The sequence below is a fragment of the Algoriphagus boritolerans DSM 17298 = JCM 18970 genome (genome assembly GCF_900108085.1).
Lineage (GTDB): Bacteria > Bacteroidota > Bacteroidia > Cytophagales > Cyclobacteriaceae > Algoriphagus > Algoriphagus boritolerans.
The window spans coordinates 1-57,671 of the sequence record NZ_FNVR01000024.1; the positions used below are offsets into that span (position 1 = coordinate 1).

The 57,671-nt window shown below is 42.4% G+C and carries 40 protein-coding genes and 1 tRNA gene; 27 read left to right on the top strand and 14 right to left on the bottom strand.

What is annotated here, in order from left to right:
- The 3 genes from C4S61_RS16560 to C4S61_RS21690 all read left to right on the top strand — a co-directional run.
- The coding region (locus C4S61_RS16560; protein ID WP_146064425.1) for a transposase at positions 1-146 on the top strand (146 nt) is incomplete at its 5' end.
- A gap of 277 nt (positions 147-423) precedes the next feature.
- Positions 424-660, top strand: a complete 237-nt coding sequence (locus C4S61_RS16565) for a DUF903 domain-containing protein (RefSeq protein ID WP_103925919.1) — start codon at positions 424-426, stop codon at positions 658-660.
- Positions 661-879: 219 nt separating this feature from the next.
- Positions 880-1,281, top strand: a complete 402-nt coding sequence (locus C4S61_RS21690) for a hypothetical protein (RefSeq protein WP_146064426.1) — start codon at positions 880-882, stop codon at positions 1,279-1,281.
- Here C4S61_RS21690 and C4S61_RS16570 read toward each other — a convergent pair.
- The 6 genes from C4S61_RS16570 to C4S61_RS16595 form a co-directional block, all read right to left on the bottom strand.
- On the bottom strand, positions 1,274-1,468 hold the full coding sequence (locus C4S61_RS16570; RefSeq protein ID WP_103925920.1) for an apiosidase-like domain-containing protein: 195 nt from the start codon (positions 1,466-1,468) through the stop codon (positions 1,274-1,276). The two genes, C4S61_RS21690 and C4S61_RS16570, sit on opposite strands and share 8 nt — an antisense overlap.
- Positions 1,469-1,660: 192 nt before the next feature.
- A complete protein-coding gene (locus C4S61_RS16575) occupies positions 1,661-2,887 on the bottom strand; it encodes an MFS transporter (RefSeq protein ID WP_103925921.1) in 1,227 nt (408 codons plus the stop codon).
- 118 nt (positions 2,888-3,005) lie between these two features.
- The gene (locus C4S61_RS16580; RefSeq protein ID WP_103925922.1) at positions 3,006-5,690 is read right to left on the bottom strand and encodes a hypothetical protein; all 2,685 of its coding nucleotides are present in this window, start codon (positions 5,688-5,690) and stop codon (positions 3,006-3,008) included.
- A gap of 145 nt (positions 5,691-5,835) precedes the next feature.
- Positions 5,836-9,225, bottom strand: a complete 3,390-nt coding sequence (locus C4S61_RS16585; RefSeq protein WP_146064427.1) for a gliding motility-associated C-terminal domain-containing protein — start codon at positions 9,223-9,225, stop codon at positions 5,836-5,838.
- Positions 9,226-9,451: 226 nt separating this feature from the next.
- On the bottom strand, positions 9,452-10,204 hold the full coding sequence (gene yaaA, locus C4S61_RS16590) for a peroxide stress protein YaaA (RefSeq protein WP_103925924.1): 753 nt from the start codon (positions 10,202-10,204) through the stop codon (positions 9,452-9,454).
- Between the two features lie 7 nt (positions 10,205-10,211).
- Complete coding sequence (locus C4S61_RS16595; RefSeq protein WP_103925925.1) at positions 10,212-15,731, bottom strand: gliding motility-associated C-terminal domain-containing protein; 5,520 nt, start codon at positions 15,729-15,731, stop codon at positions 10,212-10,214.
- An 82-nt stretch (positions 15,732-15,813) separates the two neighbouring features.
- Between C4S61_RS16595 and C4S61_RS16600 the strand changes: the two genes are divergently transcribed.
- Together C4S61_RS16600 and C4S61_RS16605 are read left to right on the top strand one after the other, a co-directional pair.
- Positions 15,814-16,860: a PorP/SprF family type IX secretion system membrane protein gene (locus C4S61_RS16600; protein WP_103925926.1), complete on the top strand. Its 1,047-nt coding sequence runs from the start codon at positions 15,814-15,816 to the stop codon at positions 16,858-16,860.
- 5 nt (positions 16,861-16,865) lie between these two features.
- The gene (locus tag C4S61_RS16605; RefSeq protein ID WP_103925927.1) at positions 16,866-18,098 is read left to right on the top strand and encodes a M48 family metallopeptidase; all 1,233 of its coding nucleotides are present in this window, start codon (positions 16,866-16,868) and stop codon (positions 18,096-18,098) included.
- A 205-nt stretch (positions 18,099-18,303) separates the two neighbouring features.
- Here C4S61_RS16605 and C4S61_RS16610 read toward each other — a convergent pair whose 3' ends face one another.
- Positions 18,304-19,728 (bottom strand): Gfo/Idh/MocA family oxidoreductase, encoded by a 1,425-nt coding sequence (locus C4S61_RS16610; protein WP_103925928.1) that lies wholly within the window; start codon positions 19,726-19,728, stop codon positions 18,304-18,306.
- Positions 19,729-20,461: 733 nt separating this feature from the next.
- Between C4S61_RS16610 and C4S61_RS16625 the strand changes: the two genes are divergently transcribed.
- The 6 genes from C4S61_RS16625 to C4S61_RS16650 all read left to right on the top strand — a co-directional run bounded on the left by C4S61_RS16625 (position 20,462) and on the right by C4S61_RS16650 (position 26,238).
- The gene (locus C4S61_RS16625) at positions 20,462-21,613 is read left to right on the top strand and encodes a 6-bladed beta-propeller (RefSeq protein WP_103925931.1); all 1,152 of its coding nucleotides are present in this window, start codon (positions 20,462-20,464) and stop codon (positions 21,611-21,613) included.
- Between the two features lie 67 nt (positions 21,614-21,680).
- Positions 21,681-21,983 (top strand): hypothetical protein, encoded by a 303-nt coding sequence (locus tag C4S61_RS16630; RefSeq protein WP_103925932.1) that lies wholly within the window; start codon positions 21,681-21,683, stop codon positions 21,981-21,983.
- A 243-nt stretch (positions 21,984-22,226) separates the two neighbouring features.
- The gene (locus C4S61_RS16635) at positions 22,227-23,105 is read left to right on the top strand and encodes a phytanoyl-CoA dioxygenase family protein (protein ID WP_103925933.1); all 879 of its coding nucleotides are present in this window, start codon (positions 22,227-22,229) and stop codon (positions 23,103-23,105) included.
- A gap of 215 nt (positions 23,106-23,320) precedes the next feature.
- Positions 23,321-24,190 carry a DUF808 domain-containing protein gene (locus C4S61_RS16640; RefSeq protein WP_103925934.1) on the top strand — a complete coding sequence of 290 codons (870 nt, stop codon included), beginning with the start codon at positions 23,321-23,323 and terminating at the stop codon, positions 24,188-24,190.
- Positions 24,191-24,286: 96 nt separating this feature from the next.
- Positions 24,287-25,303 carry a ThuA domain-containing protein gene (locus C4S61_RS16645; protein WP_103925935.1) on the top strand — a complete coding sequence of 339 codons (1,017 nt, stop codon included), beginning with the start codon at positions 24,287-24,289 and terminating at the stop codon, positions 25,301-25,303.
- Positions 25,304-25,386: 83 nt separating this feature from the next.
- Positions 25,387-26,238: a sugar phosphate isomerase/epimerase family protein gene (locus tag C4S61_RS16650; protein ID WP_103925936.1), complete on the top strand. Its 852-nt coding sequence runs from the start codon at positions 25,387-25,389 to the stop codon at positions 26,236-26,238.
- A gap of 232 nt (positions 26,239-26,470) precedes the next feature.
- Here the strand turns inward: C4S61_RS16650 and C4S61_RS16655 are convergent, their stop codons facing one another.
- The gene (locus tag C4S61_RS16655; RefSeq protein ID WP_103925937.1) at positions 26,471-26,911 is read right to left on the bottom strand and encodes a nuclear transport factor 2 family protein; all 441 of its coding nucleotides are present in this window, start codon (positions 26,909-26,911) and stop codon (positions 26,471-26,473) included.
- A 30-nt stretch (positions 26,912-26,941) separates the two neighbouring features.
- Entirely contained in the window at positions 26,942-28,114 is a 1,173-nt protein-coding gene (locus tag C4S61_RS16660) for an MFS transporter (RefSeq protein WP_103925938.1), read from the bottom strand.
- A 161-nt stretch (positions 28,115-28,275) separates the two neighbouring features.
- Here C4S61_RS16660 and C4S61_RS16665 point away from each other — a divergent pair, with 161 nt between their 5' ends.
- Positions 28,276-29,655 (top strand): sulfatase family protein, encoded by a 1,380-nt coding sequence (locus C4S61_RS16665; protein ID WP_103925939.1) that lies wholly within the window; start codon positions 28,276-28,278, stop codon positions 29,653-29,655.
- 811 nt (positions 29,656-30,466) lie between these two features.
- On the opposite strand, the gene C4S61_RS16670 is transcribed toward C4S61_RS16665, so the two are convergent.
- Positions 30,467-33,397, bottom strand: a complete 2,931-nt coding sequence (locus C4S61_RS16670; protein WP_103925940.1) for a leucine--tRNA ligase — start codon at positions 33,395-33,397, stop codon at positions 30,467-30,469.
- A 297-nt stretch (positions 33,398-33,694) separates the two neighbouring features.
- Between C4S61_RS16670 and C4S61_RS16675 the strand changes: the two genes are divergently transcribed.
- The 12 genes from C4S61_RS16675 to lpxB all read left to right on the top strand — a co-directional run bounded on the left by C4S61_RS16675 (position 33,695) and on the right by lpxB (position 50,702).
- Positions 33,695-35,284, top strand: coding sequence for a zinc-binding metallopeptidase family protein (locus C4S61_RS16675; protein WP_103925941.1), 1,590 nt, complete (start codon positions 33,695-33,697; stop codon positions 35,282-35,284).
- Positions 35,285-35,393: 109 nt separating this feature from the next.
- Entirely contained in the window at positions 35,394-35,831 is a 438-nt protein-coding gene (locus C4S61_RS16680) for a GNAT family N-acetyltransferase (protein ID WP_103925942.1), read from the top strand.
- Positions 35,832-35,953: 122 nt separating this feature from the next.
- Complete coding sequence (locus C4S61_RS16685; RefSeq protein WP_103925943.1) at positions 35,954-36,604, top strand: 7-carboxy-7-deazaguanine synthase QueE; 651 nt, start codon at positions 35,954-35,956, stop codon at positions 36,602-36,604.
- A 4-nt stretch (positions 36,605-36,608) separates the two neighbouring features.
- Positions 36,609-38,531: an OmpA family protein gene (locus tag C4S61_RS16690; protein ID WP_103925944.1), complete on the top strand. Its 1,923-nt coding sequence runs from the start codon at positions 36,609-36,611 to the stop codon at positions 38,529-38,531.
- A 474-nt stretch (positions 38,532-39,005) separates the two neighbouring features.
- Positions 39,006-41,987, top strand: a complete 2,982-nt coding sequence (locus C4S61_RS16695; protein ID WP_103925945.1) for a SusC/RagA family TonB-linked outer membrane protein — start codon at positions 39,006-39,008, stop codon at positions 41,985-41,987.
- Positions 41,988-42,003: 16 nt separating this feature from the next.
- Positions 42,004-43,437, top strand: a complete 1,434-nt coding sequence (locus tag C4S61_RS16700) for a RagB/SusD family nutrient uptake outer membrane protein (RefSeq protein ID WP_103925946.1) — start codon at positions 42,004-42,006, stop codon at positions 43,435-43,437.
- Between the two features lie 14 nt (positions 43,438-43,451).
- A complete protein-coding gene (locus tag C4S61_RS16705) occupies positions 43,452-44,273 on the top strand; it encodes a DUF4843 domain-containing protein (protein ID WP_103925947.1) in 822 nt (273 codons plus the stop codon).
- A gap of 307 nt (positions 44,274-44,580) precedes the next feature.
- Positions 44,581-47,895, top strand: coding sequence for a S8 family serine peptidase (locus tag C4S61_RS16710; protein ID WP_160111263.1), 3,315 nt, complete (start codon positions 44,581-44,583; stop codon positions 47,893-47,895).
- Entirely contained in the window at positions 47,896-48,597 is a 702-nt protein-coding gene (locus tag C4S61_RS16715) for a hypothetical protein (protein WP_103925949.1), read from the top strand.
- 103 nt (positions 48,598-48,700) lie between these two features.
- On the top strand, positions 48,701-49,120 hold the full coding sequence (locus C4S61_RS16720; protein ID WP_103925950.1) for a 6-pyruvoyl trahydropterin synthase family protein: 420 nt from the start codon (positions 48,701-48,703) through the stop codon (positions 49,118-49,120).
- 51 nt (positions 49,121-49,171) lie between these two features.
- Positions 49,172-49,552 carry a four helix bundle protein gene (locus C4S61_RS16725; RefSeq protein ID WP_103925951.1) on the top strand — a complete coding sequence of 127 codons (381 nt, stop codon included), beginning with the start codon at positions 49,172-49,174 and terminating at the stop codon, positions 49,550-49,552.
- A 40-nt stretch (positions 49,553-49,592) separates the two neighbouring features.
- Positions 49,593-50,702, top strand: coding sequence for a lipid-A-disaccharide synthase (lpxB, locus tag C4S61_RS16730; protein WP_103925952.1), 1,110 nt, complete (start codon positions 49,593-49,595; stop codon positions 50,700-50,702).
- A 32-nt stretch (positions 50,703-50,734) separates the two neighbouring features.
- Here lpxB and clpX read toward each other — a convergent pair whose 3' ends face one another.
- The 4 genes from clpX to C4S61_RS16750 form a co-directional block, all read right to left on the bottom strand.
- On the bottom strand, positions 50,735-51,961 hold the full coding sequence (gene clpX / locus C4S61_RS16735) for an ATP-dependent Clp protease ATP-binding subunit ClpX (RefSeq protein WP_103925953.1): 1,227 nt from the start codon (positions 51,959-51,961) through the stop codon (positions 50,735-50,737).
- A 4-nt stretch (positions 51,962-51,965) separates the two neighbouring features.
- Positions 51,966-52,634 carry a ClpP family protease gene (locus C4S61_RS16740; RefSeq protein WP_103925954.1) on the bottom strand — a complete coding sequence of 223 codons (669 nt, stop codon included), beginning with the start codon at positions 52,632-52,634 and terminating at the stop codon, positions 51,966-51,968.
- A 175-nt stretch (positions 52,635-52,809) separates the two neighbouring features.
- On the bottom strand, positions 52,810-54,138 hold the full coding sequence (gene tig / locus C4S61_RS16745) for a trigger factor (protein ID WP_103925955.1): 1,329 nt from the start codon (positions 54,136-54,138) through the stop codon (positions 52,810-52,812).
- 91 nt (positions 54,139-54,229) lie between these two features.
- A tRNA-Leu gene (locus C4S61_RS16750) sits at positions 54,230-54,311 on the bottom strand.
- A 166-nt stretch (positions 54,312-54,477) separates the two neighbouring features.
- Here C4S61_RS16750 and C4S61_RS16755 point away from each other — a divergent pair.
- Genes C4S61_RS16755 through C4S61_RS16765 form a run of 3 tightly spaced genes read left to right on the top strand, consistent with a single transcriptional unit; the run spans position 54,478 to position 57,552 of the window.
- The gene (locus C4S61_RS16755) at positions 54,478-56,694 is read left to right on the top strand and encodes a RelA/SpoT family protein (RefSeq protein ID WP_103925956.1); all 2,217 of its coding nucleotides are present in this window, start codon (positions 54,478-54,480) and stop codon (positions 56,692-56,694) included.
- A 48-nt stretch (positions 56,695-56,742) separates the two neighbouring features.
- Complete coding sequence (locus tag C4S61_RS16760) at positions 56,743-57,210, top strand: Fur family transcriptional regulator (RefSeq protein ID WP_103925957.1); 468 nt, start codon at positions 56,743-56,745, stop codon at positions 57,208-57,210.
- Entirely contained in the window at positions 57,211-57,552 is a 342-nt protein-coding gene (locus C4S61_RS16765; RefSeq protein WP_103925958.1) for an STAS domain-containing protein, read from the top strand.
- Positions 57,553-57,671 lie beyond the last annotated feature (119 nt).

Genomic DNA, 57,671 nt, shown 5'->3' on the forward strand with positions numbered 1-57,671 from the left:
AGCGGGCTACCGACGTAGAGCCCGTCTTCGGCCATCTCAAATACAACAAAAGAATGGGCAGGTTCCTGCTCAGAGGCAAAGAAAAGGTCGAAATAGAAACAGGCCTGTTAGCCATCGCTCACAACCTGGCCAAAAAGGCCGGGTAAAACCTCCTCGCTCTACTTTTTCAGCCTTAGCGGACATTTTTCTCCCCCCAATAATCCCAATCCGCTAAAAATCAGCCGAAAAATCACTAAACTTTACGCTGACTGAAAGTCAAAAAAAATGGAGACCAAAAACTGAAAATCGGCCTCCATTGCGTAAATTCGGCTATTCAAATTTTAATATGAAATTTTGAGACAGCCTCTTTTTTTTAGTAAATCATTTTGGAAAGGGAATTTTTCCAAACCTATTTTTAGCCTAAATTAGACCAAGCTTACTCTAATGAGATACATTTTCATTGTTCTGTTTTTTATTCTGCTCGCATCATGCGAAGAACTGACCGATGTCAAGCGGGTGAAGGGTCCTTGTACCATTCAATTAACAGATGGAGGGACAATCACAACTCAGGATGATATTGAGATTTTGGAAGGGACCGGTACCATCACGTATCGGGATGAAGATGGAAAATTATGGTCCATTACAGCTTCGGAATACGTCAGTTACACTTGTGGAAATTAACTAATCCAAGGAGTTTAAAATCAAAGTCCAGTCATTCCCTCTTCCCGAACTTGGTGGAGTTATGGATAGATTGATCCCTTTGCAACTTGATTTCCGTTATTTCCCGGGAATTTCACCCCGGTTCGGGGATCTATCCAAGATACCTTGAAGAAATATCCTTTGCCATTTTCTAAATTAATGGAGTAGCTCTTTCCTGTAAGAAAGCACCAAACCTCCTGCTTGATCCCTGCTTGCAACGATGTAGCTTATATCGTCTGGATTAATCAATGGCAAGTAATCCCTAGTCAGGATTCGATCAAAGTAGGGTTGGCTAAGGATCAGATTTGTAAGGTACTACACTTGATTAGCGAACTCCAAGTCAAGGGATTTATGCCAGGGCTTCAATGGAGCATTTTCCGGAGTTTTATTCAAGTCATCCAGCTGCCAAGCTGCATGGCAGTCCTAAGTTTGCCTTGCCGCACCTGCAAAAACATTCCAATACATGATTCGTCGAATGTCTGCGGCTTCACTGCACCCCATTCTTTGGCATTGAAGCATTTGGGATGTTCCTTGTATATAGGTTCCCCTTCGGTACGTGGTCTTTTGGGAGATAGACTGCGATCTTGGGCGATTTTCAGCTAAGTTGGCTGATTGGGGCAGTGTCCCGTTTTTCCAGATTTATAAATGGAGTTCCACTCTTGCCCTTTGGAGTGGAAATTCCATCCAATTCGGGTAAAATTACCGTTTGCACTACAGCGAAGCCTTTTGCTTTTCTTGTATCCAGGTAATGATTCGTCTGATTTTCGTCCAATCGATGGTAGCGTTCCATGCGGTGTCGGCCATCCAAAAAAAGGCTTCCTTTCCATTGCCATCAGGTATTTATTTTCGGAATGAACTCGAATTGGGCCTCAGATTTCTTAAACTATTGACTAGAAAGTAGAAAGGAGTGAAAAGAAAACGGTTGTTTACTTTTTCATAAAGCGGGCAAAAAAAAGCAGCCCGAAGGCTGCTTTGGATTTGATTAATGTGCGGTTGCAACGGCTGGTTTGGAGCCTTTTTGCCAGACAAAGAAAATAATAAATAAGACAATTAGAAGACCGGGGAAAAGGAGCATTTTTTGAAGCGTTTCCTGGCCGGCTGCCAACTCAAGTGCATCGCCAGCAAGTCCTGCGGCACTTTGACTTGCTCTGGATGCATCAATCCAACCTCCAATGATAGGTTGGAAAATCGCCGTAGAAAACATTCCAACCCCTCCAATAATCGACATCCCCAATGCACCGGAAAGCGGTACTCGCTGCGCTACTGCGCCGACCATAACGGGCCAGAAATAGCAGACTCCGATGGCAAATATTACCGCGGCAACATAAGCCATTGGACCTGTGACCGTACTGAATAAGAAAATACCAATAGAAGCGAATATTGCTCCGCCAAGTAATACACCGGTTTGGCCTAAAGCCTTAACAACGGGACCTGCAAAGAATCTTCCAACAGCCATCACTCCGGTAGTAAGGGCTAAAATCAACATTGGACTGGCTCCACTGGATCCCATGATCAAACCTACCCACTGCTGAGGACCGAATTCAGAAATCGCGGTCAATGCCATACAGATGAATAGGAAGATGAACACAGGACTAAGCATGGCCTTGAAGTTTGAACTTACAGAGGTAACTCCCTCTACTTTTGGCTTAGGGAATACTTTGCCAAAGAAAAGAATGGCATAAGCAACTGTAGGGATCATCATTACCCATACTTGTGATTGCCAAGCAAATCCACCATCGGTCATGAATTTAGAAACTAAACTACCCAGTACAATTCCGCCTGGGAACCACATGTGGAATCTGTTTAGCATCTTATTGAGCGTGGTACCTGAGTACATATCGGCAATCAGTGGATTACATGCCGCTTCCGTACAGCCATTCCCGAAACCGATAAATAGAGTTGAGATCAAAAGTGTGGTGTATCCATCGGCATAAATCGTGAGTAAAATACCCAAAGTATGGGTAACAAAAGCAATCCTCATAATATTGGCAGGACCTACGATATGGTAGAATAGTCCTCCCAGAATCATAGAAATCGGGAATCCGAGAAACCACATGGAATTGATAAAGCCTAGCTGTTCAGCTGTGAGGCCAAAGGATTCGCCTAATTGAGGCAAAATTCCAGCTCGTATTGAAAACGAGAAGGCGGTGGTGATTAGTGCCAAACAACTTGCGTTGAAAAGAGCACTTTTGTTGATGGTTTGAGTCATAGATTCGTGCTTTGGTTTTTGGGTTGGATTAAACTTTTTCTTGAAACGGTTCAAAATAGAAAAAAAAAAGGATTTTGCTTTCCCGTACCGAAAATTATTCCTCGAATGGAATCAGATACTATTGCAGAACCAAAAGAGATCCAACTATTTTCTTTTCAAATTGGTAAAGTGGGTTTTTGCCAATCATCACAACCACGTAAGTTCCGGTAGGAATTGAAGTCCCTGAAATTGTTCCATCCCACAAGAGAATGGGCTCACCAAATACAATCTCGTCGGTCTTGTCAAAGTGGATTAAGCTTCCTTGTCTAGTCAGGATAAATAACTCAACAGATGTAATTCCCTCTGATACGATCACTTCAAAATTTCTTTCGGGGTCGCCCAAAATCATTGCATTTGGGAAAACATACTGAAAGCTGCAAGCATCAAAAGTTCGGAATGAAGTGAAGAATTCACACCCATCTTCAGTAACCACTTTAAGTTGATATTCTCCGATTTCCCCGGGAGAAAACAGCGGATCGGTGGAGACTAATTCCTCGCCAAAATACCAAAAGTACCCAGCAAATTCTCCAGGGTCCAATATGGGGCCTTTTTTACCTTCGGAACAGACTCCATATTTCTCATCGAGCATGGGTAAAGTGAGCAGTTCACTTTCTTCTACCAAAATAAAGTTTCTCCCGATTTCACAACCCAGTCTGTTGTAGGCTACAGCCTCATAGGTACCTGGGACAGTTACTTCGATTTCAAAAAGGCCGTAGTTTGCTGTGAGTTCTTGCCTTTGATCATTTTCACCATAAAATATCCATTCCGTCTCTGTTACCTCTTCTTCATTGGTACTCAATGTGACGCGGGCAAAGTTAGGATTTGGGCAAATTTTAGTTGCTTCCAAGTCCATTGGAACTTCTGTGATAGGAGCTACCACTTCAAATTCAACAGGGGATACCGGACAAAAACCACTTTGTAAGGGTTGCACCAACAATGAGAAGTTTCCAAGTCCCGTTGGGAAAAATTCCCTTCCTCTTCCTACAATGTCGCCCTCATCATTCAGCCACCTGATACTTGCATCTTCGATTGCAATCCCTTGGAGGTCAATTCCGTATTTTATGGGATCGAAGCATTTTTCTACAGCTAAAAAGGGTGAGAAAGAAATCGACGAGGATAATGTAGCGGTAAATTCAATTTTTTTGGGGCATAGCGAAGCGTTTGCATTTTGGCCGATCCCTAGAATGGAGTAAGTACCGGGTTCAGTTAGTGTAAATCCATTACCTGAACTGACCGTTTCAGTGCTTCCATCCGGATAGGTGAGTGTGAAAGATAAATTTTGCCCGGTATCTGGGATTAATGTGAACGTTTCACAGATATTTAGTGCTGTTGGTACGGTGAATTCAACTTGAGAAGAATTCCCTATGACAATTTCTTGAATTGGATAGGTACACCCTCCTTCCTTTATCTCTAAGAGATAGGAGCCTCCAGTCAGCGTGAATGAGGCTTGGCCATTAGAAGGGATTTGTCCGATTCCTATTTCCCCTCTGCCGATCTCGAGAACCCGATATTCTCCTGCACTTATGGATCTCTCAAAATCAATGGAGACTGTTCCTCCACTTACACCTTCAGAACCGCATGATTCATTCTGTACAGTCACAATCGGACTCGGTAGTGTTGGTGGATTCACTGCGTCTAATTTCACCAATTGGGTGATTTGGCAACCGTTTCTTTCTACAACCACAGAATACACCTGAGGAATGAGGTTGCTGAAAATTCTTTCCTCTCCGGCAGAGAGTGCTCCTTCTATTACGTTGATTTCCTGAATATATAATGCATCAACGTTTGAGTCCGCCTTTACGGCAAAAGAACCATTTTGGCCAGTACATTCATCGGGTTGGTCAAGAATACTTATAGTTAACTTAGGTGCCTCAAGAACTTCAAATCCGATGATTTTCTCCGAAATACAGTCAGGGTACTCGGGTGTGGCCGTTTGAAATGTGACTAGATAGAGTCCGGGGCCTGAGAGATCAACTGTCTCAATATTGGTTTCAAACCCGGAATTAATTTTGGTTTTTGATCCGGTGAAATCTTTTTGGATAAACCAGTCTCCCGAAAAGGGGGTGTCTAACTTGAAGTTTACTGATTCACCTTCGCAAACACTTGTCGAAGAAGCGACAATTTCAAAGTCGATTGGTGGTCCAACAAAGGTGGAACCCTTAATCACACAGGAGCGATTACCAGAGGCATCTGTTTTAAAAAGTTCAACCAGGTAAAACCCTGCGGAGTAGGCAAGTAATTCATTTCCTGTTCCGATGGTATTTTCCTCAATATCTTTCCAAACAATAGTGAACTCAGAAATGTCTTGATTTGCTGGATTCAATGCAGTGAGGAGTGTTGGCTGTCCTGAGCACAACAAGTAATCTGAAAGCAGGGATAATTCAGGTCCCATCTCTACGCTCACCGGTAATACTTTTTGATAGAAATTAGAATTGGTTCCCCGGCGGATGCTAAGACTAACCGAGTACCTGCCAACCGCAGGAAATACAACCTGAATAGTTTCCAATTGCTCCCCTCCACTTCTGGAAAAAATTATCTCACCAGACGAATTGCTTACTTCCCAACTATACACATCTCCCGGATCTCCTCCTGCACTATAGACACCTAATACACTTCCGAAAACTAAACACAGGTTTTCCGGGCCGACCAATTTTGCTTCAGCCCTAGTTGGGTATGCGATGGGGATATTCCGGGCGTATCGTGTAGAATAGGGGCTTCCAGTAACGAGAAGAGGTAGAAATTGAATTGCCCAAATAAACAACATCCCAATCTTCCTTTTTGGAAATTGAGTCTTAGCCAACAATCTAGAGGTGTTTTTGAAGTGTTTTACAAAGCAAATGCTCTCAGAAATTGAGATTCGTACCAACAGCTCAAAAAATGTTCCAGTTGATGTCGCTTAGGAAAGCATGCTAGTTAATGAACAAAATTGATCCTAATTGTTCTTTAGTTAAATTCTTTTCATTATTTCTGAAATTCATCCGGTAGGCATAAGATCCAGGAGGTATTTTCTGCCCGTTGAAATACCCATCCCAAAGGCAAGTGGACTCTTCGGAAATCAAGGATGTTTGTTTGCAGTGAAATATTACTTCGCCCCATTTGCTGAAAATCCAAATCTCCAATTCATCGATAAGGTAATTGGTGTAAATCAGGAAAGGTTTGTCCGGATTCCCCGGTTGGATGGCATTCGGAAAAACAACCCTCAATTCACACTCTTCTTCTGTAAAAAACGAAGTTTCATAGGCACAACCTTCGGTGCTGAAAACAACCAATTTGTATTGGCCAAGTTGATTTGGTTTATAAGTCGGGGAATTACTTACCAAGTTGGTTTCAAAATACCATTCATAGTTAGCAAAGTTACCGGGATTAATTTGTGGACCGATTTCGTACCGTGGACAAATTTGATAGCTTTCTTCCACAATGGGTCTAACAGAATCGGTACTTCTTAAAATAAGGACTTGATCTCTGCCCAACAAACAGTCAAATTGGTTGAAAATCAATACTTCGTAAGTTCCCTCTTTGGCAGCAAGAATTTCATCTTGATTAGGTTCGGTCGGTATTCTAGTTCGATTGTTGTTTATATCGGTATACCACCATTCGATAGAGGATACTTCTGACAGATCCGCATCGACTTTTAATGCTGCGTCAGGTTGATCTGGGCAAAGTGTCTCAGCAATTATTTCAGTAACTAAACTCAATACAGGAACTGGAGCCTCAAAGCTGATGGGCTCGATTTGACAGGGGATTGATCCTTTGGGTTGAACTTCTAAAGTGAAAGTTCCATAGGTAGAAAGAATTAAATTCTGATCACTTCCAATGAGATTTCCGCTTTGGTCACGCCAAAATATATCTACCTCTGAAACTGTATAATTTCCTATTTCTGCACTGAATTCATAAATACCGGTACAGCTGAGGTCTTGGAGTTTGGGAGAGAATTCAACAGCCTGATTTAGGGTGACTTCCATAGTTTGCTCGTCAGGACAAAGAACTGATGTGGGGTCTGGATTAAATCCAAAAAAAGTATAAATCCCCTCTTGATTAAGTATAAATGTTTCAGTTGAAGCTTTGGTTACAATCTCTCCATCTGGATATGTAACTGTAAAATCAAGATCTTGATTTGTTTCGGGCGAGAATTCATAAGTCTCACAGATGGAAAGTGTTTCAGGAATCTGAAAAGTAACCCGATTTGGAGTGACATCCACTTCAATCGAATTTCTACCTAATTCGCAGCCGATACCTGTTGGTCCTACTTTGCCTATTTCTGGTATAAAACTAAAAGCTGAAGCTTCATATATTCCGGGGACATCTACTGTTATTTGTGTTGAATCTTTAAATTCAAGCAAAAGGGTGATCTCTCCTGACTCCTCAAACCTCCGCCAATAAATATCTGTAACCTCTTCCTCAAAGGTAGTTTCAAATGAAATGGTTGCGGAAGGCTTGAGTTCACATAATTTAGTTGATGACAAGCTAACTTCAACCTCAAGGACTGGTTCTTGAATGATAAATTCCTTTGGAGGGATAGGACATGCTTCACTGTTTTTTGATTGCACATCAAGTTTAAAGAGTCCAGTTGAAATTGGAATTAGTTGAATTCCTTCACTGACAATTTCATCTTTTTCATTATACCATGTGAAAAGTAGATTTTCAGGATCTCGACCAAAAATTTCCGCTTCATAGGTTCTGTTTCCAAAGCAATCCTCCCGAACAAGTATAGGTTCGAATTCAACCGGATCTACCAAAACAACATTAAATTCCTTTGAAGTAGGACACAAGTCGCTTGCTGTTAAAGGTTTACCTATGATTTTATGTTTTCCCGCTTGGTTAATAACAAGAGGTTCGCCAGCAGGCTTTACCTCCTGTGTCCCGTCTGGAGCTATCAGGGTAAACTCTAAATTTTCACTGGTAGTTGGTACTAGGTCAAATGATTGGCAGATAGATAATTCCGAAGGAATTGAAAACTGAACCTGATTTTTCCCAGGAATTTCAAAATATTCTTTTCTCGGCGCAGTGCAACTATCTAAATCCAGCAATTCAAAGACAAATTTTCCTCCTGGAATTGTGACAGGTATTTGGCTTTGGTTAAGAAAACTACCCGAAGTGGCTGTTTCTCCTTTTTCAGTTAGGACTCGGAAGTATCCATCAGAAGGCCCATTCTCTAACTTAATGGTAAAACTGCCTAATTCTTTCCCGGTGTCGGTACAAGTTTCCCCTTTAAAATCAATCAAATCATAGATTAATTGGGGGGGAGTAATTTCTATTGGTACCACAGCCGCATAGGAATTCACACATGGCCCCAAAGCACTGGTTAAGTTATAAGCACCAGACTCAAGGTTTTGGATTTCATAAATTTCTCCGGCTGCCAGTGAAGGTGTAGAAAATTTTGTCTCCTCAACAAAAATATAATCTATAGCAGTTAAAGCTCGCACTCGTAGAGTTCCATCAGCAACATTACATCCACTTGAGCCGATTGGGTCAAGAATTTCAAAATCTGGCAATGGGGAGTAAGTGATTCTTTTGGACTTTTTGATGACACACCCTGGAACATCTGGATTTACTACTTCAAAAATCACATCGTAATTCCCGGTAGAACTCAACAATGCGCCTGGATCAATATTCACCGAACTTCCGGTATTTATAAAATTTAAATTTGTTTCTCCTTCTTTTTGAGTATACCAATTTCCAGAGATATTAGGTTCAGTTGAAAACAACAAACCTTGATTTGGACAAACGATATCACCATTAGAATTAATTTCAAAAATTGAAGAGTCTATTATAGTTGAACTAAGTGACCTATAGCAATCCTGTAATCCATCTTTTGAGGGGATAAAAAAATCGACTGTATAATTTCCTGATGAAGTAATGACGATGGTGTTATTTGTCCCTATTACTTTACCATCAGAATCTTTCCATTCAAATTCAAAAAGAGGAAGGTTAGGACTGCTAGGACTTACAGCGCTGATTGTTAATGGGTCAGCTCCGCAAAGTTGATAACTGGACTTCAATACCACCTCCGGAGCAGGCTGAACAAATATATTTTTAGTTTGCTTTGGAAAAGGGATGGATGCCCTACTCACAATCAATTCAATTTGATAGGAACCTGATTGTTCAAATGTGTAGGATATGGTTTCGAACCCACCTTTTCTATTAAAAACCTCCTGACCGGATGTATTGAAAATTTTCCACTCATAAACATCCAAGGTTGGATCTCCACCTCCAGAAAACTCGCCAATTACACTTCCAAATTGGATGCAGAGTCTATCGGGGCCGGTGATAGATGGGGTATTGAATTCCGTTTGAGCCAATTTCGAAAAAAAAAATTCCTCCCCAAGTAACCTGATGGCTCCACTTGCAAATGCAAGCACCAAAACCAGGATACTGGCTAATAAGGAAGACTTTAAAACAGGAGAATTCAATTTTCTTTTTAGTAGAAATCGTTCTGACAATCAATTTACTAAAGTACATCATTTACTTCCTTCAAAAAAATTTCTAAAAAAATGGGTAGCCTGCTGTTAACTAAACTTATATACTCTACCTGACAAATACCCAATCTTCATTTCCACTTTTCAGGGAAGAAAACTCATACCCTTCGAGATTGAATCCCTTTAGATCTTCCGGGGAACTAATTCTGTTCTTAATCGCAAAATTGGTCATCAGTCCTCTTGCTTGCTTTGCGAAGAATCCGATAGTTTGATATTGGTTGTTCTTAAATTCTTTGAAATGGATAGTGATCACCTCGTTTTTCAATGCCTTAAGGTCCACAGCTTTGAAATATTCCTGAGAAGCGAGGTTTACAATTGGTCTTCCGTTAGAAGCCTCGGAAATGGCTCTCGCTATTTTAGTACCCCAATATTCATAGAGGTTTTTCCCTTTTTTCGTTTCCAGCCGGGTCCCCATTTCCAGCCGGTAAGGTTGAATCAAATCCAATGGCTTCAAAAGCCCATAGAGCCCGGAAATAATCCGTAGATGCCCTTGGGCAAATTCAAAATCTTCTTTGGAATAGGTGTCCACATCGATTTTGGTATAAACATCGCCTTTGAATGCCAAAAGGGCTTGTTTGGAATTTTCCGTATTAAATTCTCTTTGAAAAGTTTTGTAGCGCTCCTCATTCAATGCTGCCAAGTTATCACTCACATGCATGAGTTCTGAAATTTCCTTTGCTGACTTCTTTTTCATGACACTGACGAGTGTTTTTATGTCTGAGCTGAAGTCAGGGTGTGTGAATTCTTTGAAATTGGGAGTGGAGTAGTCGAGTGTTTTGGCAGGAGAAATAAGAATCAGCATACTTGTACTATTGGATAATCGTAATGGCTTTGGTTTCGGATTGAGTAATTCCCTGTTCTCGGGAGGTAAACTTCACCACGACAGCATATGTTCCATTGGGGACAAAATTTCCATTGACGACCCCGTCCCAAGGGCAAAAAGGCTGCCTAGGCTCAAGATTTTCATGTTGACAGAAAAATATAAGTTCACCCCATCGGTTGAATATAAATACTTCCACATCATCAATGAATTCGTTAGCATAAAGGATAAAACCCCGATTTGGGTCATTTAATACCACTGCATTTGGGTAAACGATTCTCAATCTGCAGTCTTCATTTACCACGAAAGTGGCTACATATTCACATCCTAAATTGTCAGAAACACGCAGTTCATAATTCCCGGGTAGAGTTGGTGTAAAAATGCCTTCTTGGGAGACCTCCTCACCATTTAGAATCCAGCTGTAATTGTCGTAATCTCCCGGATCAATGCTAGTGGTGACTCCTTCGATAGCGCATATGGTAATTATTTCCAGAGGAACCACAGGAGGAATGATGGTTGATTTGGCCACCACGCCGTTTGCTCTGCCAAGTTCGCATCCAAACTGACTTCGAAGAAGTACTTCATAGGTGCCTTCTTGATCAACCTCAATTACTGGCAAATCATCAAACCCAAAAATGCGAGTTCGTGTGCCTCCTACAACTCTATACCATTCAATTTCTGCAACTTGAGTTAAATCTGCCACTACAGTGACGTTAGTGCTTGTCTGCCCAAGGCAGAAAGGAACCACATCCAATGCTACACTCACGGATTCAGAAAGAATTTCAGCGGTGAATGGGATTTCATTGGTAGGACAGAGACCTCCTGCAGCTGGCTGAACTTCCAATGTGTAATTCCCATTCCGACTTGGAACAAAAGTTTGTTGCCTTCCCACGATTACACCCAGATCATCTTTCCATAGAAAAATGACATCTGCAGGATTTGCATTAGTTAAAATTGCTTCATACCGGATGCCTGTTTGGCAATCTACAATCGGCCCAGCGAGATCGAAATCAAGTGGTTGGGTGATTGTCACATTCATTTCTATTTCACGGGGGCAATCTTCTCCTGCAGGGTCCTCTCCACGAATAGTATAGGTTCCAGTTTGAGTAAAGGTGATTGCGCCCGATGCGTCTGCAGGAATGACGGCACCCGATGAACTGATGCCTGAATAAGTCAAAGGATCCGGTCCGGCAGGAGTGAAGGTAAAGCTTTCACAGGCAGTTACAGTTGTGGGTACTGAAAAGACCACTTCGAATTTTTGTGCAATGGGATAGACTTTAGCGTCAGGAATCGAACAACCAAATTGATCGAGAATTTCAACTGAATAGTCTCCATTGGGTACTTCTACCTCAAAACTTGCTTGGTTTGGTAGCGCCCCCCTGAATTCCTGTCCGTCACCTTGGCGTACAATTCTGTATTCGCCAAGTTGTGCTACTCCTGAAATAAAGGAAATAGAGATTAAGCCCGGATTTACCCCATTTGCACTGCAAGTTTCATCTGAAGTTGTCACAGTGAATTCGAGCAAGGATGGAGGATTTAGGTTCTCGACAGTAACAGAAGCCGAATAAAAGCATCCGGTACTGTTTTCTGCCTCAATCGTATACAATCCCGGCAATACGTCTGCTACAGGGATGACATCGCCAGCGCTCACATTTGAAAATGTTAGATTTAGTTCAGTAATTCTGACTTCTGATGCATTGGATTGCATGGTTATTTCAAAAGCTCCGTCAGCAGTGGCACAGTCAGGAGCAGGAGTGGTTTGAACTGCTACCAAAAGCGGTAATTCATTGACCAATAAATTCAGCTTTTTCTCTATGGTACAACCGTCCAAAATTGGGTCTTGGGTGACAAAGTAAATCTCATATTGGCCTGGACCGGGTAAAGTGTTAATAAATAACTCCAGCTCGAATAGTTCTCCCAGACTCACCCGATTTCCATCTTGATTCAGCTCGTAAAACCATTCTCCTGTGATTGGCGTGTTTGGAGCAAAGGTTACGGTTGTTTCCTCATAGCAAACTTCAGTTGCGGTTTGTGTTAGGTCGAATTCGAAAGCTGGTCCCACAAAAACTTCTGCTGTAGCAGGGCAAGTCTCAAAAAACTCAGCCTCATCTTCACTGAGGCCAGCTGGAAGTCGGTAGCTTACCTGAACGGTGTAGATACTTTCTTCTTCTACGGTGATTGAATTTGAGTTCTCATCACCAAAAATAACACCGGCTGCATTAGTCCATTGGAAATCATACAATCCCTCTGTCGGATCGTATCCATCAATAGCGGTGAGCGTGACGGGATTTCCTGCACACAGGGTTACATCATCCTCTAGAGTTAAAGTAGGAGGGGCCACCACTTCGATTTCGCCATCCGCCCGGAAGTATTCAGGGTCACCGCAGCGATCCACCCGGAGTTCGATGGTATAGATACCCGGTGTGGTGAAGATTTGATCCAAGGTTTGAAATTCTTCTCCCGGTCCACCAAAATTGTCCCGGATAACGGTGCCATCTTCATGGGTGATTGTCCAGAAATAAGAGTCAATATCAGGCTCTCCGCCCCCTTCGAGTAGTGCACTTGCACCTAATTCCGGGTCTAAACAAAGTCTTGGAGGGAAAGCCAGTGACGGCTCTGGAATTGAGCTCCCGGAATTTTGTACAAAGGAGGGTAATCCAAGATTCGAGGGTCCCGGCATCGGTTCCACTGCATTTTGGTTGAAGGTACTTGACGCTGTGCAACCAGTTCCAACTTGCACCTGGCCAATTCGATTGTCCCCGACTACAGCAACGTAAATCTGACCGTCTGATGCAATTTGCAAGGCCCCAAGGTTCAGGTTTGCCGTTCCACCTACCTGATTTTTGGTTGAAATGATGCAGGCCTGACGCTGGGCTCTTGTAGTTGCGGAGGAAAAACAGGATGGACAATCTGTAGCGTCCGGATCATCATTTTCGACTGCCTTAATGATGAATTCTTCTATGCCCGGTCCCCCATTTCGATAGGAGACTAAAACGCGGTCAGAATCTTGTGAAAATTCAAGCCCGTACACATCTCCCTCACAACCCAGATCAATTCGTGCATATTCTGATAATTCCCCGGTTTGTTGGTCAAATTCAAAAATTTCAACTTTATTACAGCCTCCTTCCGAAATAGTAACTGCTAGCTTCGTTCCATCAGGGCTGAATTTCATGGCTCCTACTCCGGAGTTGAATCCATGGTTACTACCCACTGAGCTCAGGACAGGTTGTCCAATACCCTCACTTGATACAGGATAGGCCCTGAAAGTATTATTCCCCAATTCATGGAACATGACCCAAGTCGTATCACCACCTGAAATGGCTGCTGAGTGTTCAGTGGATGGGCTAAAAAGAAAATTGTCTTTCGTAGTCACATTCCCGACGCCAGTCTGATTTCCTGCTTTGATATCTACCAGCGAATAGCTGACCGTATTTGTCCCATTTGCTGTGGCCTGTGTGGTAAAAAGGTAATAAAGCGTTTGTTGAGTGGGTACTGCAACGGCGATTACAGATTGACTGGAGGAATTATCTCCTCCGATATCCTCCCCGTTTTCCATCAGATCTCCATTCAGATCCCAAACAGAATTTCCGTCGGTGAAGAATAAAACCTCCCCGGCTTGATCGGAAATAGTGGTAGTACCGGCAGGGATGTTTTGAGGATGTCGTTGGTCGATCGGTCTTGGGACAGGAGCATTTTCATCAGTTGGATCCGGGTTGAAGTTCAGTCCTGCACCGTCTCCAAAATACCAAATGTTATTGGATTGGTCCGGAAGGTCCCAGATTTTTACGCGGATCTCTGCATAAGCATAGCATTCACTCTCAGGTTCTCTCACCAATACCCAATACAATCCGGGCAGGCATACCTCGTTAGGTTCTTTGCTAATCCACCCTAGATCCCGTTTATTAGACCAGAAATATTCGTAATTGGCTCCCCCTGTATCCGGTGCTTCACCGTCTTGCTCACCCTGTGCGGCTTGCGCCTGCAGGAGCGGCTCCAAGTCAATACAGCTTAAACAAAGTGTTGTGTCGGAGGGGGTAAAGTTTGCCTCAAGGTTATTTTCAGTAAGCGGAATGGTTTTATTGACATCCAAGGTACTTCCATCCTCAAACTCAACGGTCAGTGTTACTTCAATGCTTGTACCCTGTGCAGCATCCTGTGGAACTAAAAAATGCTCCTGATTAAAGTCTGCCGGAAGCGGATTGCCATCAGAATCAGTCAATGGAGGAGTGAATTCCCAGTTAAAAGAAACCGGCTGATAATTTTCTGGAGTGATGACACTTGTTAATTGCACAGGATTGTTGGAGCATGGTGCTTCAGGATCCCAAGTGAAATCAATGGAGGGATTGATATCTGCATTCGGTGCAAAAACAGGGAAAATTGTTCCGCAAAAGTCTGTTCCCATAAATGGGTCTTCTTCCAAAGTGATCAAGGAAAGGTCAGGTTCGTTTGGGTTAATGACTCGTCCTATCAGCTGTGGTCCGCCCGGCACTTCCTCGTAGATGTAATACAACTGTCCATCGGGGCCGGACTTGATATCATAAACTTGATTCAATCCGGCTGTCAAGGGGATTTCTTCCGGTGTGGCGCTCAAATCGGATGTTGGGACTCTGAAAAGTTGATTTCCCCGTGAAAAAAAAATGAAGGAGCCATCAGGAGAAAAGTCTGCCCCTCCAATATCATCAGGCCCACCAGAGCCTGAAATTGGTTCCGGAGTACCAAAATTCCCTGAACTGGTGTCAAAAGGAATAACCAAAATATCGTCTCCGTCATCTTCGGAGATGACAATCAACCGACTGTTTGTTTCATCAAAAATGATGGCTTTTGGAGTAAATGGAATTCCTTCTGAATCGGTTTGGCTGAAATTTCCTTGCGTATCCTCTATTCTTCTGGAAATTAAATTTCCTCCTGTAAAGCTGATAAGATAGGAAGGCGATGAGGGTGTTTTTACAACTAAAAGTGCTCCTGAGGCAGGACCGATCACCTGATCTTTTAACGTCACCTCTCCCAATGGACGTTCGTTTCCGGTGGCCTGACCGGCAGCATTCATGTCTACTACTGAGTATAGGAGCTGTCCTGCTGGTGAGATATAAAAAATGTAGAATAGCTTATTTCCGTCAGGATCGTATTCCAAAAATCCGGTGGCTACTTTTTGCCTTCCATCTATATCACCATTGAGACCCGGGGCACTTCCTTGAATGGGATTGGAGCTATTGTCGTACACCAAAACCCCATTTGTAGTAAAAAGGGGCTGACCCGTTATTGGATCAACGGCTATTGCATTATTATTTTCTCCAATAATGACTGAGCCGGGTAGGGTTTGAACAGTGGCAGTTCCACCTTTTCCAAAAGACAAATAACTGTTTGGGGTGCCGCTGCCGCAATTGCCGAAGATCCACTCGTTATCATTAAAACCTTGGGAGTACCCCAAACCGCTGATTCCGAAAATAATCAGGGAAATGATGCTTGTAAAAATTAAAATGAACCTTATGGAAATAGGGCTGCTTTTCATATTTTTCGGACTGCTTACTAAAACAACCAAAGCGTTGAATCGTTTAGAAGCTAACTGAATATTCAAATAAACGAACAAATCCTTGTTACGGTCTCTGCTACGTATTGTTTTTTTTATTGGATTTTGCTCTAGCCTGGCCGGCTCGGCTTTCGCTCAGGATCCCCAATATAGCCAGTATTATGCAGCCCCACTTTATCTGAATCCTGCCATGGCAGGTGGAGAGCTTACCGGTCGTGTGGGATTCAATTATCGGAATCAATGGCCTTCCATCGACGCACAGTTTACTACTTTTTCAGCCTATTATGATACCTACTTGGCAGATTACAACAGTGGAATTGGGATTCATATCATGCAGGATACCGAAGGCGCGGCTAAGCTTCGGTCTACCACTATCTCTGCAATGTACTCCTACGAGCTAAAATTAGGGGAGAATTCCTACTTCCGGCCAGGCTTTCAGGCGAGTTACATCAGAAGAGAAATCGGATTTTACGAAAATTTGGTCTTTGCTAACCAGATAGATCCAAGTTGTCCGTTTTGTCCAACTCTTCCCGGAACAGACATCCCTGGCTTAGGAGATCCGGTGGGAATGCTTTCCCTTTCAGTTGGGGGCTTATTCTTTACCGAAAATCTATGGGCCGGCATCTCTGCCCATCATGTCAATGAGCCTAATCAATCCTTTATAGATGGTGTAAGTCCACTTCCGATGAAGCTTTCCTTTCATGCAGGCTATCGAATCGATCTAGGCGAAGGTGCCATGCGAGGAGATTTTACCCACATCAGAAGAAAGCGATCCATCACGCCTACTATCAATTATAAACAGCAGGGACCTTTCGAGCAGCTGGATATTGGTGCATATTTTTATGTGGAACCGATCGTTTTTGGCCTTTGGTACAGAGGATTACCCTATAAGCCTGTGGAGAACCAAAGTAATCGCGATGCGATTGTGATGATGGTAGGGGTTAACTTATTGAGCGGTTTGAATATCGGTTACAGCTTTGATTACACTGTTTCTCAATTAGGAATTCAGTCGGGAGGTGCACACGAACTGAGCTTATCTTGGACCTTGCCCAATAGCTATCAGGGCAAACCGCTCCGAAGGGATACCATTTTGCCTTGTCCTAAATTTTAGTTTTCATGAGTCCGGAAAATTTAAAATACCTGCTTGTCGGGATTTTGGTGTTTGGCTTTTTGGTGAGAAAAACCCTGGGGTTCTTGAATGTTAAAAACCCCATTCCTCCAATTCCAGATACGCTGTCGGAATATCTTAATCTGTCCAAGCTAGAAGAATCCAAGGCCTACCAAAAAGAGAATTTTCGATTTACACTTCTGGCTGGAATATTCTCCTTTGTTTTCACATTTTTATTTATAGCATTGGGTTGGTTTGGAGCAATTGACAGCTGGGTTGCCGGATTTGGATTTCCTCCATTACTTAAATCCTTGGTGTTTTTTGGATTGATCTTCATCGGATCGGATCTTTTGAGCTTGCCTTTTGACTACTACAATACCTTTGTGATTGAGGAAAAATTCGGCTTCAACAAAACTTCAGTAAGCACTTTTTTCAAAGACAAAATCAAAGGTTATGTACTTTCTATCTTGGTAGGTGGGGGATTGCTACTTGTATTTCTTTGGCTCATCCATCAAATGGGAGCGGATTTCTGGTGGCAGTTTTGGATTATCGCAGCCGCTTTTATGGTAATGATCAATCTGTTTTACACCGCATGGATTTTACCGCTTTTCAATAAGCTCACCCCACTGGACGAAGGGGATTTGAAAAGTAAAATCCTACATTACGCGCAATCGGTGGATTTTCCATTGGATAATATTTTTGTAATCGACGGCAGCAAACGATCCTCTAAAGCCAATGCGTTTTTTTCTGGTTTTGGCAAAAGGAAAAAAGTCGTCCTCTACGATACCTTGCTGGATCAGCACCCACCGGACGAATTGGTAGCTGTATTGGCACATGAAGTGGGACATTACAAGAAAAAGCATATCCTCTGGAGCATGTTTCTTTCGGTGGTACAGGTGGGATTGATGCTGTTTTTGTTGGCTCAGTTTATTTTTTCGGAAAATATGAGCTTTGCTCTTGGTGGACAAGCTTGGTCGGCTGAACTCAACATTATCGGGTTCACGATGCTTTTTACGCCTGTTTCCATGATTATGGGAATCGGAATGAACTGGCTAAGTCGCAAGAATGAATTTGAGGCCGATGAATTTGCCAAGCAGACTTTTGCCGGCGAACCTTTGGCCGAAGCCTTAAAAACACTCTCTGTCAAGACCCTCAGCAATATCAATCCGCATCCTTGGTATGTTTTTGTCAATTATTCACATCCCCCGCTTTTAGAGCGATTGGAGCGATTGGAAAAGTGAGTTGAAGAATTGGAAAATTTGAAGATTGAAAAATTGAAAGATTTTTGGCCTTCGACTTTCTGTCATAAATCTCATTTTTGCTTTTCAAAAGACTATCTACTAAGACCATTCTTTTTCCTATCAATCAAAAGACCGCCAAAATATTTCAGCGGTCTCTTTTAGTCTTGATATTTGCGTCTAGCTTTTTGCTACTTCAATCTAGCTTCTACACTCTATAAAATTCCTCCCATCCTTTTCTTGGGGGCATGCCTGCCAAGACCTGATTCGCCAATGGGTTATTGGTGATTTGTCGGGTTTCCCGATCAAACTCCAGTTTTACGCCCATCTGCTGGGCCATCACTCCCAGACAAAATACCTGACTCAGCGGTCCTGCAATCTCAAATGGGGATCGGGTCTTTTCTTCTCCTTTGCAGGCTTTGAGGAAGTTTTCGAAATGATTGGAAGGACTTGCAGGTACCTCGGGAAGTTTGGATTCCCATTCTTTAGCCTTTTGCTCAGGAATGATCGAAAGCGTGCTTCCGTGTGAACCGCCCTTGAAAGTAAGTTCTTTGCTGTAAATGATTTTGCCGGGATTTAGTTTTGCCGGTTGGATTTGACCATTGCTTGGTGGTGGAATATTAGGATCGAGTTCAGAAACACCATATCCATCCGGCACCGACGGAATATTATCCAGTCCATCTTGCCAGGTGATCGTCATCGGAGGCATAGCGCCCCTTGCCGGAAACTTAAATTCCAGGGTGGTGGACATGGGGAAGAAGAAAGCGTTGTGTCCGGAGAGTTTGGTAGGATTGACTTCGTATGGAAGTCCTAAATCCAAAAACTCATGCGCCGTATCCATGATATGGGCACCCCAATCTCCCAAGGCTCCCATTCCGAAGTCGTACCAGCATCTCCACTGCCCATTGTGGTAATCTTTGTTGAAGGGATGAGGTCGAGCCTGACTGGTCCATACATCCCAATCCAAAGTGGAAGGAACGGGTTCAGCGACAGGGAATCGGGTGATCTTCGGATCCCAATCATGCCAGCGTCTTCGGCTGTTCATGTGGGCAGTCATGGCTGTGACATCCTTGATGATGCCCGCTTCTTTCCAAGCCTTAAACTGGAAATAGTTGCCTTCAGAGTGGCCCTGATTTCCCATTTGGGTAGCCAGCTTCGGATATTTTTTTGCTGCGGCCATCATCAGATCTACTTCCTGGAAAGTACGCGCCATGGGCTTTTCCACATAGACATGCTTGCCTTCTGCCAAAGCCATCATCGTCACGGGAAAGTGGGAAAAGTCCGGTGTGGCGATACTCACCGCGTCAAAGTCACCCCCGATCTCGTCAAACATCTTTCTGAAATCCTGATATTTTTTGGCTTTGGGAAACATGCCCATCACCTCCAAAGTCTGCTTGGCGCCCATATCCACATCGCAGAGGGCGACGACGTTGCAAAGCCCGGTTTTGTGAAGTGCCTTGATAATTTCATTTCCTCGATTGCCGATGCCGATACAAGCCAGATTTACTTGATCGGATGGGGCCACGTAGCCCATGGACTTTCCGAGTACTTGAGGAGATATCAAGGTAAAACCTGAAAGACCAAGTGCCGTAGTGGCTCCGGTTTTCAGAAAGTCTCTTCTATTCGTTGACATGATAGGCGTATTTTTTGGTTGGAACTATTGAATATGAATATAAAAAAATGTTTAAATTCTAGTAGTTAGGATTTCCTAAATTTAAGAATCAAAATGATGACTTGGGGTTATTGATTTGAAAATAAACGGAAAGGATTGCGATAGAATGTTGTAAGAGGAATTTTTCCTGAATTTTGAAATTAAAATTATAATTTTCGGAATCGATTTCGAAAGAAATTTTCTTTTGAATAATTAAAAGAAAAATGAGGAGTGGTAAAATATTATTCTGAAATAAATAAAAATTCAAGATTTTGGGTTTAGTTAAATGGATATTCGGAATTAAGAAAAGTTTGATATTTAATTTTATTGGTATAAAATGATCTATGTTCCACTTTTAAAATCATATTATCATGAAAAAACGATTAATTCAGTTGACGATCATTTTTGCCCTGTGTTTTTTAGGGTTGTTTTCCCTAGATCTTTCAAGTCCAGGTGGAGAGAAAAGCCTCCTTCTTTCGAGTGTAATTCCAAATGGATACTCACAAACAATGTGCGATCCACCAGCTCCAAGCTGTGGATCATTAATGGGAAATTCTTCAGGAAGTAGATATTGTTGCGCAAACACTGATTCTTCTTGTTGTTATGCAGCTGGATGTGGAGGTTCACATTCTTAAATTATGGTTTTGGTTTGGGTGCTATTTTTCTCTCGAAGATGAATAGCACTTTTTTTTAGGATTTTATTTAATTTCAGACTATGACAATTAAGTTACAGGTATTATCATTATTTTTCTTGTTTTTATCGTGCTCAAGTCCTTCTAATCACGCTGAAAATGTCAGTCTAAATATTATTAGTCAAGACTTGCCAAGTCAAGCATCAATCTTGAATTTGTCTAAATTCTATACATTTGATAGGTTGATAAAACTTCAATCTAACGATTCCTCGATCATTGATTATATCAATAAGGTATTGGTTGATGATGATTTGGTGTTTATAAAAGGAGGTAATTCCCTTTTTAAATTTAAATTAAATGGAGATTTTCAAAAAAAACTCACCAAAGGAATTGGCGGGCCGGATGAATATGTTAACCTTACAGATGTGCTTATTTTGCCAGAGCAGGATAGACTTTGGTTATATGACTCGAATCAAAGATCCATATTCCAATTTAACTATGATTTTGAATTGGAAATTGATTATTCCTTAAATTATCCTTTGTTTGGGGTTGAAAAATTAGAAAAGGGATTAATTGGTACTTCGGGATATTTAGAAGTATTGGATAATTTTTCTTCATTGTACTCGATTGTAGGGGAAAATTTAGCAACTGGATTTGCGCTAAGCAAAAACCATTTGAAATTTAATCCTGAAAAAGCCAGGTATCTTCATGTTTACAGACACGACTTTTTTTCCAAAGGACCAATAGGGTACAATTTTGTAAATTCTTTTAATGATACTATTTATTATGTGAGTGAAAATATGGAAGTATTTCCAAAATATTATATTGATTTTGGTTCAAACAAGGTGAACGAGAATGAGTTGATTGGTAGGGATTATTCTTCTATTGTTGATGTATTCCAATATATCAATTCTTCTGATAAATCCTACAACGTTGGGAATGTGGTAGAATTTGAAAGATACCTGTTATATAAATTTTTTAATCAAGGTATTCCATTTGTTTCTGTGTATGATAAAAGTGAAAAAATTCTTAAATCAGGAAGGAAGATTTCATTTGATTACTTGGGACAAGATGTAGTACTTGAATTGGATGAAGAAATTTCCTTCGGGACTTTAGGTAATAATAGGGCCTATTTGGTAATACCTTCTGAAGCCAGTATTTTAAGAGAATACCAAGTGCTTTTTCAGGTGAAAGACGGAGACAATCCTATAATTTTATTTTTTGATGAAAAATAAACTCTTTGTGGTTTTTAGTTTAGCTTTAGGATGTTCTTCACCTTAAGAAAAAAAGCAAAACTTTGAGATGACTGAAATCAGGTCTTTGAGAGAACTTGTAAATGAAGGATTGAGTACTGATCGATTTTACTACATAAAAGATCTTCCTGAAATAATAGAAAAAGGAGAGGGCTTGGTCCTGATATTACCTGGAAGCTCTTGTTTTAATTGTTTTGAAGATTTGAATTTGTTTTTAAAAGAACATTTTTCAGAAAATCCTGAAATAAAATTATTGGTTGTTAGGAACAAAAAGATTAAAGAGAGGGAAATAAGATTTTCCTTGCAAAAGGTTATTTCACTGGATGAGGTTCATATTTATGAAATAGGATAATTGTCTATTCTAACTCAACATGAGTTTTTTCCTAAGCTTGGATATTTCAATAACGGGAAAGTTTGCTGTTTGGAAGTGTTTGAGCAAGGAAATCAAGAGAAGCTTAGTAATTATTTTAATTAACTGAGGTTTAGGGATTAGATCTTTTTTAAGTTTTACTTAGTTGTTTCGGAAGGAATATTTTCAGTTATAGTTTCTTACCTTTTTTCTCTATCTTTTCCTTGCTTAATTTACCTCAAGCCCATGCACGACCTAGCCGACTTTCATTATCCGATCACTGATCTTTTTCCCCAACCCAAAACGGCCTCGGATTGGGATCAATACCGCCTTAGTAAGGAGCAGGTCGAGTTTTTTCATGAAAATGGCTATTTAGCGGATGTAAAACTTTTGGAGAAAACCCAAATCGAAGCCTTGAAAAATGCATTGGATGAGGTAATGGATCCACAGCATCCGCTTCATCATCTTTTCCATGAATTTCACAGCAATGAGTCAGGAGATCCAAATAAAGTTTTGTTTCATTCTCTGGGTCATTGGCGCATTGCCGAAGCTTTTCACGATGTGATCTGGAACCCGGCTTTTCGAGTGGCGGCCAGTCAATTGTTGGGAGATCGGCCAGTTCGGTTTTGGCATGATCAGCTTTTCTGCAAACCAGCCCATCATGGCGGAAATGTGGCTTGGCACCAAGATTATTCCTATTGGACACGCACTGTAGAGATGCAGCATCTGACTTGTTGGTGCGGTTTGGACGATGCGACAGAAGAAAACGGTTGTCTCCAATACGTGCCGGGTTCGCATCGCTGGGGTTTACTCGATAAGCCTGCACTTGCCGGTGAGATGGACGGCTTGATGGCCATGATGACCGAGGAGCAAAAGGCTGAATTCAAACCCGTGGCGATTCCTCTCAAAGCCGGGCATGCCGCTTTTCACCATCCTTTACTGGTGCATGGCAGCTTTGCAAACTTCTCCTCTCGATCCAGAAAGGCTTTTGTTTTGAATGTTTTTGCCGATGGGACAGTTTCGGATACCGATGAGCCACTTTTGGAAGGCGTTCCTGTCATTCCAAAAGGTGAAAAAATGGGAGGGAAGTTTTTTCCGCTTATTTTTGATCCGGGGAAGTTGTAAGGTGTAAAAGTTGCAAAGTGGGAAGGTTGGCCAATCCTGCCCGAAAGCTTTTCTAATCAGGTTCTAGGCTTGTAGGCGATCTGTTTTTGTAAAGTCAAGTATAAGAGTCGAATTTCTAATGCCAATTGGCATCATTCCTTTCAATACTTGGTACTTTGTACTTGATACTTTGTACCCATTTCCCGTAAATCGTACTTTGTAAATCAAAAATCTTAATGGCTTCAGGTTTCTTTGCATTATTGGATGATATCGCTACCCTTATGGATGACGTGGCGGTATTGAGTAAAGTGGCAGCAAAAAAGACTGCCGGAATTTTAGGGGATGATTTGGCCGTAAATGCAGAGAAGGCCTCCGGATTTATTTCGGATCGGGAGCTTCCTGTGCTGTGGGCGATTTCCAAGGGATCCTTGCTCAACAAAATCATCATTTTGCCCATTACTTTTCTGTTGAGTGCCTTTTATCCTCCTGCAATTATCGTGATTTTGGTAATCGGTGGGTTGTATCTGGCGTATGAAGGGGCAGAAAAAATCTATGAATATCTGGTGCCCCATCCCAAGGAAACAGCCACTCGCTTGGATTTGGAACTGACAGAAGAGGCTATTTTGGCTTTGGAAAAGCAAAAGATCAAGTCGGCTATCACCACGGACTTTATTCTTTCGGTGGAGATTGTGATCATTGCCATGAGTACAGTCGTGGATAAGCCCTTGGGAACACAGATCGCAGTGGTATCTGTGATTGCCCTGATTGCGACTGTGGGAGTGTATGGAATCGTGGGGTTGATCGTGCGTATGGATGAATTTGGAATGAAGTTGATCAACCTCAACCAGCAAACGGACAGTTTCTCTGATAAAGTTGGAAAGCTTCTGGTCAGTGCGCTTCCCTGGGTGATCCGCTCGCTGGGAGTGATAGGAACTTTGGCCTTATTGCTGGTTGCAGGCGGAATTTTTGCACATAATATTGACTTTTTTCATCAGCTGCTAGAATCTTGGCCTGCAATTGTCAAGGAGTTTTTGCTTGGATTGGTCGTGGGTATTTTGGTGATGATTCCGGTATTGATTTTCAAAAAGCTGCGGAAAAAGTCATAACCTCCTGGGCAGGACTAGTATTTGTTCAAAAAACTCTATTTTGAGCGTTCAAATCAGAATACTGTTTTGCCAAGCAAATCCAAAACTCTCATAACCATGCTTAATTTTCGAAAAGGCCTTCTTTCCATCTTTCTACTAACTGTCTTTACTTTACTCGCTAGCGCTCAAAATGGACAAACCTTTCTCCAGTTTGAAGGAAAAGAGGGACCTGGAAAAGGCAAACACATTGTTTTGGTGGCAGGAGATGACGAATACCGCTCGGAAGAATCCATGCCGATGTTGGCTAAAATCCTATCCGAAAGACATGGTTTTAAGACAACCGTACTCTTTCCCATTCATCCGGAATCTGGAGATATAGTCCCGAGCTATCAAAATAATATCTCTGGATTGGAACATCTCGGATCAGCAGATCTGATGATTATGCTGATCCGATTTCGGGAACTTCCTGACGATCAAACCCAACACATTGAAAATTTCCTGAAAGCAGGAAAACCCATCATCGGTTTGCGTACATCGACTCATGCTTTTGCGTACCAAAAAAACAAGGAATCAAAGTTTGCAAAGTGGACTTGGAACGGCAAAGAAGCGGGTTGGGAAAAGGGCTTTGGGAAGCGGATTTTTGGAGAAACCTGGGTCAATCACCACGGGGTTCATGCCAAGGAAGGTTCCCGATCATTGATCGACGGCGTGCAGCAAATGAATGATCATCCTGTCCTTCGAGGAGTGAAAGATATCTGGGTACCGGAAGACGTGTATGGTATCCAAAGCCTTCCAGCCGATGCAGAAGTGTTGATCTATGGGCAATCGACCGCTGGAATGGATGACAAAGCACCACTCATATGGGAGAAATCGGTCATGCCGATAGCCTGGACCAAACCTTATCAGATTGAGGGAGGAAAGCCGGGAATGGCCTTTGCTTCCACCATGGGTTCATCACTTGGTTTTCAAAGTGCAGACCTGAGAAGATTGGTACTCAATGCGTCCTTGTGGCTTTTGGAAATGGAGGATACGATCAGTCCCGATTTGAATGTGGAGTATGTGGGCGAGTATAAGCCGACCAACTTTGGCTTTGATACCTTTAGGAAGGGGATGAGAGTATCAGATTTTAAGTGAAATTTTGGTCAACAGTCAACGGTCAACAGTCCACAGATGAGTGCTGTCGACCGTGGCCTGTGGACAGTTGACAATAAAAAACCATGAACAAAATAGGATTTAACGTACTCGCGTGGTCAGCGGAAATCTCCGAGGCCCTTTTTCCAATTTTAGACCGGCTGAAAGCTATCGGCTATGATGGGGCTGAATTTTTTGTAGGAGGAACTGACGAAAAAGCCTGTCGCTTGGTTGGTGATCATTGTAAAAGTATCGGACTGGAAGTCACCACTGTAACTGTAATGGGACCTGACGAAAACCCCATTTCCCCTGATCCCAAAATCCGGGAGAAGTCTAAAGAAAAACTCAACTGGATTCTTGATCGCGCAGCTGATTTGAATTCTCAGGTGCTGTGCGGTCCCTACCATTCGGCCTTTGCCACCTTTGCTTCCCGAGCTCCCATCGAGGACGAATACAATTGGTCCGCTGAGGTGCTGTATGATGTTGGCGATTATGCACAAAAACTCGGGATTCTTTTGACTCCTGAAGCACTCAACCGCTTCGAATGCTACCTAATCAATACCATGGAGCAGCTGGATTATTTGCTTGCCAAAGTCAACCATCCAAACGTTCAAGCCATGTTTGACACGCATCATGCGAATATGGAAGAGAAAAAGCTGGGATTGGCGCTCGAACTGATCGCTCCAAGACTGGGCCATTTCCATATCTCCGAGAATGATCGGGGCACGCCGGGTTCGGGACATGTGGATTTTGATGAGACTTTTGCAGCCCTGAAAAAAGTCGGTTATTCCGGTTGGCTGACCATCGAAGGCTTTACCCGCAATGATCCTGCCTTTGCTAATTCAATTGGCGTGTGGAGGGAGTTTTCAGCGCCTTGGGATATGGCTGAAAATGGGTATAAGTTGATCAGGGAGATGGGGAAGAAGTATGGGCTTTGAGGGGCAAGAGACTAGAAGTAAGAAACAAGAAACAAGAAACAAGCGAGGTGTGAGTGGTAAACAGTTAATGGTAAGTTGGAAGGATCAATGATCAATGATCAATGATCAATGACCAAGTATCAAAATCAATGTTCAGAGCCTGCCCGCCTGTTTGGGATCAAATTCAAAGAACCCCGATCAAATTTAATTTTCAGGTAGTTACTGCCTACTGAAAACTGAGACTGCCTGCTCATTATTTCTCCTCCGGTATCGCCATTGTGTGATTACCCAGCAGTTTCCACTTGCCATCGACCAGCGCGTACGTCCGCATAAAGTGATAGGTGGTTGGACTTGGGCCTCGATCCACCACAGTATAGCCGCTGACCACTCCGGTCGTTCCTAAAATTACCACCTGCCGGTCTTTAGAAGTTCTGTTTCTGGTATTGTCAGCTTGCCCTGCTTTGATTCGGTTTGCTCTTGCCAGGGCTTGTTCTTTTCCGTCGATCAAACTGGCGTGATTGTGAACCCAGACAAACTCATCTGCCAGAAGGTCTTCCAAAAAAGCCACATCCGATTCCAAAAGGGCTTTTTCCCAGCCTTGATCCAACTGAAAGAGTTGTTCTTTGTGATTTTGAGAAAAAGAAGAAAAATGAAGGCAAAGGATTAATAATGAGGCTAGAAAGAGAGGTTTCATTTTTAGTTTTTGTGAATATTGTCAAAGCAATTAAACGATTTTTCCCAGTCTGACTTTCCTGTTCATCAGACTTGTCATCCCGAAAATCAAAAGTAGAAAGATCGCCAGGAATCCCAGCAGAAATCCATAGCCGGTGAAACTTGCCATTTTTCCAAAAAGAAAGGGCATCAGCGTAATTCCCACATAAGCACTCGCCATCTGCATACCCATGATGGTTTGGGAGTTTTTCTCTCCAAAATTGACAGGTGTCTCATGCAGGAGACTGGGGAAAATCGGCGCGCAACCCAATCCAATCAGTAGAAAACCCGGCAAAATGGTTATTGGAAAGGGTAGGAAAAGCAGCACCAATCCCAGGGCAATCAATCCGATTCCAAGTTGGACCAACTGACGGTTTGTGAAATGTAGCGTCAAAAATCCTGATAAAAACCGCCCGATTGTAATCCCCAGATAGTATAAGGAAGTAAGTCTGGCTGCCTGATCGACTTCAAACCCCCGTTCAAAAACCAGGTAACTTGCACTCCAAAGACCGAAAGTCGCTTCAATCGTGCAATAGCAGAAAAATACGGCAAGAGCGTACTTTAGCCCCGGAATCCTGACCAATAAGGAGTAAAGATTGGGAGACTTGGGATTAGGGTTTCCATCGCTTGGATCTTTGCTTTTCATCCAAAGTGGCAGAGAAAAAAGCAAAATTAAAACTAAGCCGATCTGAATCCAGGCAATTGCCTCGTAGCCTCTGTTCCAGGTTTGTCCTTTTGCCAGAAATCCTGCCATGATCAAGGGGCCAATTGCCGCACCCACTCCCCAAAACGAATGAAGCCAATTCATGTGACTTGCCTGAAAGTGCAAGGCCACATAATTATTGAGTGCGGAATCCACACTACCTGCTCCAAGTCCCAAAGGAATGGCCAAAAGACAGAGGTAGAGAAAGTGGTGGGAATAAGCAAAGCCCATCAAGGCCAATGCTGTCATGCCAACACTGAAAGTTGTGACCGTTGCTACACCAAATTTTCCAATCAGATTACCGCTGAAAAGGCTGGAAATCACTGTCCCTGCGGCCACGATCATTGCGATGAATCCTGCATAATCCAATGGAACGCCCAAATCCCGGAACATCGCAGGCCACGCTGCACCCAAAATCGAATCAGGAAGTCCAAGACTGATAAATGCCAGATAGATGATCAGCAGAAGAAGTGATTTTTTCAAAATGGGGCGTCTAGTTTCTTAAGAAGATCAGCTTGCAGTAGGTTAAAATTAGAAAAGATGGATAGTTCTCCAATTTATTTTTGGAGTGACATTTTTTTTACCCGAGCAGGATAGTTACTGAGGAAAGAATTACTCTATTGCCATGATAGATACTTCTGGAAATGAAAAAACACCTCTCCTTATTCTTCCTTTTTGCCCTTTATCTGAATGGCTTTTCTCAGCAAAATCGTCCTAACATCATCTTTATTCTGACTGATGATCATCGTTGGGATGCTTTGGGATTTGCGGGGAATCCGATTATCCAGACCCCTGAGATGGATCGACTCGCTGCAGAAGGGATTTATTATGAAAATGCCTTCGTCACCACGCCGATCTGTGCCGCAAGCCGGGCGAGTATTCTGACCGGACTCTATGAGCGCACGCATGGATATACCTTTGGGCAGGGCGAAATCAAAGAACCTTACATCAATCAATCCTACCCAATTCATCTCCGGAAGGCAGGTTATTTCACGGGGTTTTTCGGGAAGTTTGGGGTGAATTACGCGGGCTTTGAGAAGCTTTTTGATCAGGGGGATAGTTATGATCGGAATGGGAAATTTGATGATCGAAGGGGTTTTTTCTTCAAGACTTTGGGAAAAGATACCGTTCACCTTACACGCTATACCGGGCAGCAGGCGATTGATTTTATTCAGCATGCTCCAGATCAACAGCCCTTTATGCTTTCGATTAGCTTCAGTGCTCCCCATGCTCATGATCCTGCCAAGTTGCAGTATTTCTGGTCGCCTGAATACGACACGATGTATCAAAATATTACAATACCGGATCCATTGTTGAAGGAAGACTTTTATTTCCAGGCGCAACCGGCATTTGTCCGAAACGGTGAGAGCCGCAAGCGCTGGCATTGGCGGTTTGATACTCCTGAAAAGTATCAGCACAGCGTCAAGGGCTATTACAGGATGATCTCTGAGGTGGATGCTGAAATCGGAAAAATTCGGAAAATCCTCGAAGAAAGAGGTTTGGCAGATAATACCGTGATCATTTTTATGGGAGACAACGGGTACTTTCTCGGAGAGCGCCAACTTGCAGGTAAGTGGCTGATGTACGACAATTCGCTTCGTGTGCCACTGATCGTCTTTGATCCGAGGAAGGAAGGAGGAAAACGAAATAACGATTTTGCCCTGAATATCGATGTGACTGCAACGATTCTGGATCTGGCAGGAGCTAAGGCTCCGAAAACCTGGCAGGGGATTTCGCTGAACTCAGCTGCCTTGGCCAAGCGCAAGGAATTCCTCGCCGAGCACCTCTGGCAGACTCCGATTATTCCTCCTAGCGAAGCCATCCGAACTGAGCGCTGGAAATACCTTCGCTACATCAATGATCCAACTCATGAGGAACTGTATGACTTACAAGTCGATCCCCTGGAAATAAACAATCTGATCGCCGATCCCAAACACCAAAAACTCATCAGCCAACTCCGACAAAATTTGGAGAAAAAGGTGGAGGGGTATGTGAGGGCTAGGGTGAAAAAGACGGTGGAGTAGCCTGCACCTTTAAAATCAAAATCAGTTGTCCCGTAGCCTAGGTCTTTAGAATCTTTTTAGAGCCAATAGAATCCGATATTTAAAATAAACATGGTAAGCCACAATTCATAATAGGCTTGCAATATTCCAAGAAAAGTCTGACCTAGATAAATAATTGTACTTTTTAGATTTTTTATATAAAAATTACAGTAAAAAACCTCAACGTTCATACAAAAAGCCTCGATGTCCGGGCTAAAAGCCTCAATGTTTAGATAATAAGCTTAAATGCTCAATAAAAAGCCTCAACCTTTGGATAAAAGGGATCAATTTCATGTGTTTATAATTTGATTTTTTATGGTCACATAGCCTGTCCCGATCTTTATCGGGAGAATGCTCCGAATAATCATCCTCCTGTGTGAGAATTTTTCTCATGGGCATTTCATCAAAATGAGCTTTTTTTTTAGTTTGACTTTATTTTTTAACTAATCCCAAAGACTAATTTGCTCCCGCAGATGTTCGCTGAAAAATTCGCAGAAGTTCGCAGATTTTAAAGTTTTTGGAGACTTTCAATTCATGAATTGTGAGTAATTAGGAAAAAATCTGCGAAAATCACCGCACTGAATCAGCGGTAATCTGCGGGAGACATAAAAAAAATGGGCCAAAAGAATAACTCCTTGGCCCATTTTAAACTTAAAATCTCAAATTGAAAACCTGAAGGAGAAGTCCAGAATTAAGTAATCTCACTTCGGTCTTCGGTCTTCCAGTCTGTTTCCCTTTGCTTGCTTATTTGTAAAGACTTTTTCGTTTCCTAATCCCTAAATCTCAACCGAATCTACACCACCAAATTCACAATCTTACCCGGTACGATAATGACCTTTTTGGGTGCTTTTCCCTCCAGCCACTTTTGAACGTTGGCATCGGCCAGAGCGGCTTGTTCGATCTCTGATACCGCAAGTGAAAGGGAGAGATTTAGCTTTGCCCGCATCTTGCCATTGATCATCACCGGATATTCGAAGTTGCTTTCGACCAGATATTCTTCGTTGAATTCTGGGAAAGATGCTGTCGTGATTGAGGTGCTATGACCTAGTAGCGCCCAAAGTTCCTCAGCGATGTGCGGAGCATAGGGCGAAACCAAAATCGCCAAAGGTTCCAACACTTCCCGCTTATTGCATTTCAAAGCGGTCAACTCATTGACGCAGATCATAAAGCTGGAGACAGAAGTATTGAAAGAGAAATTAGCCATGTCCTCTTCCAACTTTTTGATGGCTTTGTGCAGGACTTTCAGTTCTTCTTTGCTCGCTGGGGCATCAGAAACTGCGAAATCTCCTGATCCGGGATGATACAGGTTCCAGAGTTTTTTCAGGAACTTGAACACCCCGTCGATTCCATTGGTATTCCAAGGCTTGAACTGCTCCAGAGGGCCGAGGAACATTTCATACAATCGCAATGTGTCAGCCCCGTATCGCTCGATGATATCGTCTGGATTGACCACGTTGTACTTGGACTTGGACATTTTTTCCACTTCGGCTCCGCAGCTGTACTTGCCGTCTTCCAGGATAAATTCCGCATCCGCCAAGTCAGGTCTCCAAGCTTTGAACTTGTCGAGGTTTAGTTGATCATTGTGGACGATATTCACGTCCACGTGCATGGCGGAAGTGTCTATTTTTAGGAGCCCCCAATAATCTATTTGTGGATTTAGCTTTTCAAAAATAGATTTAAATTTCAATTCGATTTCTGTCTTTTCCGCTTCATTAAGGGATTTTCCTTGAATTTTTTCGTGAATACCTTTTGAGACGAAAATCATTGGAAGAATGGCTTTTTCTTCAGGATTACCTTCACCGCCTCCTTTTAACAACGGCTTCAGCCGATACACAAAATTCGACCTTCCCTGAATCATCCCTTGGTTGATCATCTTTTGGAAAGGCTCGTCAATGCTCACCACACCCAAATCATACAAAAACTTGGTCCAGAATCTGGAATACAATAAGTGACCGGTTGCGTGTTCGGAACCTCCGATATACAAATCCACCGCGCCCCAATAGTCGGTTTTGGCTTTATCTGCAAACACAGAATCGTTTTTCGGATCCATGTAGCGGAAAAAGTACCAGCTTGACCCTGCCCAACCCGGCATGGTGGACAATTCTAAAGGATATTCTCCATCGGCAGTTTTGTAAGTCCAGTCTTTGGCCCGACCGAGTGGTGGCTCACCGTCTTCGGTAGGCAAATATTTATCCACCTCAGGAAGCACCAAAGGCAAGTCTTTTTCATCAATTAGGTAGGGAAGTTCATCCTTGAAATAAACAGGAAGCGGTTCGCCCCAATAGCGCTGACGGGTGAAGATTGCGTCGCGCATTCTGAACTGAATTTTGCCTTTTCCGATCCCTTTTTCTTCCAAGAATTCGATGGCTTTTTCCATGGCTTCTTTCATGTAGAGATTGGAGATAAAGCCTGAATTGATGATCAAGCCGCCTTTTCCTGGGAAAGATCCATTCTCCATCGACCCTTCGATCACTTGGCGGATTTCCAGACCGAAGTGCTTTGCAAAGTTGTAATCCCGCTCGTCATGAGCAGGAACGGCCATGACCGCGCCTGTTCCATAACCCGCCAATACGTAATCCGCAATCCAGATTGGAATTTCTTCATCGTTGAATGGATTGATTGCATACGAACCAGTGAATGCTCCTGATATCGTCTTCACATCACTCATTCGCTCCCGCTCGGAGCGGTTTTTGGCGACCTTAATATAGGCTTCGGCAGTCGCGCGCTCTTCTTCAGTGATTAGTTCAGCAGCCAGATCAGATTCCGGTGCCAAAGCCAAACAAGTCACCCCATATATTGTGTCGATTCGGGTGGTGAAGACTTTGATGGATTTATCCGAATTTTTGACCTGAAAAACCATTTCAGCACCAATGGATTTTCCGATCCAGTTGCGCTGCATCTCTTTGATTGGTTCGGACCAGTCCACTTTTTCGAGTCCTTGGAGCAAGCGATCTGCATAGGCAGTGATCCGCATGGACCATTGCATCATTTTCTTTCGTTCCACAGGATGACCACCTCTTTCGGAGAAGCCGTCTTTTACTTCGTCATTTGATAGTACGGTGCCTAATGCCGCGCACCAGTTGACGGTGGTTTCGGCCAGGAAGGTCAAGCGGTATTTCAGGAGCATTTCCTGCTTTTCTTTTTCAGAAAATCCATCCCACTCGGATGCGGTAAAAGTCGGAGTATCGTCATCGCAAACTGCCTTGATGCTTGCGTTTCCTTCTTTTTCAAATCTTGAAATCAAGGAACCGATGGACAAAGCCTTATCGGCTTCTTGGTCATAATAGCTGTTGAACAGCTGCATAAAAATCCACTGGGTCCACTTGTAGTAGGCCGGATCAGAAGTTCGCACTTCCCGGTCCCAATCGAAGGCGAAACCGATATTTTTTAGTTGCTCAGTATAGCGGGTGATATTTTGCTCGGTAGTTATGGCAGGATGCTGCCCGGTTTGGATGGCATACTGCTCCGCAGGCAAACCAAAAGAATCGTAGCCCATTGGGTGGAGGACATTGAAGCCCTTGAGCATTTTGAACCTGGATACAATATCCGAAGCGATGTATCCCAGTGGGTGACCGACGTGCAGTCCGGCACCGGAGGGGTAAGGGAACATGTCGAGGGAGTAAAACTTAGGACGATTGGGATCCACTTCTGCTTTGAAAGTGCCTTTATCTTTCCAGAATTCCTGCCACTTTTGTTCGATTTCCCTGAAGTTGTACTCCGCCATGATTTGGTTTTTATTTGCTATTGGTTTTTATCGTTTCTGTTGTCCCAAGATTGAGATTCTCAGGAAAAGCAAGGTTCAAATCCAAGATTCAGGCCACTTCGGTCTTCCCTCCGTGGTCTTCCGTCCTTTGCCGATTTTTAGATTTTTCTGCTAAACGCCTGCAAAAATAGAAAAATCAGGCGGCTTTGGTAGTCAAATTTCCAATTCCTCTCAGCCATGGTTTCTTTCCTTTGGTCAACTTTATTTCTTATGCATGTTCCTTTTTAGTATTTTCCATCTCTACAAAACCACCACCTTATGAGAATTAAAACAGTATTAATCCTTGTCCTAACGGGAAGTCTTGCCTTTTCAGCTTTGGCACAAAAGAAATACACGCCTAAGCAAATCGAAGCACTGAAAGCAGAGGCCGCTCAAATCGTCCAGGCCAATCACAAACAAAGTCAGGTGATGGTGGATAAGATTTTCAGCTTTGCGGAGCTTGGTTTTCAGGAAATCGAATCTTCCAAATACCTGACCGGAATCCTGGAGCAAAATGGATTCACCATCGAGCGGGGTGTTTCCGGGATTCCGACGGCCTGGTTTGCCACATGGAAAAATGGGGATGGACCTGTGATTGCTTTGGGTTCAGACGTGGATAATATTCCAAAAGCTTCCCAATATCCCGGGGTCGCCTATCATAAACCCATGGTCGAGGGTGCTCCCGGACATGGAGAAGGTCACAATGCAGGAATTCCGCTAAATATCACGGCAGCTTTGGCAGTAAAGCAAATCATGGAGCGGGAAAATATCGGAGGAACGCTTGTTCTTTGGCCGGGAATCGCTGAGGAATTGGTAGCTGCAAAGGCTTGGTATACTCGGGATGGACTTTTTGAAGGTGTTGACTTGTGTATTTTCACACACGTGGCTAACAATCTGGGTGTGAGCTATGGTCAGGCTTCAGGGACGGGTTTAATCTCAGTGGAATATACGTTCTCCGGTGATGCAGCTCATTCTGCGGGTGCGCCATGGAGAGGAAAAAGTGCGGCAGATGCGACGGAATTGATGAATATCGGCTGGAATTACAAGCGGGAGCATTTGCACCCTTTGAAAAGATCGCATTCGGTGATCACCGATGGAGGAGATCAGCCGAATGTGGTGCCTTCCAAGTCTTCGATATGGTATTACTTCCGTGATGTGAAGTATGACGGAATCATGGAAATGTATGCCCAAGCGAATGACATAGCTAAAGGCGCAGCCTTGATGACGGGTACGACCATGACTTCCAAGGTTTTGGGAACCGCCTGGCCGAGACACTTTAATAAAGTGATTGCCGAAAAAATGTATCAAAATATCCTTAAGGTAGGCTTACCGGCTTGGGATGAAAATGATCAGACTCTAGCCAAAGCTGTTCAAAAAGAGTTGGGCTCCAAAGAAGAAGGCATGCCGACGAAACTGGATACGCTTGGACTTCCCGTAAAGGAGCTGGTTTCCGGCGGTTCGGATGATATTGGAGACGTATCTTGGGTGGTGCCGACAGTGACTTTGAGATTTCCTTCCAATATTCCCGGCTTGCCGGGTCACCACTGGAGCAATGCGATAGCGATGGCGACACCAATCGCCCATAAAGGTGTGACAGCAGGTGCAAAAGCTGAGGCGATGACGATTATGGACTTCTTGCTGCAACCTGAATTGGTCGACCAAGCTTGGGATTATTTCAAAAATGTGCAGACCCAAGAGGAAACCTACAAGCCGATGATCACCAAGGACGATGCGCCGCCGATCTACCTGAACTCTGAAATCATGAATCGTTTCCGTCCTGAATTGGAGAAATTCTACTACGACGAGACGAAGTATGACACGTATTTGGAGCAGTTGGGTGTGACGTATCCGACGGTCAAAAAGAATTGAAAAATTTCAAGATTGGAAGATTGAAAAATTTCCCAGGAACAGGGCACTATTAGATCCTTGGAGGTTTCAGTAATCTTCCAATTTTTCAATTTTATAAATTTCCAATTCGATGAACTATCAAATCCGCGAAGCTTCTCCTGATGAGCTTCTCTGGCTACATGAACGTATTCCTGAATTTCCGGGAAAGGCTTCTTTGGAGTTTTATACTGAGCGGTTGAATGATCGGGTTTATTTGGCTTTGATTGCAGAGAAAGATGGTGAATTGCTCGGATTCAAAGTCGGGTATCAAGATCCTTCACCCGATACTTTTTATTCTTGGATGGGAGGAGTGAGGCCTGAGTTTCGCAAGGTGGGCGTTGCAGCTGCTTTGGCTGAATACCAAGAGACTTGGGCTATGGAAAAAGGATTTAAGCGGATTTACTTCAAAACCCGAAATCGCTTCCCGGCTATGATTTCTCTTGGATTGAAAAGAGGCTTCAAAATCATCCAAGTCATTCGAAAGGGTGGGGTGGAGGATTATCGGGTGGTGATGAGGAAGGAGTTGTAAAGTTCTGGAGTGGCAAAGTCGCAAGGTGGAGGACAAAATCTTTAAACTTTGCAACCTTCCCACTTTAAAACTACCTTTGACCCCTCATTCAGCGGTGGAATCTCCCGCTTTACCAAAAATTCATGAACACGCTCGATCCGGTAGTGCCGACTACCCAAGAACTCGTAGCCGCTGGGCTGCAGCTTCCAATCATGGAGGCATTTTATACCATCCAGGGAGAAGGCAGATTTACCGGACATCCCGCATATTTTATCCGGCTGGGAGGCTGTGATGTCGGTTGTGTCTGGTGCGATGTAAAAGAAAGTTGGGAAGCAGCCAAATGGCCTGTTTTGTCGATTGAGAAAATTGTTGAAGAAGCTTTGGCTTATCCTGGAAGATTGGTAGTGATCACCGGAGGAGAGCCTTTGCTTTATAATTTGGATCCATTGACTAAGCTTTTGAAGGAAAAAGGCTTTACGACCAATATCGAAACTTCCGGAGCGCATCCTTTTTCAGGCGATTTTGACTGGGTTTGCTTTTCTCCCAAAAAATTCAAAAAACCACATCCTTCCATCTTCGTTGAAGCAGACGAGTTGAAAGTAATCATCTACAACAAAAGTGACTTTGGCTTTGCAGAAGAACATGCAAAATTGGTAAAGTCGACTTGTGAATTAAGACTGCAACCCGAATGGAGCAGGGCCGCCAAGTTTACGCCTGAGATTATTGACTATGTTAAAAATCGGCCAAAATGGAATATTTCGCTCCAAACTCATAAATTTATGGACATCCCCTGAGTTCATGCGCCCTGTTTTCCTTTTCCTGATTGTTTTTTTTGTAGTCCTCCAGACTGAGGCACAGACGTATTCTATTGTGGATAGCCGGGCAATTAAGCTTTTTCAAGAAGGAGAGGATTTGACTTTATCAAGGCAATATGATCAGGCGATTGAAAAGTATCAGGCGGCTATTGCCCGGGAGGGATCGTTTTTGGAAGCATATGTCAAGGCTTCTCAGTTGATGATCACTCAAGGCAAACTAAAGGAGGCAGAGGAAATCGCGCTGACTGGAAAAGGAAAACTGAGCGGGAAAAATGCTACTGCTAAACATGTGGCCGATTTTGGTTGGCTTTTCTCCAATCTGTATTTGAAGCAGGGAAAATTCACAGAGGCTTACCGGCAGTTTCAGGAAGTAGACCCGCTTTTTGATGCAGCCTTCAAAAAGTCAATGTATTACAATGAAATGAAGGTTCAGATGGATTTTTTGGGACAAGAACTTGGAGATGTACGATCAATAGCGAAAGAAAAATTGGAATCACCTTTAAATGAATTCCAACTGCAATATTTTCCGGTCTTGACCGCTGATGGAGAACAGATCCTCTTTACCAAACGAGATGGCACGGGGAATTTTGACAAGGAAGATATTTTCACGGCATATTTAGATGAAAATGGAAATTGGACCAAACCGCAAAGTCTGGCTCAGACGATTAATTCACCTTTTAATGAAGGTACCTGCTCAGTGACTGCTGACGGTAAAATCCTCATCTACACATCCTGTGATGCTCCGGATTCACAGGGTAGCTGTGACCTTTATATCGCGTACAAAATGAATGGTGACTGGCAACGGCCAACCAACATGGGCACCAGGGTCAATTCCCGGTCTTGGGATTCCCAACCCTCACTCTCGGCAGATGGTCGGATTTTGTTTTTTTCTTCAAATAGAAGGGGTGGATATGGAGGAAATGATATTTGGTACACTGTCCGGCAAAATGACGGATCGTGGTCAGATGCCAAAAATCTCGGAAGTATAGTAAATACCCCAAAAGATGAAATTTCACCTTTTATATTTTTTAATAATGAAATTCTATTTTTCGCCTCGGACGGGCATCAGGGTTTTGGAGGCATGGATATCTTTCTTTCCAGGGTGGAAAGGGGGGATTTTCAAGAGCCGGAAAATCTCGGGCTTCCAATCAATGATCATTTGGAGCAGGTTGCTCTTTTCATCACTGCAAAAAAAGACTACGCCTATTATACAGAGCTTACAAACGAAGAGAAAGAAAACGATCGCTCCCTGCTCTATCGATTCAAATTTCCGGAGGAAATTTATCTGGGAGAAAACCTCACTGTCACAGAGGGGAAAGTGTTCAATGCTAAAACAGGGCAGCCGGTTGATGCGACCCTATCGCTCGTCTCTCTTACCAACGACAGCACGCTCTATCAATTCCAATCAGATGGTAGGACAGGTGATTTTTTGATGTTATATCCTGAAAATGCCGTTTCTGGGCTTTATGTGGAGAAAAAGGGATTTCTCCCAAAAATATACAACGTGGAACGCGATAAAATTCAGAATGTAAAAGACCTGAAGGTGGAACTTACCCCGGTGGCATCAGGGGAAGCGTTTGTGTTCGAAAATGTGTTTTTTGATTTTGATAAATTTGACTTGAAGCCGGAATCCTTGACCTCACTCCACCGGCTTCAAAAGTTTCTATTGGAAAATGCCAATGTTAATATTTTGATATCCGGCCATACGGATAATATCGGCAATGAAAACTACAATCAAACCTTGAGTTTGCAGCGGGCTAGAAGTGTTCAGAAATTTCTGGTCGAGGCGGGACTTCACCCCGGAAGAGTGTTGGTGGAGGGAAAAGGAGACAAGGAACCGCTTGTGCCAAATTCCAGCCCGGAGAATCAGGCACTGAACAGGAGAATTACGATCAAAATCTTATAATAGACGGAATTAAATTTTGAATTGGAGCTTATTTATATATATAAAAGACTGGCGTTTAATTTTTTATTTATATATCATTTGTCTATACATTAAATACAAAATATAAATCTAAATCTTATATAGCCAACTTTTTATTTGGTTTGAATTCTTTCATGTTAAATCATTATGAATTCCTAAAAATTGGACTATGAACTTTTTTTTTCAAGATAGGGTTTTCGTTTGAATTGCAATTTTTCAAGAATATTAATTTTTTTTTTATACAAATTAACTTTTGTTAACATTGCGTTTTCAAAATAATAGTCTGTTAAAATTGTTCGAATCATTGTAATCAGAATATTGTTCTGAATTAGCTGATAATCGTAGTTTTTTCGTTCGAAAAAGACTCAAAACTTTTCTGCGATATTCCTTGTATTCGTTTGAGATATTCAAGATTTAGAAATATCATTGAGTTTATTAAACCAAAATCTAACCAATATGAGGAAAGTTTTACTTCTAGGACTCATGCTTTTCTTTGCCGGCGCGTTAGCGTTTGCGCAGAATCGCGTGATCACTGGTACCGTGACCTCCGTCGAGGATAACATGGGCGTACCAGGAGCAACAGTTCTGGTGAAAGGAACAACAATTGGTACTGCCACAGACTTAGATGGCAAGTATTCCATTAGTGTTCCCGCCGGAAGCAATGTTTTGGTCTTTACATTCGTGGGCTTAACTTCCCAGGAAGTAACGATCGGGAATCAGACGACCATCAATGTTGCCATGCAGCCTGATGTTCAGTCTCTTTCTGAATTTGTAATCACCTCTTATGGTGATCAGTCAAAAAGAGAAATCACTGGTGCTATTTCATCAGTGAAAGGTGAGGTATTTGAAAACCTACCGATGCAATCCTTTGATCGTGCGATGCAGGGTCGTATTGCGGGTGTTCAGGTTACTTCTACCTCTGGTCAGCCAGGTGGTACGCTTAATGTAAGAATCCGTGGTGTGGGTTCCATCAACGCTGGAAACGATCCACTCTATATTGTAGATGGTGTGCAGCTTGGTGGTGGAGCATCTACTTCCACTCAAGGCGAACAAAACCCACTTGCATCCATCAACCCTAATGACATCGAGTCCATTGAGGTATTGAAAGATGCAGCGGCTGCTTCCATCTATGGAGCTCAAGCTGCCAACGGTGTGGTTTTGATTACTACCAAAAAAGGTAAAAAAGGTGCTACTCAAACCAAAATTTCCATTCAGGAAGGTATTGTACAGCCTTTAAACCTTTATGAGGTAATGAATGCATCCCAATTAGCCGGGATCAAAAGAGATGCATTTATCAATGCAGGTCTTAACCCAGCTAACGCAGCGGCAGCTTATGGTAATCCCGAAGATCCAGCTCTTCAATCCTATGACTGGGTAGATGCACTTTACAGAGATGCTCGCTTAAGCGTATATGATTTGAGTATGTCTGGTGGTGATGAGAAGACTAGCTTCTACATCTCAGGAGCCTATACAAAACAGGAAGGTCAAATCATCCAGTCTCAATATGAAAGAGGTACAGGTCGATTGAATATTACTCACAGACCGAACCAAAAGCTGACTGTATCCGCCAATTTATCTCTTGCTGTGCAAAAAACCAATGGTACAATTGCTAACGGAAACTTCGTAAATGGTCCTTTCTCTGCAGGTTTCACCATGAGACCAAATCAGCCTATTTACAACGAAGATGGAACGTTTGCTCCATATCCTTCAGCACACAATTTCGGTTACAATATTGTACAAGGTGTATTCCAAGAAGTGAGAAAAGGTATTGCAGCACAGTCAGTCTCTAACCTTCAGGCTAATTATCAAATCACGCCATGGTTGAGCTGGACCTCTTATTTTGGAGTTGACTTCTCTGATACCAGAGATCAAAACAACCGTCCAAGCACTATTCCAGCGTTCTCCTCCTATGGAGGTTCCGCCTTCTTCCAAGATGACAGAAGGTTGAATTACAATACCAACCACAATTTCAATTTCAGCAAGAAGTTCAATGATGTGCATACCGTTTCTGGTATTGCAGGATTTGAATATAAGGGCTTTCAAAGAGAAATCATTAACGCAACTGGTCGTGGATTCGCAGATCCAAGTCTTCTTTACCTTCAAAATGCAGCCACTCCTTTCTCTGTTGGTGGAAACTTTACCGAGTACAAAAGAGCAGGTTTCTTTGGTCAAGCAAAGTATGATTATGACGACAGGTATACCGCTGACTTTACAATCCGAAGAGACGGTCACTCCAGATTTGGAGAGCAAAATAAATGGGGTACGTTTGGTGCTGCTTCCGTTGGATGGAGAATTTCTTCCGAAGGATTCATGCAAGGACTTACTTGGTTGGACAACTTAAGAGTGAGAGCTTCTTACGGTATCACCGGTAACTCTGAAATTGACAACTTTGCCTCCAGAACTCTAGTAGGCAATACTGGCCAGTATTTAGGTTCAGGTGCATTAGCATTGTCCCAATTAGGTAATGACTTATTAACTTGGGAAGAAGCAGAAACCTTCAACATCGGTTTGGATGCAACAATATTCAATGGCAGAATCATCACTACAGTGGATTTCTGGAGAAAAAATTCTTCCTCACTTCTATTTGACACACCACTTCCAGTTGATTCTGGCTTCGGATCAATCACCAGAAATGCTGGTTTGCTAAGAAACCAAGGTGTGGATATTGATGTGCAAACTGTGAACATTGTTGCTGGTAAATTCCAGTGGAGCACAGGCTTCAACATCACATTCTTGGAGAATGAGTTACTTGAACTTTATGACGGATTGGATAGAATCGGTAATACCTTGATTGTAGGAAAGCCAATTCAATTCTGGTATACACACCAATTCTTGGGTGTTAACCCGGCCAACGGACGTGCATTGTATGCTGATGCAGACAATAACCCTACTTATATCGTGGGAGAGTCTACCTTGAGATATATCGGTAGCGGTTTACCAACTAGCTATGGTGGATTAACTAACTCATTCAGTTATGGACCAGTTTCTTTGGAAGTGTTCTTCCAAGGACAATTTGGAAACCTAGCGGGAAATCAAGATCAGTTTAACCTTGAGAACTGGGGATCTGGAACTGGTAATTTAAGAACTAATCAATTGGATTATTGGAAAACCCCAGGTGATGTAAAAACAGTAGGAAGACCTTACGAAGGTGGCCAAGCTCCAGGTACATCCGCTATCAATACTTTCTCAACCAGATTCTTGAGTGACGGAAGTTACATCAGATTGAAGCAGGTTACCTTGAACTATACCATGCCAAGTTCAGCTGCTGCAAAAATTGGAATGAAAGGTATTACCGCATTTGTACAAGGATTGAACCTAACCACTTTCACTAAGTACCAAGGTCAGGATCCTGAGGTTGTCGGCATTGTTGGATTGGTATCAATTGGTAGATATCCTAACCCGAGACAATTCTCTGCTGGTGTTAACTTAACCTTCTAATCCAGAAAATTAAGACATGAAAAATATAATAAGAACATTCATTCTTGGAAGTGCATTGATCGCAGGATCTTGTACAGACCTTGATGTGACTCCAAGACAAAGCTTGACTCCTGAGATTACATTTGCTAATGCTACAGGATATCAATCATTGGTTTTCTCAACTTATGGAAATGCCAGAGGATTTAACTCTTATGGGCAACAGTTTATGATTGCACCGGACGTGATGGCTGACAATCTTCGGATTATCGCCAATACGGGTAGATACATCGGTCAGGAAGCTAATGCTGACAGAGCCCATATCGGAGTTTGGAATACAGGGTATTGGTCAGCCATCAATAATACGAATATCGTTATCTCGGGTATCGATGGTTCTGAAGGAGATGCTGCATTGAAGACCAGAGTAAAAGCAGAAGCACATTTCCTAAGAGCGCTTCACTATTTTGATCTTGCTCGTATTTATGGCTATGAGCCAGGCAAAGAAGTAGGAGGATTTAACAAGGCTGTAATAATCAGAACTGAGCCCACTTTGGGTTTTTCTAATGCTGATTTTCGCGCAAGAGCTACCAATAGAGAGGTGTATGATTTGATCATTTCTGATCTTCAGGCAGCAATTGCCGGATTACCAGATGCCGCTCTAGGATCTGTAGGCGTATACAGAGCTAGCAAAGGTTCAGCTCAGGCATTACTTGCTAGGGTTTACTTGTATGATTCTAAGTTTGCTGAAGCGGAAGCAATGGCTACGCAGGCAATGGCTTCTTTCGGATTGACCGATGAAGGTACAGGTCTTTTGACTCCTGAAAATTATGTATCTGCATTTTCTACATTTCCTAATCCGGAATCTCTTTTCGAAATCGAAATCAGATCCAATGACTGGAGTGGTGTAGATGGTGTGAATAATTCAGTTTGTTCGCTTACAGCTAATGTATTTCCAAGTGCTCAATTCATACTTACTGTTACCGACGAATTGTACGATTCTTACGAAGACGGTGATGTAAGAAAGGATGCCTGGACTGCAACCACCCGAACAGGATCTTCTGGTACAGTATACAGATCTAACAAGTGGTTGGGAGCCAAAGGTGATTTCCTTCAAAATCTTCCTATCATTAGAGCATCTGAACTTTACTTGATCAGAGCTGAAGCACGTTTCAGAACCGGAAATGCCGCAGGTGCAAGAGCTGATGTTAATGCATTGAGAACAAACAGAGGACTTGATGCGGTTGCAGCTGACCTGGCCGGTGATGCGCTCTTCGCCGAAATCATGAATGAGCGAAGAAAAGAATTTGTCTTGGAAGGCCATAGGTGGTTTGATCTAAAGCGAAATGGAATGGATATCACAAAAGCGGGCAGATTTGAAGCTGTACCTTACAGTGATTACAGACTTCTTGCTCCGCTTCCTACTGGAGAGTTACAATTGAACGAGCTGTTGGAGCAAAATCCTGGCTATAACTAAAATTAAAATTAGAAATGAAAAAGTTATATATCTATTTCGCAGTTATGTTTGCCGCTATGGCAACGACTTCTTGCTTTGATGATCCGGGAACTGATGTCTTTATTGAAGTAAATCAGGTTGAGTTTAATGCGGGAAATCTCCCTAATGGCTTAACAGCGACTCAAATTAGAGAAAGCGATACCCAAACGGACTTAGTTCAGGTTCAGGTGAATCGGGTTTCTACTGATGGCTCTGGTGCTATTACGGTGACCATTGGAGTTGATCCAACTTCAACAGCAGTCAATGGTGTACATTATTCATTGGCTTCTAACACAGTGACTATTCCAGCCGGTGAGTTTGTGGCTAACTTTCCTGTCACAATCTTGACAGGAAATATCGAGCCTTCTGAAACTCCACAGCTAAAATTGGTTATGGAATCTGCTACCGGTGCCGAATTGTCTCCAAACTATGCAGATCTTGCGATCAACATTAGAGTCGTATGTCCATCAAATATATCTGTTGAAACAGATGTTTGGGCGGCGACAAGTGTTTCCAGATTTGGTACATTTACTGCTGATGTAAAGGTTAGTCCTCTCGGAAATGGTCGATATGTTGTATCTGATATTTCAGCTGGACTTTACGCTGCTTTTGGCTTTGGTACTATTCAGGAAGCTATCTATTCTGATAATTGTAATGCACTAACATTTGTCCAGTCCAGACAAACTGAATTTGTAATTTCCGCGCCTACTGTAGAACCTACAGTTGGTTCCTATGATGCAGCTACAGAAACCATGGTTGTATATTGGAGAGATCCAAACAACAACATAAATGGAACGACTACATTAGTTAAAAAGTAATCTGACCAACTAATCGAAAAGGAGGGATTGTTCCCTCCTTTTTTTTTGCAAAAGTTAACGAATAAGAGTTTAGGAGTGTTAAATAAAGTGATATTTTTGGGTGAAGTAAATTCGGCTAGGACTAGGGCTTGAGTTTGACTAGAAAGAGAAAGATAATATGGAGAGGTATTTAAAAATCAGCAAATTTATTTTGTTCGTGGTTGGGATTTTATTTTTCACTGCAACTGCCTATTCACAGGTTGATCAATCGCTTCAAGCTAAATGGGATAAAGCAAAAATTCAATCTGAGCAAAATCTCCGTGGTAGTATGAATTTACTCAGGCTTTCCAAACCTTTAAATACCTACAGTTTTCCATTTTTAAAAGAACAGGGAGGACTATCCTTAGCAGATGGATATTTTTCTAAAATTCAGTATTTGGATGAATCAGGTTACCCTGTAATTTTTGAACCACATAATGTCAATGCTGCTATCACTACTGGCGTCAACCATTTACAGCCTGGAGGTTCCTTAGGTTTGAATTTGACCGGAAAAGGTCTGGTAGTTGGGATTTTTGACCAAACCCGGCCAAAAAGAGACCATTCTGAATTTGGGACGAGACTCACTCAGGTAGATGGTTCGACTGAGACATTAAGTGAACATTCCACTCACGTGACCGGGACGATTATGGCATCGGGAGTTAATTCTGGAGCAAGGGGTATGGCATACGAAGCAACAGGTTGGGCCTTCAATTGGGAGGCGGATATTTCAAAAATGCTTGCAAATGCCTATGAGCCGACTTCCAAGCCTACAGGAATGTTGATTTCCAATCATTCTTATGGGGTGGTTTTGGGTTGGAGAAGAGATGGAGCAAATTGGACATGGTTTGGAAATCCATCAATTAGCACTGAAGAAGACTGGAGATTCGGATTTTATTCGAATAAGTCCCAGGCTATTGATGAATTGATTTATTCCAGACCTTATTATTCTGTGGTTTGGTCTGCAGGGAATGACCGGGATGACCGAGGAGATGGAACCCGTCCACCAGACGGTCCGGAGGATACGATAGGCCCTGAAGGAGTGGCAAAAAACAATATCACCGTAGGAGCAGTATCTCAAGTTCTTGACTACACTGGCCCCAATTCGGTCGCAGTGAGTGGATTTTCTGCATGGGGCCCAACTGATGATGGACGAATTAAGCCGGACCTGGTTGCAATGGGAGTGAATGTATTTAGTTCTTCTATTAATGCCTCAAATCAAGATTCCTATGCGAGTCTTAGTGGCACATCTATGTCTGCCCCTAATGTGACTGGTTCTCTTTTTCTTTTACAGCAATTATATGGAGAGCGGAATCCAGGGAAATTTATGCTAGCGTCTACAGTAAAGGCCCTAGCCATTCATACCGCCAAAGAAGCGGGACCAGCTCCCGGGCCCGATTACATGTATGGCTGGGGGTTATTGGATGCCAAAGCCTCAGCAGAGTTGATTTTGAATGAAGACGGAGGTAGCAAATTAATTCGAGAGTTAATCCTAGATCAAGGGGCTACTTACCAATATGAAATTGTCTCTGATGGAATTACGCCAATCAGTGCAACTATCGCCTGGACAGATCCTGCTGGAAACCCGACAGGATCAGAGGTGGACCCTACCGATTTGATGTTGGTTAATGATCTTGACCTACGAATCTTCGATGAGGATGGAGTTGAGTTTTTCCCTTGGACATTAAATCCTGCCTTGGGATCTGCAGCAAGAGGTGTTCAGAATACAGATAATTTTAGAGACAACGTAGAAAAGGTACTTATTGCCTCCCCTTCTCCAAAAAAATACATCGTAAAAGTCACGCACAAAGGTGACTTGACTTTTGGCATGCAGCCATTTTCTCTTGTGTTTACTTCCGGGGCTGTGGACGGCGCAGAGGAAACACTTTATTGGATAGGTGGAGCTAACGGCGATTGGAATGATCCGACCAAATGGTCCTTCACTGCAAATGGCTCATCTGCCGGGAAAATCCCGGATACAGGTACACGAGTTGTTTTTGATGGTCCAGCCGGTCAAAATATAACAGTAAATGTGACATCGGCTTCAAATGCATTTAGTGTCAATGTGTTTGGTGATCAACTTCTTACGCTTGATTTGAAATCTCAGCCTCTTGTGGTTTCAAATGGTTTTAGAGTCAGTAATCAGATTACAGAGATAAAAAATGGTGCTATAGTTTTTGATTCTGAAAGCACAAATGAGCTCTTGGTTGAGTTTGGGCAGACCTTATTCGAGAATACCCAATTGAAATTTAATGGTGGAAACTGGCGCGTGATATCGGGTTCTAAACTTGATGAAGTAGAAGTCAATACCTACGTCAAGTTTGATATGCCTATTTTGGAAGCAAAACAAATACAAATCCTAGCCGAGGGAAATTTGGAAGGGAACTTTGAAACTTTGAAATTTTCAGAATCACTAACTGTCAATTCTGTAGCTCAGCTTAAAGAAGGGCTTACTGCTCAGTTCGAAGGTAGCACAGGACAATTTTCCAATTCCTCTGCTGTTGAATTTTCAAACCTTGAAACCCTTTCCGGTACACTTCAATTGATAAGTGATGGTATTGAAAATCTTGAAATAAAAGACGGAAAGGTTGTTTTGGGAAGCACGTCAGTGGAAGTGGAGTCGCTCGAACTAGGAGCTGGAAGTGCGCTTGAATTTTCACAGGTAGGAACCTTCACCGTATTAGATGGTATTATTTCAACTGCTTCCTCACAATCCAAAGCGTTGATCTCTGGGTTGACAGAAGGAAGTATGCTCTTATTTGATGTTTACAAAAAGCTTTGCCTAGACCACCTGAATGTAATCAATGTCAATAAAACAGGTCAGGGGATTGTCAATTTGGGAACTGGTGCGACAATTGAAAATGCAAGCGGTTGGTTAAGTCAAGACTGTGAGGAGGTGTTATTTGCCAAGTTCGAATCTACCTTTACCTGCGTGGGTGCTGCTGTAAATTTTGAAAATCAGAGCGAAGGAGCAGTTTCAACTTACCTTTGGGAATTTGGGCCGGGAATTACGTCCACTTTGGAAAATCCGATATTCGTATTTGATGCTCCTGGAATTTACCCGGTGAAATTAACCATTTCCAATAGTATGGGTTCCACATCATTTATTGAAGAGGTTGAAATCTCTGCAAACGATCTTTCAAAACCTGTGATCGTAATTAATGGAAGCCAATTGACTTCGCAGCAGCCGGGAGATTCATATCAATGGTACCAAAATGGTCAGCCCGTAGCCGGGGCCAATCAACGCAGTTTTGTAGCTGAGGACGATGGCTCTTATCAGGTCGCAATCTTTGATGCTTCCTGTAACAGGATTTCTGATCCCGTGATAATATCAGCATTGCCGGAGCCAGATCTGAGTAGATTTGGAATTTTTGTAGGTCCCATCCCTTCTTATGATCAGGTGATTGTTAGGGTAAACAATGAATACAAAGGGCCGATCAAGTTTTCGATTGTAGACGTGGCCGGTAGGATTTATTCCTCTCGAAGTGCTGGGAAAAACAGTGCTGAATTTTCCGAAATTATTACACTTCCAAGCCGAGCAGGATTGTACATATTAAGAATAGAAACCAACTCATTATCATTACACAAAAAGTTAATCAAGCATTAAATGAAAAAATTATTAATTCTCGTCGCCATTCTTTTTTCGCAAGGAGCTATTGCTCAGATTTCAAATATTGATCTTAACGGCGCCCCTTTGCGTTTGACTCCTTACAGCGATATTGATGGATCTCCATACCTGTTTGCTGATTGGGCAAAAGCCGACATTGGAACTACGAATGCCGGACTTAAAGAAGATGTAGCATATCGCTTCAATATTCATGACAATGAACTTGAAGTCATAAATGAATCCGGAAACACCATTTACCTAAATAAGGATTATGTGGAATATGTAGTCCTTCAGCGCCCATCAATCCTTATTGCTCAAAGTCCTGTCCAAGGATTGTTACCTAACCTACTGTTCAAAAAAGGGTATGACAACATCAAAGGAGTAGGACCAATGGACTTGGTGAATGTCTTGGCAGAAGGAAAAAAATATACCTTGGTCAGAAAATTTTACTCGGATTTGGTAACGCCTCCAAAAAACAGCTATGCACCGACCGCCGGCAGAATGTTTGTGTTTGAAGAATCCTTCTACCTGATTAATTCAAATTTTGATGTGGTCAATGTGAAGAACCGTACCAATGCCATTGTGAAGGCACTGGACCCTGGTGATCAAGACAAAGCGAAACAAATCATCAAGGAAGGTAAACTGGATCTGAGTAGAGAAGATCATTTGGTTTTATTTTTCACCGAACTCAACAAAGCTTAATCACAAAGTGCCCGGTACATGCTGGGCATTTTCGTTTTTGACCTTTTCTGTTATTTCTTATAGCTATTCTTTTTCCCTAACTTTGTGGCGAATTATAAGGTAGATGATCCACGTTTGCAGAAAAGAACATTTCAATGCAGCCCACAAGCTTTGGAATCCAAAATGGTCTGAGGAGAAGAATTTCGAGGTATTCGGACCATGTGCTAATGTCAATTGGCATGGACATAACTTTGAGTTGATTGTTACTGTAAAAGGCCTTCCTGATCCCGAAACCGGATTTGTGGTGGATTTGAAGCAATTGAGTACCGTTATCAGACGACTGGTGATCGATAAAGTCGATCATAAAAATCTGAATGTCGATGTCGACTTCATGGCAGGCAAAATGGCAAGTTGTGAAATTTTGGTTATGGAATTCTGGAAAATCCTTGAGCCTGCAGTTAAGGAAATCACCCCTCATGGCGGTCTGTATAAGCTGACACTTTACGAAACCCCTAGGAATTTTGTGGAGTATTACGGTGGGTGATTTTTTGTAAATAGTGAGTTGTAAAAAGTGAGTTGTTTACTCACATATGTTATGTCGTTTGTTCAATTTTATTATGAATTGGAGGTGTACAAGCTTTCCAGAGAGTTAGCAAAGGAAGTTTACCTCCTGTCAAAGAAATTTCAAATTGAAGAGCGATTTTCATTGACCGATCAAATTAGAAGAGCCTCCAGATCAATAGGAGGTCAAATAGCTGAGGCTTGGGGCAAAAGGAGGTACATTAATCACTTTATTTCCAAATTAACGGATGGAGATGCAGAACAATATGAAACTAGACATTGGATTGAGGTGGCACATGATTGTGAATTAGTTTCATCTGAAGAAATGCATTCTATTGTTTCGAAATGTGATCAAATAAATAACAAGTTAAATGCAATGATGGCAAAAGCTGATAAGTTTTGTTTTAAACCATAAGCTATAGGGACTTACCATTTACTTTTCACTATTTACAAAATTGACGAAGTTCTACATCATTTCCGGCGAAAGATCCGGGGATTTACATGCCTCCAACTTGGTATTGGCTTTAAAAAATCTAAATCAAGAAGTTCAGTTCCGGGGAATGGGAGGGGGGTATTCTAAAGTAGCGGGAGTAGAGTTGGTTGCAGATTATTCCGAAGTCGCTGTGATGGGGTTTCTGGAAGTGGTTTTAGGCTTTCGAAAGGTTCTGAAGTACCTCAACCTGGTCAAAAAAGATCTATTGGCTTATCAACCGGATGCACTGATTTTGGTTGATTATGGGGGATTTAACATGAAAATTGCTGCTTTCGCAAAGGAAAATGGCATCCCCGTTCACTATTACATTCCTCCAAAAGTTTGGGCATGGAATCAGAAAAGAGCCCTGAAGCTAAAAGCATTTACGGATCAGATTTACTCCATTCTTCCCTTTGAGCCAGCGTTTTTTGAAAAGTATGACATGAAAGTTCACTATGTGGGAAATCCGCTGTTGGACGAAATCCGCAAGTTTAAACCGCATGATTTTTTCTTTCAGAAAAATGAACTGAACTACCAGCCTATTATTGCATTGCTTCCCGGAAGTCGAAAGCAGGAGATCAATGCGATGCTTGACCGAATGGTTGCTTTGGTCAGGGAGTTTCCTAATGCGCAATTTGTGATCGCTGGAGTAGGAAGTCTTCCTTCTGCCGCTTATGACCCGGCAAGGGCTGCTGAAATTAAGGTTGTCATTGACCAAACCTATGATTTGCTTAGTCACGCTACTGCTGCTGTGGTGACCTCCGGAACAGCCACCTTGGAGACGGCACTATTCCGGGTTCCGCAGATTGTGGTTTACAGGACTTCCTCAATTTCATATAGGATCGCCAAGAACCTGATCCGCGTACCCTATATTTCTTTGGTTAATCTGATCGCTGGAAAAGAGGTCGTTAAAGAACTGATTCAGGATGATTTTTCGGTTGAAAATCTGAAAAATGAGTTGAATCGGATTTTTACTAATGTGGCCTATAAAGGAGAAATGCTTCAGGGTTACGATTTGATTCAGGAAAGAATAGGGGGAGGTTCAGCTTCTGAAACTACCGCAAGGTTGATTCTGGATTCGGTGAAAAAATAAAACCCTGCCTCGATAAAGCAGGGTTTAGAATTTTATGCAACCTGAAGTCGCTTGAATTTTGATTTGTCAAATTGTGACCGTGCATATTCTTCATCGATCACTAATACTTTGATCGTGTCGTCTGAAGGCAACTCGTACATCGCATCCGTGATGATTGCCTCACAAATGGACCGTAGTCCTCTTGCTCCAAGCTTGTATTCATCTGCTTTGTCCACAATGAAGTCCAGAGCGCTATCTTCAAAGCTTAGCTGTACACCTTCCATTGCCAAAAGCTTGGTGTACTGCTTCACCAAAGCATTCTTAGGCTCAGTCAAGATTCGTTTTAGCGCATCTTTATGAAGCGGATCCAAATGAGTTAAAACCGGAAGTCTCCCAATAAGCTCCGGAATCAAGCCAAAAGCTTTTAAGTCCTGTGCAGTAACGTATTGAAGTAGGTTCTCGCGATCTGCCTGAGGAGTTTCGCTGGTTTTGGCAAAGCCCATGGGTTGGGTATTCAGCCGTTTACCGATATGTCTGGCAATTCCGTCGAATGCCCCTCCGCAGATGAACAGGATATTTTCCGTATTTACAGCGATCATTTTCTGATCCGGGTGCTTTCTGCCACCTTGAGGTGGTACGTTGACCATTGTCCCCTCAAGAAGCTTTAGCATGGCCTGCTGTACGCCTTCTCCACTTACGTCACGTGTGATGGAAGGATTATCCGACTTGCGGGCAATCTTATCCAGCTCATCGATGTAAACAATTCCACGCTCTGCAGCTTCCACATTGTAATCCGCTGCCTGAAGAAGTCGAGTCAGAATGCTTTCCACATCTTCTCCAACATAGCCTGCTTCAGTCAGAACTGTAGCGTCAGCAATACAAAATGGCACTTCAAGTATTTTAGCCAGAGTTTTGGCCAAGTAGGTTTTTCCGGTACCGGTATCACCGACCATGATGACATTTGATTTTTCAATCTTGATTTCATCATGGTCGTCTTTTTGCTGAAGACGCTTATAATGGTTATAAACTGCTACTGTCAGTACCTTTTTAGCTTCATCTTGTCCAATGACATACTGGTCAAGATAAGCTGTAAGTTCCTTTGGCTTTTTAAGTTTAAACTTAGGTTTTGTAGCCCCGGATTTCTTGGTTTTATCTTCCTCACCGAGGATCAGATGAGCTTGTTCGATACAGAAATTACAGATATGGGCAGAAATACCCGATACCATCAGATCTACATCTTTTTTGTTTCTGCCGCAAAAGGAGCAGGTTACTTGAGCCATTTTTTTATTTTTTTTCTAAAACTTCATCGATCAAGCCGTATTCTTTGGCTTCATGAGCTTTCAACCAATAATCCCGGTCCGAATCGCGCTCGATTTCTTCGTATGTTTTGCCACTATGTTTTGCCAAAATCTGGTATAACTCCAATCTCATTGAAAGAATAAGTTTCAAGGAAATTTCCATATCAATCGACTGACCTTGCATTCCGCCGGAAGGCTGGTGAATCATCACTCTGGAATGCTTTAGAGCAGATCGTTTGTTCTTTGCTCCACCTGCTAAAAGAACCGCTCCCATAGAGGCTGCAATTCCTGTACAGATTGTTGCTACATCCGGACCAATGTATTGCATGGTATCATAGATTCCCAAACCTGCTGTCACTACTCCACCCGGGCTATTCACGTAAAGCAGCACATCTTTCTTGGCATCAACTGATTCCAGAAAAAGCAATTGTGCGACGATAATATTAGCAATGTGATCATCTACTGCTGTGCCCAGGAAAATAATCCGGTCCATGATCAATCTGGAGAAAACGTCAATTTCTCTAAAATTCTGAGGTCTTTCCTCGATTACAGACCGGGTCATGTTTTCGATGTGCTGGGTATATTGGTCAAATGCCGTCCCGCTTACGCCTTGATTGTGAATGGCGTACTTTCTGAATTCTTCTTTGCTTATCATTATTGAGTTTGTTGTTGTAAACAAAAATAAAAGAGGCTGTCTCATTAGCAACGATTGTCACAATGAGCGTAGTCGAAATGTGATCCCATTTACAGGAAATGGCCTTCGAATCCGCTTAGGCTGACACTAGTAGGCCTTTTGAGACAGCCGCTTGAATATAACTCTCTTAATCGATTTACTTATCTAAAAGTTCCTTGAATTCGTCGATTGAGATCTCCTTTTCGGTGAGATCAATTTTCTCCTGGACGAAAGCAAGTACCTTTTCGTTTTGGACGGAGGTCATCATGTTCATGTAATTTTGACCTTCTTTGCCTTTGAGGTAGTTGTCTACAAATATATCCATGCTTGCTTCCAATTGGGCTCCAAGGCCAGAAGAGGCAAACTGCTCACGAATCATTTCCTTGGTTTTTTCGATCACATCAGCGTGTTCAGCTTGGATGCTGTTTTCTTTAGCAATGTGATTTGAGATCAAAGACCAAGTCAATTGCTTTGCATAGATAGGGTATTCTTTCTCTACATCAGCTTCCGTCACTTTTCCTTCGTTGGCTCTGATTAGCCATTCTTTCAGAAATGCATCTGGAAGTTCTAAATTAGCTTTTTCTATCAGTACTTTTTTGAGCTCCTCTTCGGTGAACACTTTCGATTCGCGGTCGTAACTGCTCTGAAGTGTCTCCTTTACTTTTGCAATGAACTCCTCTTCTGAAGAAACTGTCTCAGGTCCAAAGATTTTGTCAAAAAATTCCTGATTTAGTTCCGCAGCTTCAGTTCGGTTGATGTTTTTCACCGTGAAAGTAAATGCACCTTTTGCTTCTTCTATTTCTTCATCTGTAAGCCCAAAAGCCTCAGACCACTCATCCTTTTTGACATCTTTTGCTTCGAATTCGACCACAGCATCTTTGCTTAGGCCAATGAATTTGCCCGAAAACTTTTTGGAAAGCTTGGAAAGAGGAAGAGAAAGTGTTTTTTCAAATTCTCCTTCAGCTGCTTTTAAGTCCCCGTAGATAGTATCATTTGCTTCGCTTACTTCCGGATTGGTGCTGTTTCCGTATTGAGATTTCAGATTATCAATAGTCTCGTTGATCAACTTATCATCCACCTTGATAGCATATTTGACTCCTTTGGTTTTATTGTCCAAAGCAAGGTTAATTGATTCAACGAAACCTATTTTGTATTCGAAGTCAAAGCCTTTTTGTGTCTTCCAGTCGATGGAATTATTTTCTTTTTCGACAGGCAGCGGCTCTCCAAGAATTCTAAAAGTTTGTTCTTTTAGGTAGCTGTTCAGTGATTCACCCAAGATAGCATTGATTTCATCGACTAAAATGGAAACACCGTACATTCCTTTAACCATGGAAATCGGGGCTTTTCCGGGACGGAAACCTTTGATGACTGCCTTTTTTGCGTAATCCTTTAGTTTGGCATCAACTTTTGGTTGATAATCTGCTTCGTTTAGCGTAATTTTAATAGATGCCTGATTTGCTGAATGCTTGTCTAATGTAATTTCCAAGGTGTATAAAATTAAACAGATGATGAACTAAAAACCCCCAATCGCTTTCCTGTCTGATCAAAAACAGTAGAGTGATTGAGGGCTTGTGTTGTGCGGATAGAGGGACTCGAACCCCCATGCCTCGCGGCGCTAGATCCTAAGTCTAGTGCGTCTACCAATTTCGCCACATCCGCATTGGATTCAATCAGACCGAGTTTATTTGATCAATGATCTCGTTTTCCAATTGTGGATGCGAAGGTAAAAACATTCTCTTATTTTTCACATATGTCGGAAAAAATATTTCCAAAAAATGTGGAATGATCGAATCCATGTCCCTATTTTGAATAAAAATCTACCCTAATGATCCCTGTGGATATAGAAGAAGAGCGCAAAGAAATTCTAAAACGGTATCGAAAACTGCTCAAACAAGCTAAGCCTATTTTAAAACCCGGTGATACCAAGCAAATTAAAAAGGCTTTTAATATTTCACTTGAAGCGCACAAGGACATGCGTCGAAAGTCAGGAGAACCTTACATCTACCACCCGCTTGAGGTAGCCTTGGTATGTGTGGAGGAGATTGGTTTGGGGACAACATCCATTATTTCCGCATTGCTTCACGATGTAGTCGAGGATACCGATCTGGAACTTGAGGATATTGAGCGGGAGTTTGGGCATAAAGTCATGACCATCATTGATGGGCTCACTAAGATTTCGGGGGTTTTTGATTACGGCAGTTCGCAACAAGCAGAGAATTTCCGAAAAATGCTGCTTACCCTGTCTGACGATGTCAGGGTAATCCTCATCAAACTGGCAGATCGCCTCAATAATATGAGGACATTGTCCAGTATGCCTCGTCACAAGCAGTTGAAGATTGCTTCTGAGACCATGTACCTCTATGCACCCCTTGCTCATCGTTTGGGTCTGTATGCCATTAAGTCCGAACTAGAAGATCTTTACCTCAAGTATACCGATACGGATACTTATCAGGAAATCGTAAAGAAGATTAATGAATCTAAAATCTATCGGAATAAATTCATCAAATCCTTCATTCAGCCGATAGAGGATGAGTTGAACAAGCAAGGATTTAAATTTATAATCAAGGGAAGACCAAAATCCGTGTATTCCATCTTTAATAAGATGAAAAAGCAGGGAATTCCTTTCGAGGAAGTTTACGATCTTTTTGCGGTTCGGATCATCATTCAAAGCCAGCTCGAAAACGAAAAGGCAGACTGTTGGCAGGTGTATTCCATCGTTACCGATTTTTATAGACCTAATCCGGACAGACTTCGTGATTGGATTAGCACACCGAGGTCAAATGGCTACGAATCCCTACACACCACGGTGATGAGTAATACCGGACAATGGGTCGAAGTGCAGATTCGAACAGATAGAATGGATGAAATTGCAGAGCGGGGTTATGCTGCCCACTGGAAATATAAAGAAAAAGATCACCAAGGTAAGTCCGTTTCTGGGCTAGACGACTGGATAAGCCAAGTTAGGAGCATTTTGGAGTCCAATGACGGTAATGCCATTGAATTTATGGATGATTTCCGGGGAAATTTATTCCATGACGAAGTTTTTGTTTTCACTCCAAAGGGGGATCTGAAAGTTCTTCCTATTGGTGCCACCGCTTTGGATTTTGCTTTTGAAATCCACACTGAAATCGGTGCCAAATGCATCGGAGCTAAAGTCAATCAGCGTCTTGTTCCTATCAGTCATGTGTTAAAGAATGGGGATCAAGTAGAAATCCTTACCTCAAACAAACAGAAACCTACGGAAGACTGGCTTAACAATGTCGTCACCTCTCGGGCCAAAGCCAAAATTAAAGACGCACTTCGGGAGGAAAAGAAATCCGCAATCCTCGATGGAAGGGAGATAGTCCAACGTAAGTTGAAAGCTATGAAGATGGAGTTCAACTCGGAGCGGGTAGAGCAGCTTCGCGCTTATTTTGAACTGAAGACTGCCAATGAATTTTATTACCGTGTAGGAAAGGGCATAATAGACCCCACCTCGATCAAGTCTTTCAAGGATTTCAAGGAGAATCAAAAACGGAATAGTAAGGTCGGTGAGAAAGTAAAGGATGAAACTTCGTTCACCAAAGAGATCAAAAGCCTCAAAGGCTCCGAGCACGATCAGCTTCTGATCGGTGAGGATATGGATGTGGTGGATTATATTTTAGCTAAATGCTGCAATCCCATTCCAGGAGATGATGTGTTTGGTTTTGTTACCATCAACGAAGGAATTAAGATCCACCGAACGTCTTGTCCCAATGCATTGGAGCTTTTGTCCAACCATGGTAATCGTGTGATCAAAGCACGATGGACGAGTCAAAAGGAAATTGCTTTTTTGGCGGGACTGAGAATATTGGGTACGGATCGGGTCGGATTGATCAACGATGTCACCAAAGTCATATCCAATGAATTGAAAGTAAATATGCGTTCAATCACTGTGGATTCCGACGCGGGGATATTTGAGGGTACGATCAAACTTTACGTCCATAGTACTGAGCACCTAAATCAACTCATCAAGAATCTCCAGCAAGTAGAGGGGATTATCAAAATTTCCCGCTTTGACTAATGGAATCATTTGTAGATTGCAAAAGTTATACTTGAAAAAACGCAGAAAATGGCTTTGAATACCACCCATTTCGAAGAAGTAAAAAAGATATTTACCGCATATCTTGAGAATAAAAAGCTCCGAAAAACTCCAGAACGCTATGCGATTTTGGAAGAAATTTATAGCCGGACTGGCCATTTTGATGTAGAGGGACTTTACATCAGTATGAAAAACAAAAACTACCGGGTCAGCAGGGCTACTGTGTATAATACCTTAGACTTATTGGTGGAATGCGATTTAGTGACCAAGCATCAGTTTGGAAAGAATTTGGCGCAATTTGAAAAATCCTATGGATTCAAGCAGCATGATCATTTGATCTGTGTGGAATGTAACAAAGTGATGGAGTTTTGTGACCCTCGTATCCAAAACATCCAAAATACCGTAGGAGAGATTTTGAATTTCCAGGTGCTGCATCACTCTTTGATTCTCTACGGAAATTGTACAAAAGAAACGTGTGAAAACAGAAATGAGAACTAAATGAAACTTACTTATTCCACCCAAAAAGATGAAAAGGCCGATTATCTTTTCATTCAGGGAGATTTAATTGGTGATGAAGTCGGGCCAAAACTAGTCGAAGTTGTATCAGATGCCATTCAGGATGGTGCTAAAACTTTTGTGATAGACTTAAGTGAGGTTCGGTATATTAGTTCCAGCGGAATTGGACTGCTGATCACCATGCTGACCAAAATGCGGAATGCCGGAGGTGAAGTCTACCTAACAGCCCCCTCAGAGCATGTCAAAAAACTCTTAATCATCACCAAGTTGAATAATATCTTTACGGTCTATGATTCGGTGGATGATTTCAAATCGAAAAATTGATTAGAAGCCCATTGCGGGGCTTTTTTTATTTTTAGTCTATTCCCTAGAATAATTATATGATTCTTTGCCAGTAAGTGAAAATGGCCTCATCCCGATAGTTATCGGGACCGGCCACCGGG

What these genes read in the sequence shown, in the direction of transcription:
- C4S61_RS16760 (WP_103925957.1), top strand. Translation starts at nt 56,743, where the DNA reads ATGGCTTTGAATACCACCCATTTCGAAGAAGTAAAAAAGATATTTACC.
- C4S61_RS16740 (WP_103925954.1), bottom strand. Translation starts at nt 52,634, where the DNA reads ATGATAAGCAAAGAAGAATTCAGAAAGTACGCCATTCACAATCAAGGC.
- C4S61_RS16650 (WP_103925936.1), top strand. Translation starts at nt 25,387, where the DNA reads ATGAACAAAATAGGATTTAACGTACTCGCGTGGTCAGCGGAAATCTCC.
- C4S61_RS16725 (WP_103925951.1), top strand. Translation starts at nt 49,172, where the DNA reads ATGTCGTTTGTTCAATTTTATTATGAATTGGAGGTGTACAAGCTTTCC.
- C4S61_RS16645 (WP_103925935.1), top strand. Translation starts at nt 24,287, where the DNA reads ATGCTTAATTTTCGAAAAGGCCTTCTTTCCATCTTTCTACTAACTGTC.
- C4S61_RS16720 (WP_103925950.1), top strand. Translation starts at nt 48,701, where the DNA reads ATGATCCACGTTTGCAGAAAAGAACATTTCAATGCAGCCCACAAGCTT.
- C4S61_RS16700 (WP_103925946.1), top strand. Translation starts at nt 42,004, where the DNA reads ATGAAAAATATAATAAGAACATTCATTCTTGGAAGTGCATTGATCGCA.
- C4S61_RS16675 (WP_103925941.1), top strand. Translation starts at nt 33,695, where the DNA reads ATGAGAATTAAAACAGTATTAATCCTTGTCCTAACGGGAAGTCTTGCC.
- C4S61_RS16705 (WP_103925947.1), top strand. Translation starts at nt 43,452, where the DNA reads ATGAAAAAGTTATATATCTATTTCGCAGTTATGTTTGCCGCTATGGCA.
- C4S61_RS16640 (WP_103925934.1), top strand. Translation starts at nt 23,321, where the DNA reads ATGGCTTCAGGTTTCTTTGCATTATTGGATGATATCGCTACCCTTATG.
- C4S61_RS16605 (WP_103925927.1), top strand. Translation starts at nt 16,866, where the DNA reads ATGAGTCCGGAAAATTTAAAATACCTGCTTGTCGGGATTTTGGTGTTT.
- C4S61_RS16625 (WP_103925931.1), top strand. Translation starts at nt 20,462, where the DNA reads ATGACAATTAAGTTACAGGTATTATCATTATTTTTCTTGTTTTTATCG.
- C4S61_RS16570 (WP_103925920.1), bottom strand. Translation starts at nt 1,468, where the DNA reads ATGGAACGCTACCATCGATTGGACGAAAATCAGACGAATCATTACCTG.
- C4S61_RS16635 (WP_103925933.1), top strand. Translation starts at nt 22,227, where the DNA reads ATGCACGACCTAGCCGACTTTCATTATCCGATCACTGATCTTTTTCCC.
- C4S61_RS16715 (WP_103925949.1), top strand. Translation starts at nt 47,896, where the DNA reads ATGAAAAAATTATTAATTCTCGTCGCCATTCTTTTTTCGCAAGGAGCT.
- C4S61_RS16610 (WP_103925928.1), bottom strand. Translation starts at nt 19,728, where the DNA reads ATGTCAACGAATAGAAGAGACTTTCTGAAAACCGGAGCCACTACGGCA.
- C4S61_RS16695 (WP_103925945.1), top strand. Translation starts at nt 39,006, where the DNA reads ATGAGGAAAGTTTTACTTCTAGGACTCATGCTTTTCTTTGCCGGCGCG.
- C4S61_RS16755 (WP_103925956.1), top strand. Translation starts at nt 54,478, where the DNA reads ATGATCCCTGTGGATATAGAAGAAGAGCGCAAAGAAATTCTAAAACGG.
- C4S61_RS16680 (WP_103925942.1), top strand. Translation starts at nt 35,394, where the DNA reads ATGAACTATCAAATCCGCGAAGCTTCTCCTGATGAGCTTCTCTGGCTA.
- C4S61_RS16595 (WP_103925925.1), bottom strand. Translation starts at nt 15,731, where the DNA reads ATGAAAAGCAGCCCTATTTCCATAAGGTTCATTTTAATTTTTACAAGC.
- C4S61_RS16670 (WP_103925940.1), bottom strand. Translation starts at nt 33,397, where the DNA reads ATGGCGGAGTACAACTTCAGGGAAATCGAACAAAAGTGGCAGGAATTC.
- C4S61_RS16710 (WP_160111263.1), top strand. Translation starts at nt 44,581, where the DNA reads ATGAATTTACTCAGGCTTTCCAAACCTTTAAATACCTACAGTTTTCCA.
- yaaA (WP_103925924.1), bottom strand. Translation starts at nt 10,204, where the DNA reads ATGCTGATTCTTATTTCTCCTGCCAAAACACTCGACTACTCCACTCCC.
- C4S61_RS16655 (WP_103925937.1), bottom strand. Translation starts at nt 26,911, where the DNA reads ATGAAACCTCTCTTTCTAGCCTCATTATTAATCCTTTGCCTTCATTTT.
- C4S61_RS16685 (WP_103925943.1), top strand. Translation starts at nt 35,954, where the DNA reads ATGAACACGCTCGATCCGGTAGTGCCGACTACCCAAGAACTCGTAGCC.
- C4S61_RS16575 (WP_103925921.1), bottom strand. Translation starts at nt 2,887, where the DNA reads ATGACTCAAACCATCAACAAAAGTGCTCTTTTCAACGCAAGTTGTTTG.
- C4S61_RS16665 (WP_103925939.1), top strand. Translation starts at nt 28,276, where the DNA reads ATGAAAAAACACCTCTCCTTATTCTTCCTTTTTGCCCTTTATCTGAAT.
- C4S61_RS16690 (WP_103925944.1), top strand. Translation starts at nt 36,609, where the DNA reads ATGCGCCCTGTTTTCCTTTTCCTGATTGTTTTTTTTGTAGTCCTCCAG.
- C4S61_RS16565 (WP_103925919.1), top strand. Translation starts at nt 424, where the DNA reads ATGAGATACATTTTCATTGTTCTGTTTTTTATTCTGCTCGCATCATGC.
- C4S61_RS16580 (WP_103925922.1), bottom strand. Translation starts at nt 5,690, where the DNA reads ATGTTGTTTATTTGGGCAATTCAATTTCTACCTCTTCTCGTTACTGGA.
- C4S61_RS16630 (WP_103925932.1), top strand. Translation starts at nt 21,681, where the DNA reads ATGACTGAAATCAGGTCTTTGAGAGAACTTGTAAATGAAGGATTGAGT.
- clpX (WP_103925953.1), bottom strand. Translation starts at nt 51,961, where the DNA reads ATGGCTCAAGTAACCTGCTCCTTTTGCGGCAGAAACAAAAAAGATGTA.
- C4S61_RS16765 (WP_103925958.1), top strand. Translation starts at nt 57,211, where the DNA reads ATGAAACTTACTTATTCCACCCAAAAAGATGAAAAGGCCGATTATCTT.